This window comes from Microbacterium sp. Beta, from assembly GCF_005502545.1.
Taxonomy (GTDB): domain Bacteria; phylum Actinomycetota; class Actinomycetes; order Actinomycetales; family Microbacteriaceae; genus Microbacterium; species Microbacterium oxydans.
The window spans coordinates 57,672-103,787 of record NZ_SCOG01000011.1 but is presented as its reverse complement, the minus strand read 5'-3'; the positions used below and the strand labels follow the sequence as shown (position 1 = coordinate 103,787).

Sequence of the window (46,116 nt, the reverse complement as noted above, 5' to 3'; positions counted from 1 at the left end):
CTCCGGATCCGGAGTGGGCTCGGGGGTCGGAGTGGGCTCAGGAGCCGGAGTGGGCTCCGGTGTGGGCTCCGGGGACGGCGCGAGCGCGGTCACCGCGAAGTCGTCGATTCCGACCGGAACAGCAGCCCTGGCCCCGGAGGACGTGTAGAGCGCGAAGCCGTATCCGCCTGCGGACTGAATCCGCGCGTTCGAGTCGTCGGAGTACGTCACCTGCCAATCCGCCGGCTCCGCGGCGTTCGACTCCCAGGCCTTAGCCGCCAGTGCCACCGGACTCGTGCCGGCGACGCTGAACGCCACCGTCAGCGTGTCACCGCCCGTCACGGTGAGGGGAAGCCGACGCTCGGCCAGATGCTGCACGCGCATGAGGTCGGTGAGCCGCACGACCGATACGTAGGCCGAGCCGTCGGGGTGGACGCGCACGCGCACCCCGTACGAGTCGGCGCCGGACACCCGGACCGCCTGGGAGAGGTAGAGCGGCCCTCCCACGGGCAGCTCGGGAACGGTCAGCGAGAACCGGCTGTCCACATCAGCGGCGACGGCACCGTCGATGGTGGCCCTGGCGGTGATACCCGGCTTGCGACTCGCGAGCAGCGCCTGCTCGCCGGTCACGCTCGCCGTCGCTTCCACGACACGCCATGGGCCGTCGGGCGAAGACCCCCACCCCGAGTCGACCGTGCGATCCATGTCGTCGGCGATGACAGGAGCGTCCGTGGCATCCGCGGACTGTGCGAGGAGCGGAGCGTCGTCGGCCAGTGCCGACGCAGGAACGGCTGTCAGCGCCGTCGTGAGCGCGACGGCAGCTGTCAGCGCTCCTGCGAGCATCGTGCGGGTGCGTAGCCGGGGCGGACTCGAAGTCTCGCGTGAGGTGCGGTCGAGGAGCGGAGTGGGCACGGTGTCACCGTCTTCTGGGGCAGATTCATGATCACCCCGCAGCTCCGCCGCAGTTTCAACCCCGGGCAGCAAAGTGCGAGTCCCCCTCGCAACTCATGAAGAATACCCCGGCCATCCCGGCGAAGACAAACGAAAACGGCGAGGCACCGATATACTCCGCCGCATCCGCGCGTCGGATGTCGCCTCAGTCGCTGTAGTACTCGCTGCGGTGACGATCCGGCCGGGCGCGGTTCAGAACCGTGCCGAGGATGCGGGCACCGCCCGACTCGAGCGACTTGATGCTCTTGGCGAGCGCGGCGCGGCGCGTCTTCGTCGCGTCGACCACGAGGATCACGCCGTCGGTCTGGGTGGCGAAGAGGTTGGCGTCGGCCACGCTGAGGATCGGCGGGGAATCGATGACCACGTAGTCGTACTCCGCTGCGGCGAAGTCGAGGAGCTGGTTCATGCGCGCCGACGTCAGGAGCTCCGCAGGATTCGGCGGGATGGTACCTGCGGGCAGGATGTCGAGCGTGCTGTCGGCGACACTGTGCTTGGCGACCTCGAACTCGACTTCGTCCAGCAGCACGCTGGTCAGACCGATCGAGCCGTCGATGCCCGCGTGCTCGTGCGCCCGCGGCCGCCGCATGTCGGCGTCGATCAGCAGCACCGAGTTGCGCAGACCGGCCAGGGTCATGGCCAGGTTGACCGAGATGGTCGACTTGCCCTCCGCCGGCATGCCCGACGTCACCAGCAGCACCTTCACCCGCGAGGAGACGTTCGCGTAGGCCAGAGCCGAACGGATACGGCGGAACTCCTCCGAGGTGTGGCCGAGCGGCTCCTGCGCGACGGCGATGCCCCGCATGGCCAGGAGAGGCGACTTCGAGACGACGCCCAGAACAGGGTCGCCGCCCGCCTCCGTCAGCGTCTCCTCGTTGCGCATACGGGTGTCGAGCACTCCGATGAGCACCGCGATGGCGAGGCCCAGGACGCCCCCGAGGAAGCCTCCGAGAAGGGCATCGCGCGGCTTGCTCGGCGTGAACTGGAACTCAGGCACGACAGCGTCGTCGATGACCTGCGCCGTGATCGTCGATTCGCCCTGCGGGTCCTTGGGCGCCACGTCCTTGACCACGATGATGAGCTGGTCCGCCACGGCATCGGCCAGCTCGGCCGCTGCCTTCGGATCGTCCGTGATCCCCGTGATCCGCAACGTGACCGTGCTCTGGGGGATCGTGACCTCGATGTCCCTTGCGAGGGCTCGCGGAGTCGTGTCGAGCCCCAGCTCCTCGATGACGGGGTCGAGCACCCGCGAACTGGTCGCCAACTGGGCGAACGACAGCATCTGGCTCTGCGTGTACACAGAGCCCTGGTTGAGGTCAGAGGCGCTGGTTCCCTGGTTCAGGGCGAAGTACAACGAGGTCGTCGCCTGGAACAGGGGGGTCTGCAACGAGGCGTACCCGAAGGACCCTGCAGCCCCGACGACGGCGCAGAGCACGATCGCCCACCAGAACTTGCGCAACGAGCTGGCGATCACGCGCAGACTCACCCGGCTCTCGCCCATGACTCCCCATTCCCCCTGAGACTTCGATTCTAGAGGTGTTCGTTCCTGCGACCTCATGATTGTGCAGGGGGCTTCCCGACGAGGCGCTGCCGGTGCACGGGTCCGAGCGCGTCTTGGAGTGCTTCCTCTGACTGCTGCTTCCCTCTGCCGATCACGTCCGCGTCGCGCGCCCACGTGATCGCCAGGCCCACGCAGAACCAGAGGAACATGCTGTACTGCGTGATCAACGCCACCACCACGAGGCTCGGCAGCTGTCCGACGACGGCGATCGACGCCGGGCTCCTGGTCGAGCGTCGTACGGTCATGATCGCCGCGCAGACCAGGGCGGCCATGATCAGCAGTGTGGGGACGTACCCGTACCGGAGCAGAGTGAGGACGAGCGCGTTGTCGACGGAGCGCGCGAAGTAGCCGAGGTAGTAGTCCCCCGAGACGAGCGAGTGCCAGTCCCCCGGGTTGCCGAAGAGCTGCACCTGCTGGAGGAGCACCAGGAGATCGGTCCGGTAGTCCGCGCTGCCGCCCGCCTCGTCACCCGCCGCCCCGAAGACGGAGTCGATGATCGGGATGGCGATCGCGGTGCCGATGACACCGGCCGTGACGACGGCGACCCGGAACCGCGTGGACACCCCGACGATGAGGAACGTGGACAGCACCAGCGTGAGCACGAGGGTGAGCTGTCCGGCGCGGCTGAACGTCAGCACCGTCGCCACCGCGACGATCACCACGCCGCCGATCTTCGGGATCAGCCGCCACTTCGTCGCCACGATGAACGCCGACGACATCGCCAGCGCCGCTCCCAGGGCGATCGAGTGGCCGAACGCGCCCTCGACCCTCAGCACCCCGCCGCGTTCCTGGAGAGGACTCCAGGTGTCGTAGACCACGCCGGATCCGGGGATCAGGACGAAGGGATTGAAGGAGGTGAAGAACTCGATAATGCCGAGGACGGCTGCCACGATGGCGACGACCGCGATCGTCGACGTGACCCATTCCGGCGCGACCCGGGCGAGCACCACGCGTCCCCAGAGATAGGGGATGACCCATTCGAGCAGAGCGGCGACGAGCGACGGGAGATCGACCGTTCCGAAGCCGTACAGCCCGACGATCACGATGACGAATGCCACGACCCAGGCGTCTGCGGCGCGCAGCGGGACGACCGACCAGTTGACGATGATCATCAGGGCGGTCAGCAGCGTGATCGCGGCCCAGTAGAAGCCGATGTTGACGCCGACCCAGAGCGGCACGAAGAAGAGGACGCAGGCCCAGCCCACGAACGCCGTGCGCGGCAGCAGCCTGAGCACGAAAACGACGATGGCCACTGCTGCGATTCCTCCGACGGCGAGGAGCGCGATCGGAACAGCAGTGGCCATGCGTCAGGATCTTACTGGGGCGCGGTGACGCGGAACGAATCGAACGAGACGTTCAGGGGCGCCGTGGAGCTGCCCGACCGGTTGCCGCTGAGACCGACGGAACCCGCAGCGAGCGGAGTCGTGTCCGTCGCGTTGATCTGCCAGTTCGCGGGCTCTGTCGTGCCGGTCGCCCAGATCTTCGCCGAGATGGCGGTGGAGGCCGATCCGGTGACGGAGACCTTGAGGCTGTACGACGTGTTCGCCGCCCACACGAGTCCGGGTACCGCCTGCGTCAGCAGCACCGTTCCCTCGCGGTGGACCACGAGCCAGACGGTTCCGTCAGGACGGAGCCACGCACGGGCGAAGTACTTCCCGGCAGCGGTCTGCCTCGCGATCACGCCGACGTAGGCGCCGCCAGCGGCAGGAGCCTGGTCGACGCGGAACTGCGTCTCGAGGATCGCGTCGCCGATCGAGGTCGAGTTGAGCGTGGCGTGGCGGGTGTCCCCCGCGACCAGACTCAGCTTGCCCTGGCCGTCGGCGACGGTCGCCGCCGCCTGCGAACCGCCGGCGATCGTCCACGCTCCGCCCGTGACCGCGGTTCCCCAGCCGGGCCCCGCCGTGCGGTCGAACTCATCGCTCGCGAGCGCGGCCGGGTTGGGCTGAGGCTGCGGGTCGACCGGCGGTGCCGTGACCGTGACCTGCTGGGTCGCGGTGTGGGTGGCCCCCTTGTCGTCCGTCACCGTGAGGGTCACCGTGTAGGTGCCCGCCGCGGTGTACGCCCGGGAGCTGGTCGCCCCCGTGCCCGTCGATCCGTCTCCGAAGTCCCAGGCATAGGACGCGATGGTGCCGTCCGAGTCGGTCGATGCCCCACCGTTGACGTTCACGGTCAGCCCGGTGGTCGACGCCGTGAAGGTCGCGGTCGGCGGCACGTTCGGCTGCGGCTGCGGCTCCGGCTGCGGCTGCGGCTCGGGCTGCGGTGTCGCCGCCCCGAGGTTCTTCAGCGTGAAGTCGTCGAAGCTCGCCAGGTTGGTGCCGGTCGCGCTGCCTGCGCGGTAGGAGAAGACCGTCGGCGCTCCCGCGACCTGCAAGGCGGGCGTCGTGTCCGTCGTGGAGAGCTGCCAGTTGGCGGGCTCCGCAGCTCCGGCAGCCCACAGCTTCGCGCGGATGGTCGTCGTCCCGGACCCCGTCGTCTCCATGGCGAGGTTGAACGTGCTTCCCGCGGTCCAGGTGAGACCGGCGACGGCGGTGCTGGCGATCGCGGTTCCGTTGCGGTGGATCACGAGCCACGTGGTCCCGTCCGCCCGGTGCCACGCGAGTGCGCGGTACCCGTTGGAGCCGGAGCGACGTGCACCGAGTCCTTCGTAGGCCACACCCGTCGACGGGCCGGAGGCCAGCGTGTAGGTGATGCGCGCGGACGTGTCGAGGAGAGACGTTCCCTGCAGCAGCATCTCGCGCGTCTCACCCGGCGTGAGGTTCACCTTGCCGACGCCGTCTCCGACGGAGGTGACGGCGGCCGAACCGCTCATCGGCGCCCAGGTGCCGCCGATGTCGGCCGCGCCCCATCCGCTCGACACGACACGACCGAAGGAGTCGGACGCGGCGAACACCTGAGCCTGGACGGTCACGGACTTCGTGACGCTGGCCGATCCGCCGAGGCTGTCGGTCACCGTGAGCGTGATGTCGTGCGCACCGGGCTGGGCGTAGGTGTGACCGGCGGTCGCACCGCTGCCTGCGGCCGTGCCGTCACCCCAGTTCCAGGAGTACGACAGCGTCGCGCCGTCGGAGGCGCTCGAGCCCGCGGCCGAGACGTCCACGTTCATCCCCGACGCCGTCGCGGTGAAGGTGGCGACCGGGTTCGCGTGGGTCGTGACGGACTCCCGCGTCGTCGTCGCCGTGCCACCGCGGTTGTCGGTGACCGTCAAAGTGACCGTGCGCGTGCCCGCCGAGGCGTACACGTGGCTGGCGACCTGGCCGGAGGACGTCGAACCGTCGCCCCAGTTCCAGTCGTACGAGGCGATCGTGCCGTCCGAATCGGTCGATGCCGAGGCGTCGGCCGAGACCGAGAGCCCGGTGCCCGACAGCTCGAAGGACGCGGTCGGAAGGACGTTGGCCGCCTGCACCGTGACGGGGTTCTCCGTCGTGGTGGCCAGGCCGTTGCTGTCGGTCACGGTGAGCTTGACGGTGTACGTGCCCGCCGCCGTGTAGGTGTGCGACACCGTCTTACCCGTCGCGGTGGCCGAGTCGTCCCCGAAGTCCCAGCGGTAGCCGGTGATCGTGGCCGAGCCGGTCGGCGCGGACGTGCTGGCGTCGAATGCCACGGCGAGATCCGTCGGCGTCGAGGTGAAGGCCGCGGTCGGCGGCTGGAAGCCCTTGCCGATGCCGTAGTGGGTCTGCACCTGCGCGGCGGTGAGCGCGTAGGGGTACACCGCGACCTCGTCGAGAGCTCCCTTGAAGTTGCTCGAGCTCGGGGCGGAGGGCCAGCTGTTGATGTTGTCCCCGCCGACACGCCAGTACCCGACGTAGTTCTCGGCGGTGGTCGCGCCGGCCGCGGACGAGACGAGCACGCCGTCGATGTACAGCTTCATGCCGTCAGCGCTCTGCGTGGCCACCGCATGGTGCCAGGCGTTGTTGTTCAGCGCCGTGGTGTTCTGGATCGTCTGCGTGCTGCCGTTGTAGGTGCCGAACACAAGACGCCCGTTGTTCGTCATGTAAAGATGACGGTCGTAGCTCGTGGAGTCACCCGAGGCCGCCGACCCGTAGCCGAGCAGCTTGCCACCGTTGGTGGTGTTGGTCTTGAACCACAGCTCCGTGGAGAACTCCGTCGATGCGGCGATCTTGTCGGTCGAAGAGGCTCGCCCCGACGAGGTTCCGCTGAACGTCGATGCGCCGGTCGCGGTGTTCTCCACGCCCGAAGCCGACGACGTCACGCCGGAGCCGAACACGGGAGGGTTCGCGCCCGCCCAGTCCTGCGCCGCGGTGCCCAGCGGGTAGTAGAGCTGCGGGTTGTCGGCCGAGATCGCGTTCGTGTAGCTCGAGACCGTTCCCGATGCGACCGTGACGCTCATGGCCTGGCTGCTGACGGTGTTTCCCGCGCTGTCCTTGGCGCTGACCGTGTACTCCTGCTGCGATCCCGGTGTCGCCGTCTTGTCCTCGAGGGTGACGGACGGCCGGTTCCACCACGTGCCGTTGGCTGTGGTCGTGGCGACCGGCGTGGCCGTGCCGGTGCGACGGAGCTCGTACGTGAGCGTCAGATCGTCGCGGTCCCAGTTGGCCGGGATCGACACCCGGACGCGACCGGGGATGAACGACTGCGCCGTGCCGGTCCAGTTCGCCGCCGCGAGACGGGGACCGTCCTTGGCTCCGCCAGGGGGGTTCGTCGAGAAGCGCACGAGTCCCTCGAAGCGGCCGTTGTTCACGGACCGGAACTCACCGCCGATCGAGATCATGTTGCCTGCGCCCGTGATCGACAGACCGGCCTGTCCCATGCCCGTCGTCACACCGACGGCCCAGTCGGGCGTCCAGGCGTAGGGCGACGGTGCAGGAGTGCCCGCCCAGTTCTTGTAGGTGCCGCCGGCTGCGGGCTGGTTGCCCAGCGAGCCGCGAGCATCCGCCGTGTACGCCTCCGAGTAGCGGTGCGTGCGCGGGTTCTGCTCCGGGTGCAGGCTCATCGTGCCGCACGCGTGCGTGTGGCTGGTCGTGTAGACGACCTTGCCGGTGGAGTACACGCCGTAGTGGTCACCGAGGCAGTCGGCGATCCAGCGGACCTGGCCCGTCCCTGCTTCCGCCGCGAAGGTCCCCTCCAGGTTTCCCGTGGCGGCGTCGGCGTAGACCCAGCCGGTGCCGTACACGGCCTTGTCGTCGGCCGCGAGACCGAAGATGCCGGCCTTGCCGGAGTTCGAGCCCGTGTTCGAGCCGTTCTTTACCGTCTGCGGGAGTGCCCAGGACGTGTCGACCGCGCCGGTCGCCTTGTCCAGTGCCACGGTTCCGCGCATCGTCAGGTCGCCGTTGACCTGCGAGAAGCGCCCGGCGGCGATGACGTTCTGCCCCGCCGGGTCCATGACCATCGCGTCGACCTGGAGGTCGGTCTGCGGCGCCCAGCTCAACAGGGCTCCGTTGGCGGCGTTGAAGCCGGCGAGGTTCTTGCGGGCGGTGCCGTTGCCCTGCGTGAACAGCCCGCCCACGTAGACGCTGGTGCCGGAGGTTGCGAGGGCGTAGACACCGCTGCCGCCGATCGACGGGTTGAAGCCGGCCACGAGCTGGCCGGTCACGGCATCGAGGGCCGCGAAGTTCCAGCGGGCCTGACCGTTGACGGAGTTGAACGATCCGCCGATGTAGATGCGGCTGCCGTCCGGCGACGCGGCGACGGCCTTGATCACACCGTTCACCTGCGGCGCGAACGAGAGCAGCTGACCCGTGTTGATGTCGTAGGCGAGCACGTTGGAGCGGGCCGTCAGGCTCGTTCCCGGCGTGGCGAGCGGGGCCCTGGCGTTGTCGAACTTGCCGACCGCATAGACGGTCGACCCGATCATCGTCTGCGCCCAGACGTAGCCGTTGTCGATCTGCACCGTCGGAATCGGATCCGAGGTGACGACGTTGTCGTCACGCTGCAGCAGAGGCGGTGGGGTCGAGGGGACGTCTGCTGACGCCGCCTGCGCTCCCAGTGTCGTCATGCCTGCGACGAGCAACGCCGCCGTCACGACAGACGCGAGTGCGCTCAGCGCTCGCCTCGTGGTCGATGTGTTCCCCATAGTGACTCCCCAGCCGCCAGTTTTCTTCTTCGAAAATGAGTTAGTGCAAGTGAAAAACGAGAGTGATGCGAGTGATTACGCGCGCGTCAGGACAGCTGGCCGGCGAAGGTGGCCACCGGCTCGCCCGCGGCGTAGTTGACGCTGATCTTCACCGAGCGCCCCTGCGTCGGATCGAGCATGAAGACGTAGGTGCCGGTGGTCTTCGCGCCCGCGGCGACCTCACCCTGCAGGGGTTCGTTCGGGCCGGCGGTCGTGGAGACCCCGATGTCGCCGTCGTCCGTGACGAGACTGACGACCGCGGAGTCGACGCTCTGCGCACGCTTCGAGTCGTTGGCCACGGTCAGCGTGACGACCACCGCGGGTCCGGCGTACTCGCCGGGCGTCTCGGGCTTGATCGTCGTGGTCGAGATCTTGTCGATCGTGACGACCATGTCGGTGGAGAGGGAGATGGGCGCGTCGAGCGCTCCGTTCTCCTCTGTGAGCGCCGGGCCTTCCGTGGGCCCCTGGGCCTCGGTGTCGGCGGGCGGCGTCCAGTCGGTGGTGCTGGTGCCTGCCGGCGCCGGCGATTCCGAAGCGCTCGGCGCGGCAGCGGTGCAACCGGCCGTCACGAGTGCCAGCGCAACCAGAGGCGCGACGAAGATCGCGCGTCGTGAGCGCGAAGTGCCGTCCCCAGAACGGCATGATGAAACGTTGAACACTGCAGCTCCCCAGAACCCAGATTCCTCAATCCCGAAGCCCCCTCGGCTTCAGGTCCCCTTCAACCGCGCGGAACGCGGCGTCGGCTAATCATAGTGTGAGGTCTGGAAAACCACAAGTGCCCGGTCAGGACGCGTGTCGACGATGGCCCGTGAGCTGTGCGAGGACCGTCGCGATGGCGGCATCGACCTCGTGGATCGTCTCCAGGTGACCGCGACTCCCGTGCCGATCGGCGATGCTCGTCGGATCGACGGTCCCCCGGGCCTGGAACAGCTGACGCAGGCGTGCCCCGGGGCCCCCAGGCGGTGTCAGCGGGACGGCGCGGGAACGTGCACGGTCGAGGTGCGCCACGTACTCCACCACGCGGTCGGAGGCGGAGGACGAGAAGCCCTCCCCCAGATGGGCGGCTTCCTTGATCGTGAACATCCAGTCACGCGAACGCGGTGCCATCCTCACCAGTTCACCACGGATGTCGCGCGATGCGGTCAGCACGATGCTCGCCTGCTCGACCTGCTCGATCGTCACCGGCTGCGCCCGATGCTCCTGCGCCCAGGCCTGCCATTCCTCGTCCTCATGGACCGAGGCCACCGCCGCGCAGATCGGGTCGCCGGCGTTCGCCCGCACACCGGCACTGCTCACGGTGATGGGGGAATCCGCGCCGAGCCCGCGACGAAGAGCCAGCTCGGCCAACGGCGACCGGCACACGTTAGCCGCGCACACGACCAGGATCTTCTCGTCCCTCATGCGGAGGCACCGAGCCTTCCGATCTCGCGGAACCACTTCACCGCGGCGAGCGCGAGGAACAGGACAGCGGCCAGGCACAGAGCGCCGTAGCCGACGAGGAATGCCGGCGTCCATCCCCACAGCACGAACACGAGGCACACCAGCCCGAAGTCCGTCGGCAGCAGGATGAGCGAGCGCAGCAGGGTCCCGCCTCCTCGCTCGTGGGTCGACGCCACCGCGTGCTTGCCCTTGAGTAGATCGTTCAGGAGCATTCCCGAGAACGTGGTCGTGGCGACGATGCTGAACACGATCGGGATCAGCAGGAGAAGAGGCGTGTCGGGAAGCACCCGATAGAGCCCGATCAGCACGGCGAGGTGGAGGGAGGCGATCTTGAGCGTGTCGATGAAGTGATCGAGCCACTCGCCCTGGGGGCTTCCCCCGCCGCGCAGACGCGCCACCTGACCGTCGGCCGAGTCCCAGGCGTAGCCGAGCACCAGCAGCAGAGCGATCAGGAGGCCCATGGGCACGTTCACGGGGCCGAACGCGATGAGGCCGATCGCGATGAAGGAGTGCACCGCGCTGATGATCGACACCTGGTTCGGGGTGAGACCGATCCGATACGCGACGGCGGCGAGCACCCGACCGATGCGCCGATTGACGTACACCGAGTAGGCGGGCGCCCCACGAGCGTGCCCCTTCTGCGCGCGTGCGAGACGGTGATAGGCGTCTACGACCATTTCCTGCCCTTCTGGCCCGAGGTGTGCGTCCGCGCGATCCGTCGGGCTTCGCGCACACCGCGAAGATAGGCCCGGATCGGAGCGGGCGACTGGATCAGCTGTCGTCGGCCACCGCGGAGGATGACCTCCCTGGCGGTGCGCGGGATGGACCGGCGCCAGCGCTGCACGGCCTCGTCATCGAGATGGCGCACGGCGTAGAGCATCCGATTGCGGATGTTGTAGTAGTAGTAGCCCTCGGACTTGGCGCGTGAGGTCTCGGGCTCCGCGCGCTGCGTGCCTCCCTCGTCGTGCACGGCCCTGGCGTCCTCGACGAGGGCCAGCGATCCGCCGGCCGACACGACACGACGCGAGAAGTCGACGTCCTCCCAGTAGAGGAAGTAATCGTCGTCGAACCCGCCGGCGAGATCCCAGACCTCGCGCGTGATCCACAGGCAGGCCCCGCTCAACCATGGTTCGAACGGCTGGGTGTCCCCGGCGTCGCGCTTGCGGCGTGCGCGCATGGTGCCGTCGGCGAGCAGGAGATCGATCCCGGCGAACCAGGTCTTGCCGTCCGAGTCCGTGATGACCGGCGAGGCGAGGGTCGTGCGCTCGGCGTCGGTGGCTGCGGCCAGTCGGCGCAGCGACGCGCGATCGATGTGCGCGTCCGGATTGATCACGAGGACGTCGGTGGCACCCTCGGCGAGCGCGCGCGTCACCCCGATGTTGACCCCGCCGCCGAAGCCCGAGTTGGATCGCGGTTCGATCAGGAGCCAGCCCTGCGCGTCGGCGATCGTCGCGGCAGCGCGCCGTTCTTCGGCGTTCGACCAGTTGTCGACGACGATGACGAGCGCATGCTGATCGATCGCGCGCGCCTCGCGCTCCACCATCACCAGGTTGCGCTCGAGCAACCCCGCCGAGGCGTAGTTGACCACGACCACGGCAAGCCGTCCGTGCTCGATTGACACGCGATCCTCCCCCCGGATCCGGATCACGGATCGCCTCGGGTCGCCGGTCGAATTCCCCAGAGTCGCGACCGACGTCGACTCCCAGGTGAACGACTATACGCGAGAGCTTCCTCGACGAGCGGCTTCAGGGGTTCACGATACGATGAGCCGGCGTCGGAGTCGAGGCGCGTTACTGCCATGGGGATGGGGCGGATGACCAGGGGACCGGAATCGAACGACATGATCAGGGTGACGATCGGCGTACCCACGTACCGGAGGCCGGAGCTGCTCCGAGCGCTGCTGCGCACGCTTCCCGAGCGGATCGCCGAGTGCGCAGACCTCGGGGTCACGGTGGACGTGCTGGTGGTGGACAACGATCCCGCCGGCTCCGCCAGGGAGGTGGCCGAGGGTGCGAGCGTCCCGGTCCGCTACGTCGTCGAACCCGAGCCGGGGATCGTCGCCGCTCGCAACCGCCTCCTGGACGAGTGCGCCGACTGCGACCTGCTGGCCTTCATCGACGACGACGAGGTCCCGCGAGAGCGGTGGCTCTCCGCGCTCATCGAGGTGTGGCGCGAACACGGCGCCGATGCCGTGATGGGGCGTGTGATCTCCGTCTTCGACGAGGACGTCGACCCGTGGCTCCTCGCATCCGGCACCTTCCGACGGCCGCCAAGGCAGACGGGCACCGTGCTCCAGGTGGCAGCGGCGGGCAACCTGCTGCTGGACCTCCGCTCCATCCGGCGGCTCGGTCTGCGGTTCGACCCTTCGCTCGGTCTCGGCGGCGGCGAGGACACACTCTTCTCCCGGCAGCTCGCCAGCCGAGGCGGCTTGATCGTGTGGTGCAACGAGTCCGAGACGGAAGACCTCGTCGTCGCCGCGCGCCTGAGCCGCGCCTGGGCGGCACAGCGTGCCTTCAGCTCGGCGAACGCGGGCACCCGCATCCAGCTCCAGCTCACCGACGGGAAGATCCGCCGCGGGGTGCTGCGACTGCGGGCGCTGGTCGGAGGCGTGGCCCGTATCGTCGTCGGCGCCCTGCGGAGAGCCTTCGGCGCCCTGACCTCGAGCATCACCCATCACGCCAGGGGAACCCGGCTCATGCACCGCGGACGGGGCACGATCGCCGCCGCCCTCGGTCGACGCTACGACGAGTACCGACGCCCATCGGAGGATGACGCCACCATGACCGTTCCCGGATCGACCATCCGCGTGATGCAGTCGTTGGGCGCTCCCCGTCCGACGACGAACCCGTACAACAAGATGCTCGACGAAGCACTGGGCTCGACCGAGGGCCTCACGCGTCTGCGGTTCTCGTGGGGCACGGCGCTGTTCGGGCGCTACGATGCCTTCCACTGGCACTGGCCGGAGGCGAAGCTGCACGGATCCACCTGGTGGAAGTCCACGGGCAAGTATCTGCTCACCGCCGCGCTCGTCTTCCGTCACCGCCTGTCGCGTCGGATCGCCGTGGTGCGCACGGTGCACAACATCGAGCTGCCGGACGACAACGCGCCGCGCCTGTGGCTGCTGCGTTTCATCGACCGCCACACCGACTACCGGATCGTCATCAACGAGACCACCCCGCTCGCGCCCGGCACGCCGCACAGCTTGATCCTGCACGGCGACTACCGCGGCTGGTACGCGAAGTTCCCCGCTGCGGAGAAAGTTCGGGGCCAGCTCGGCTCCTTCGGCGGGATCCGCCGCTACAAGGGCCTCGAGGGGTTCATCGACGCCTATGCGGAGGCCGTCGCGGTGGAACCGGCTTTGAGCCTGCGGATCGGCGGACGCCCGTCCACCCTCGAGCTCGGCGATGACCTCCGTGCACGGACGGCAGACCTCCCCGGAGTGAGCCTGCACCTCGACTTCCTGAGCGATGCCGAGCTCGTGCAGCTCGCGACGTCTTCCGACCTCATCGTGCTGGCCTACCGGTTCATGCACAACTCGGGCAGCGTGCTCGCCGCCCTGTCGATGGACCGACCCGTGCTCGTGCCCCGCAACGAGGCGAACGAAGCGCTCGGACGCGAAGTCGGTCAGGAGTGGGTGCTCATGTACGACGGAGACCTCGATGCTCCGACCGTGGTGGAGGCGTGGCGGGCGGCGACCACGCTGACGGGTTCGCCCGACCTCTCCCGAAGGGACTGGGCCGATGCAGGCCGTGCCCACGCCGACGCGTTCCGCGCGGCCGTGCGAGTGAAGCGACGCGGCGCGAAGCGCTAGGCGACGGCGGGCCGCGGCGCGGTCACCTCGGGGTCAGCAGCCCCCGCACCAGGGCGGCGACCATCACTTGCGTGGTGAACTGCCGCTCGACCTCGATGCGCCCGTTCCGCCCGAGTTCGGCGGCGCGCTCTGGGTGATCGAGAAGACGGAGCAGCGCGAGGGCGAGCTCGGCGGGATCCTCAGCGGGAACGAGGTGACCGGTGCGCCCCTCACCGACGTACTGGCGCATCCCCGGGGTATCGGAGACCACGACCGGACGGGCCGTCGCGAGGGCTTCGAGCGCGACAGTCATCCCGGATGCGTGGAGGTTCTCCCTGGTCGGAACGACCACGACGCTCGCCGTGGCGTAGAGGTCACGCAGCTCGGCGTGGGGCAGATGGCGGACGACCCGCACCCCCTCCGGCGGGTCGAGGTCCGAACGGGTCTGCACGACCACGTCCGTCTCCGGACGGATGGCGAGCACACGCGCGAGCGCCGCGAAGAGGGTCGCCGGGTCGCGGTCTCTGTCGTTGCCGGCGCTGACGATGCACGGCCGCGCCGGGTAGGGCCTCGCGACGAAGAAGGAGCTGTCGATGCCGAAGGGCACCGCGAACACCCGCGTCTCCGTTCCCCCCAGCATCGTGCGCAGCGGCTCGACCTGCGCCTCGCTGAGCACCCAGGCGGCCTCCGCCCTGCGCAGCATCGCCAGCATCCGCTCCGGTGCTCCGTCTGTCTCGGCCATGTCGGTGAGCCAGATCACGCCGGTGGCGAAGCGATCCCGCGGGTGCGTGGTCTGCATCCGATAGGCCGTGTTCTCATCCCAGGTGAGCGCAAGACCGCGGGCGGGACGCGGCCCCAGGGAGAGTCGCGAGCGAGCCCGTGCGATTCTGCTCGGCGGGGCGAGGTCGACCACCTCCACGGCCGCGTGGTCGCGTAGCGCATCGAAGCCGTACGGCCAGACACTGGGCACCTCTCCCCTGGCGTGGCTCTGCTCCCAGGCGCGCGCCGACTGTTCGGCTCGATGCGCCCAGGTGAGAGTCAGGGAGGGACCGCCCTCGGATTCCACGAGCCAACTATGGACCTCGCCGCGGATCCTGGCAAGAGAGAAGTTCCGGAGATCGCTTCGCTCTGCCTTCGAGCCCCGCCTTCACGCTCCGGCGCTAGAGCTCGCCGGGCTTCATCACCTCGGCGTCGATCGCCCTGATCACGCGTTGCGCCGCGGTGTCGGTGGGTGGCTCGGCGCCGACCGCATGGTCCTTGCTCCGACGCTTCGGCGCGTACACGACGAGCGAGTGGAACAGGAACCGGGCGAAGAACGCCACGATGAGCGAGAGGCCTGTCGCGACGACGCTCGAGATGTGCCACGACTCGACCATCAGCGCCATCACCGGGATGCGCAGAGCCGCCTCGACGTTGTTGAAGGCGAAGGAGCTGGCGAAGCGGATACCGAGACCGCGGGCATCCGTGCGCATGTCGGCGAACACGAACCGCTCCTGCAGTAGGAAGTTGCCGATGATCGTGACCTCGGCTCCGATGATCGCCGCCCAGATGTACGGCACGCCCGCGGCCGTCAGCACCCACATGATGCCGAGGTTCGCTGCTGCTCCGATCACGCCGATCAGTGCGAACAGCGACATCTTGCCGAAGCGCAGTCGCGCGAGGTGCTCGAGGAACATCGCCCCCTGACGCAGGCTCGCCTTCGAGGTGCCGTGGCGACGCTCGGCGAACTCCATCGGCACCTCGGCGATGCGCATGTCGTTGCGGGCCAGGATCTCCAAGAGGATCTTGAAACCGCGAGGCTGGAGCGTGGAGAGGTCGAGACGCGCGCGGTCGACGAGGAAGAAACCGGTCATCGGGTCGGTGCTGTGGGCCAGGCGGATCGGGAACATGGCCCTGGTGAGCCAGGTCGCCACGCGGGAGACGCCGAAGCGCACCGCCGTGCCGAGACCGCTCGTATCCCCTCCGCCGACGTAGCGCGACGCGGCGACGACATCGGCGTCCCCCTGCGCATACCGGGCGAGGAGGGCGGGGAGGAGCTCGGGCGGATGCTGGAGATCGCCGTCCATCACGATGCAGACGTCGGCCGCGGCAGCCCCGAGCCCGACGACGACCGCGCCGCCCAGACCCCCGGTGTTCTCGGAGCGGTGGAGCACGCGCACGGGGATCGGCGCGTCCGCCGCGACCCTGGCGATCTCGACTGCCGTATCGTCCGTGCTGTCGTCGACGAACAGGATCTCCGCGTCCCACCCGTCGAGCGCTGCGGCCGTGCGCGCCACGAGCTCGGCGACGTTGTCGCGCTCGTTGAACGTCGGCACGATGACCGTGACCCGTGCCCCCACGTCCGCCCCCTGTCCCTCACGCGCATCGCGTGCGGCCTCCATCGTTCCACGGGTTCCTATGCGGAAGGAAACCCGAACCTGCTAGACTCTCGAACCGCGGCTGTGGGAGTCGCGGAGCGGATGGGGATCCGCTTACTGGGGAATTACTGATCTGGGGAGATCATGGGGACGCGTATCGGCTATGCCGTTGGTGCTTTCGACCTGTTTCACGTCGGGCATCTGAATCTACTTCGTCACGCCAAGCAGCACTGCGACATTCTGATCGCCGGTGTCGTCAGCGACGAGATGCTGCGTCAGGTGAAGGGCATCGAGCCCGTCATCCCGACCGCGGAGCGTGCGGAGATCGTGAAGCACATCTCGTTCGTCGACGACGTCTACGTCGAGACGACGCCTTCGAAGATGGACTCGTGGCGCGACGTGCAGTTCACGCACTTCTTCAAGGGCGACGACTGGCGCGGCACCGACAAGGGCCTGCGCTTGGAGCGCGAGTTCGCCGAGGTCGGGGTCGAGGTCGTGTACTTCCCGTACACGGCGCACACGTCGAGTTCGTCGCTGCGCCGCGCCCTCGACGCGATCACCGCCGGGGCGAACGCTCCCGCCGTCGCCTCGGTGCGCTGAGCGCCTGAGCGGTCACCGGGGTCACCCGGACGATCCGCCTGGTCTGCCTTCGCGCGGCTCTGTCGGCCTTCGCGCGGCTCTGTCGGCCCTCGCGCAGCTCAATTGGCCCTCGCGCAGCTCAATTGGCGACGCCGAGGAGGCTCCGCGCCATGCGGGCCACGTGCGGTGGCGTGTGCGGCCCGAGCCAGACCGTCCACTGCGAAGGCGGCTCGCTGCAGGCCCATTCGACACACCAGGCATGCACCGCGTTCGCAAGCCTCTCTCCTCGCGTGTGGGCCCTGGTACCGTCTCCGCGAACCAGCCACCGCACCGACACCCCGTCGGGGGCGTCGATGTGTCGGAACTGGATACGCGCCGCCGCCTCGAGGATGACGACCCCCTGGGCGTCCCACGGCAGCCGCGCGGCGATGCGTGCGATGAACCCGGCATCGGCCGCATCGCCGGCGATGAGCACGGCACCCTCGATGTCGTCCCAGTCGGGGTCTTCCAGGTGTTCGCATGCGCCCATGCCCCCAGTGTAAGTAAGGGCACCCTTACTTACAAGAGATGGATCCGATGCGGCGCTCCGTCTCGGCGCTAGCGCGCTCTCCCTCACCTCGTCAACCACCTGTGCCGTGGCGCTCAGCGGGAGCATCCTGCTGGCGTGAACAGACCATCGTCACGCCGCGAACGCTTCCAGCCGCGGGCGGCCTCGATCCTCGGCGCCCTGCTCCTGGCGACCTCGCTCAGCGGCTGCGGCGTCACCGTGCCCGCCGACCCGGACGGAACGCTGAGCACCGTGTCGGGCGGCGAACTGCGCGTCGGAACCGCGCCGGACGGCGACCTCGTCCATGTCGACGGGGGTGCGCCGAGCGGGAGCATCGTCGACCTGGTGGATGAGTTCGCCTCGAGCATCGACGCAGAGACCGACTGGACGGTCGCCTCGGAGGAGACGCTGGTGTCGATGCTCGAGGACGGCGAGCTCGACCTCATCGCCGGAGGTATCACCTCAGACACCCCGTGGGTGGACAAGGCCGGCGTGAGCCGTGGATACACGCAGATCCAGGGGGCGAACGGTCGCGAGATCGTCATGCTCGTCCCGCTCGGCGAGAACGCGTTCCTGACGAAGCTCGAGACCTTCCTCGACGAGGAGGTCGGCGGATGACCGAGACCGGGCAGTTCGGGCGCACCACCCTGCCGCCGAAGCAGCAGCGCGCGCTCCGCAGCGCGGTGAAGTGGGAGATCTTCACGATCGTCTACACGTCGATCACGATCGCCGTCATCGCTCTCGTGGTCGGGGAGTCGCAGGCGATGCGGACCGCGTGGATCGAGGACATGCTGTCGCTGATCCCGCAGATCGCGTTCCTCACGGCTCTGCTCCTCGTGCGGCGTCGACCGACAGGGAAACACCCGTACGGCCTGCATCGCGCCATGGGCGTCGGCCACCTCGTCGCGGGTGTCGCGCTCCTGGCCGTCGGTCTGAACCTCGCCGTCGAGGCCATCACCGGACTGGTCGCCGCCGAGCACCCGACGATCGGCACGGTGCAGTTGTTCGGGCAGACCGTCTGGCTGGGTTGGCTCATGGTCGCCGTGATGGTCGTCGTCATCATCGGCCCCGTGTTCATGTACGGCCCGGCCAAGTCGAAGCTCGCCCCCGTGCTGCACAACAAACTCCTCTTCGCCGACGCCGACATGGCGAAGGCCGACTGGCAGACCACGGTGGCATCGATCGTCGGGGTGCTCGGCGTGGGTGTCGGGCTCTGGTGGCTGGACGGCGTGGCGGCGCTCTTCATCTCGCTCGGGATCATCTGGGACGGCTTCCGCAACACGAGGACGGCCGTGGTCGATCTGATGGATCAGCGCGCGCGCACCTACGACAGCAAGCACCCGCATCCCCTCGCCGCCGACATCGTGTCGTATCTGCGCAGTCGCCCGTGGATCGCCGAGGCAGGGGTGCGCATGCGCGATCAGGGTCAGGTCTTCCACATCGAGGCCTTCGTCGTGCCGCACCGACGCAAGGTCGCGCTGCATGATCTGACCGCGGTCGCCGAGGGGATCACCGACATCGACTGGAAGATGCAGGACGTCGTGGTGGTGCCGGTGGAGAGACTGCCCGACGAAGCGGACACCGGTCGATGAACGCCCAGCCGCCACTCAGCGCCAGCCCCTCCGGGCGGCCGTAGGCTGGGTGCATGACTTCTCCTGCCTCCGACACCATCACGATGTTCGGCGCCGACTGGTGCCGCGACTGCATCCGCACCAAGAAGCAGCTCGACGCGCTCGGGGTGGAGTACACGTACGTCGATCTCGTCGCCGAGCCCGCGGCCGCAGACGTCGCGAAGGAGATCTCGGGCCGTACCAACATCCCCGTCGTCGTGTACCCCGATGCCTCGCACCACGTGGAGCCGTCGAACGCCGACGTCGAGTCGAAGCTGCGCGAGCTCTCGCTGATCTGATCCGGCCGCATCGCGCCGCTACACTGGCGCGATGAGCACCGAGGCTCGGCCCGAACGAGCATCAGTCCGCCTGTCTGCCCGCACGATCGTGCTGTACGCGATCGGCTCGCTCGGCACCGGCGGCTATGCCACGTTGCCCGGGCTGGTGCTGACCTACTTCCTCACGGACAACCTCGGCGTCGCCGCGCTCGCTGCGGGGATGATCGTGACGGCCGCGAAGATCTGGGATGTGCTGATCGATCCGCTGATCGGCGCCGCATCCGATCGTCAGCTCGCCCGCACCGGATCGCGTCGCGGTTTCATGGTCACCGGCGCGCTCGCACTCCCCGTCTTCTTCGCCCTCACGTTCGCGGTACCGCCGTCGTGGGGTCCGACCGCCGGAGCGATCAGCGTACTGCTGGCCTTCCTCGCGACCGCGACGGCCTTCAGCCTCTTCCAGGTGCCGTACGTCGCTCTGCCGGCTGAACTGACCGGCGATTACGACGAGCGCACACGTCTGCTCGGGTGGCGCGTGGTCGTGCTCACGGCGGCCATCCTGCTGTTCGGCGCCGGCGGCCCGGCGTTGCGCAACGCCGGTGACGACCCCGTCATGGGCTACCTCCTGATGGGCATCGCCTCCGGGCTCGTGATCGGCATCGGGATGCTCATCGCCTCCCGCACAGCGGGCGTCGCCGCCGAACGCGGCGCGGTCACGCCCGGCGCGGCCGTCGCCGCATCCACATGGCGTGATCAGTACATGTCGGGCTTCCGGGCACTCGGACGCAGCCAGCCCTTCCGCGCGCTGCTGGGCACCTTCGTCCTGCAGGCCCTCGCGACCGGGACGATGCTCGCCGGCGCGCAGTACGTCGCCACGTGGGTGCTGCGCTCGGAGGATGCGGTGACGTTCGTGTTCGTCGCGCTCGTGGGCCCGGCGCTGCTCGCGACCCCGGGGTGGACGGTCATCGCCCGACGCGTGGGCAAGGAGCGGGCCTTCGCGATGGCCAGCGCGCTGTTCACGGCTGCTGCCGCATCGCTCGTCGTGGCCGTGTGGTCGCCCGGCCTCTGGATCTACGCCTCGGTCGCCGTCGCCGGCATCGCGTACGCGGGGCTGCAGTCGCTGCCGATGGCGATGCTTCCCGATGTGATCTCGCACGACGAGCGTACGAGCGGGGCAGGGCAGGCCGGCACGTTCACCGGCATCTGGACCGCCGGGGAGACGGTGGGGTTCGCCCTGGGCGCGACGGCGGTGTCCCTGACCCTTGCAGCGACCGGCTACGTCTCGACCGTCGCCGGCACCACCGTCGAGCAACCGGCGGCCGCGGTGACGGGCATCGTCCTCAGCTTCAGCATCCTGCCCGCCGTGTTGATGGCCGGCAGCCTGGTGACGCTCCGCCGCTACCGACTGCGCCGCGCGGACATCGATGCCCTCGAGACCTCCGACGCCTAAGCTGGGATCCCGTCCGAAGGAGACGTCGATGACTTCTGCGAGCACAACCGCCACCTCCCCAGCGGCCGCCGCTGCCACGTCGAAGGGTGCGCCGAAGGGTGCGCCGAAGAACGAAGCGCCGGGGCTGGGCGAAGGCGAACGGGAGCGGCTCGACACCGCTGTCGACGCCCTCCAGGTCGGAGCGCGCACGTGGTCGGCGCTCACGGTCGCCCAGCGGGTGACGCTGCTGCGGGCGCTTCGGACGAGCGTGGCCTCGACGGCGGAGGACTGGGCGAACACGGCCGCGTCCTCGAAGGGCCTGGACGCGCGCCATCCCCTCCGCGGCGAGGAGTGGCTGAGCGGTCCCTACAGTGTGCTCGGTGCTCTCGACGCCTACATCGAGACGCTCTCCCGTCTCGCGAACGGTGCCAACCCCCTCGACGGGATCTCCATCGATCGCGCACCGGGCGGACGCACCCGCGTACACGCCTTCCCCCTCACCGGCATCGACAGGTTCCTGCTGTCCGGATTCACGGGCGAGGTCTGGCTGGAACCGGGGATCACCCCGGGAGCGGCACGCGCATCAGCCGGTCTCGCGCAGCGCACGCCCACCGAGTCGGGCGGCGTCGGCCTCGTGCTCGGCGCGGGGAACGTGACCTCGATCCCGGTGCTCGACGTGCTCTACGAACTGCTCGCCCACAACCGCACGGCACTGCTCAAGGTGAACCCCACGCAGGATGCGCTGGTGCCCGTGTACAAGCGTGCGCTCGCGCCCCTCATCGAGCCCGGCTTCCTGCGCATCGTCCGCGGCGGGCCCGCCACCGGCTCGTATCTCACCGGTCATCCAGGCCTCGTGCACGTGCACATCACCGGCTCGGCGGCGACGTTCGACACCATCGTCTGGGGCCCGTCGAAGGGTGACGGCGCATCGGCGACGAAGCGACGCCGGCGTGAGAACCGTCCGCTGCTGAAGAAGCCGATCACGGCAGAGCTGGGCGGCGTCTCGCCGATCATCGTGGTGCCTGGCGCGTGGACCGACGCCGACCTCACCTACCAGGCCGAGCACATCGTGACGATGCGCCTGCAGAACTGCGGTCACAACTGCATCGCGGGCCAGGTCGTGATCATGTCGTCCGACTGGGACCAGGCCGACGCCTTCCGCGCAGCCCTGCGACGTGCGTATGCGAACGCCCCCGAGCGCCCCATCTGGTACCCGGGATCACCCTCGCGGATGGACCTCGCGACCGACGCCTACCCCGATGCTCTCGTGCTCGGCGACCGACTGCTCGTCGAGATCGATGCCGACGACGACCCGACCGCCCTGGAGAACACCGAGTACTTCGCACCGGTGCTGGGCGTCGTCACCGTGCCTGGCACGGGCCAGGAATTCCTCGACGCCGCTGTCGCCCACGCGAACGACAGACTGCAGGGGACCCTCGGCGCGAACCTGCTGATCGACCCCGCGACCGAGAAGTCGCTCGGCACCGGCTTCGAACGGGCCATCGCCGCGCTCCACTACGGCTCCATCGCGATCAACGGCTGGACCGCATTCGGGTTCATCACCCCTACCCTCACCTGGGGCGCGTTCCCCGGCGGCACGATCGACGACGTCGGGAGCGGCATCGGCGTCGTGCACAACGCCCTCCTGCTCGACGGGGTCGAGCGCTCCGTGCTGCGTGGCCCCTTCCGCCCGTTCCCGCGGTCGCTCCCGATCGCGAACGGGGGCGGACGCCTCACCATCCTGCCGAAGCCGCCGTGGTTCGTCTCCTCGCGGACCGGCGCCGCAGTGAGCGAAGGGCTGACCCGCTATCGGGTGGACGGCCGCATCAGCGGACTCGTGAAGACCCTGATGAAGGCGCTGCGGGCCTGACGGTCAGCGCTCCGCGCGGGCGAATCGGTCCGTCGCCGCCCGGAGCGCCTTCTGCGTGCCGGGTTCCGTGGCCGCGTGGCCGGCGTCGTCGACCACGACGAACTCCGCCTCCGGCCAGGCACGGTGCAGATCCCACGCGGTCATCATCGGCGTCGCGACATCGTGGCGCCCCTGCACGATCACCGTCGGGATGTGCCGGATGGCGTCGACTCCGGCGATCAACTGGCCCTCTTCCCACCAGCCCCGGTGGACGAAGAAGTGGTTCTCGATGCGGGCGAATGCCGTGGCCTTGTCGGGATCGGCCATCGCCTCGATCTGCGCCTCGTTCGGCGTCAGGGTGACGGTCGCCGCTTCCCAGGTCGACCAGGCGATCGCCGCCGGGACGTGCACAGCGGGATCGGGATCGAACAGACGGCGGTGGTAGGCCTCGATCATGTGCGAGCGCTCCAGCACTGGGATGGGCTCGATGAACTGCTCCCAGAGATCGGGGAAGAGCGCCGCTGCTCCGCCCTCGTAGAACCACTCGAGCTCGACGCGACGCAGCGTGAAGATGCCCCGGAGCACCAGCTCGGTCACGGCTTCGGGGTGCGCCTGCGCGTAGGCGAGGGCCAGCGCACTTCCCCACGATCCGCCGAACACCTGCCACCTCTCGATGCCGAGGTTCTTACGCAGCAGCTCGATGTCGGCGATCAGGTGGGCCGTCGTGATGTAGCGGAGGTCGGCGTCGGGAGCACTCGCATGCGGGGTGCTGCGTCCGCAGCCGCGCTGGTCGAACAGCACGATCCGGTAGCGCTTCGGGTCGAAGAACCGCCGCTGCCAGGGGGACGTCCCGCTGCCGGGGCCGCCGTGGAGGAAGACCACGGGCTTGCCGTCAGGATTGCCGCTGACCTCCCAGTAGACGCGGTGGCCGTCGCCGACGAGCAACTCCCCGGTCTCGTACGGCTCTATCGGTGGATACAGTGCATCCGTCTTCTTCATCATCGGTCCCCCGGCCGGTCGTGCTGACTACATCGTCAACGGTAGCGGACGTTCTCGCACCTGTCCGATATCACGGATCCAGCTGATCGGCGGGCAGGGTCAGAACCTGCGCGCACACACCCAGACCGTTCTGGTAGCCCTCGGCGAACCATCGCTTCCTCTGTTCGCTGGAGCCGTGCGTCCAGGTCTCCGGATTCGAGAAGCCGGACTGCTCCTGGATGTGGTCGTCGCCCACGGCCTCTGCCGCGTTCAGCGCGTCCTCGATCTGCTGCTCCGTCGGCTTCTCCAGGTACGGATTGCCTTCGGCGTCCTTCTGCTCCGTCATCCGCCCGAGCCACCCGCCGGCGTAGCAGTCGGCCTGCAGCTCGATGCGCACTCCGTTGCTGCCGGGGCCCGTTCCGTTGTTCGGGTAACGGTCCATGTCGCCCGTGATGTTCTGGATGTGGTGCCCCCACTCGTGGCCCACGATGTAGAGCTGGGCGAGATCACCGGCCGAAGCTCCGAACTGCTGCTGCATGAGCTGGAAGAACGTGGGGTCGACGTACACCTTCTCCTCCGGTGGGCAGTAGAACGGCCCGACGGCGTTGGAGGCGGTGCCGCACTGCGTCGAGGTCGCCCCGTCGACGACGATCATCTCCGGCGCGCGGTAGCCCTCGACATTGTCGCTCCAGAACGCATCGAGAGCGACCTGCGCACCCGCCATGCGGCAGTCGACGTTCGCGTTGGCATCCGCCCCCGTGTCGCAGTTCTCGATGGCCGATCCGCCGGCCGGCTCGCTGCCTCCGCTCGGAGCGCCGCCGCCGACCAACCCGCTGAGGTCGATGCCGAGCAGAGGACCGGCGATGAGCGCGATGAGCGCGAGCACTCCCACGCCGGAACCGCCGGCGATGGCCGCTGTGCGGCCGCGTCGACGCGTGGTGTTGCCCGAGATGTCGGCATCGGGATTGAAGGTCATGCGTCGAGATTACTCCGAGCAGAAGCATGTCGAACGGACGTAGGCTCGGGGCATGACGACCACGATCACCATCACCGGCGCGGGCGGACAGATCGGCTACGCACTCCTCTTCCGCATCGCGGCCGGAGACCTGCTCGGGCCGGACGAGAAGGTGCGGCTGCGACTGCTGGAGATCCCGCAGGGACTCGGTGCGGCGGAGGGCGCAGCACTGGAGTTGCAGGACGGTGCGTTCGGGTTGCTCGAGCACGTCGAGGTGACGGATGACGCGGCGGTGGGCTTCGATGGCGCCGACCTCGCGCTGCTCGTCGGCGCACGTCCGCGCGGGCCCGGCATGGAGCGCGCCGATCTGCTCGCCGCCAACGGCGGCATCTTCGGCCCCCAGGGTGCAGCCATCGCCGCGAACGCGGCCTCCGGTGTCCGGGTCACGGTCGTGGGCAACCCCGCCAACACCAACGCCCTGATCGCCGCAGCCTCCGCCGACGGCGTGCCCGCCGAGCGGTTCACGGCTCTGACGCGCCTCGACGAGAACCGCGCGCGGGCCCAGCTCGCGCTGACCCTCGGCGTGCCGGTGCACACGGTTCGGCGGGTTCCCATCTGGGGCAACCACTCGGCGACGCAGTTCCCCGACATCTCGCATGCGACGGTCGGGGGGCGCCCCGTGCTCGAGCCGCTCGAGCAGATCGTGGGCGACGTGACAACCTGGCTCGACGAGACGTTCATCCCTCGCGTCGCCAAGCGCGGAGCCGAGATCATCCAGGTGCGGGGGTCCTCGTCCGTGGCGTCGGCTGCGAGCGCGACGATCGACCACGTGCGCGACTGGGTGCGCGGCACCGACGACTGGACCTCGGCCGGCGTCGTCTCCCACGGCGAGTACGGGGTTCCCGAAGGCCTGATCTCGTCGTGCCCGGTGCGGTCGGTAGACGGCGAGTGGCAGATCGTCGAAGGGCTGGAACCGACGGACTGGGCACGTGCCAGGATCGATGCCTCCGTCGCGGAGCTGGTCGAGGAGCGTGAGGCCGTACAGGCGCTCGGCCTCTTGTGAATCCGGTCACCGCGACGCACGACGACAGGGCAGAATGGATGCCGGAGGTGCGCGATGAGCGAGACGATTGATCCCACGAAGACCACGGCATCGGTCGATGCGGCTCTCACGAGCCCCCTGCACCTGCCGCATGATGCCGCAGCGTGCCCGAAGTGCTTCACCGAGCTGCAGCAGAACCGCAATTTCTGGACGGCACGGCCCGACGGTTCGCGCCTGGTAGGCCTCGTCGTGTCGCGAGAGGGCATGCCGTCGGTCGTCCAGCAGCGCGAGGACCTCACTCGCTTCGGCGTGCCGATCGAGGGTTTCCGCCACCCGGCACCCGACATCCTGGAGAGCTGGAACGACCGCCTCGCCCGCCTCATCTCAACGCTGCGCACGGGCGACGTCGTCGTGGTCGTGAACATCAAGGCGCTCGGCCTCGACGCCGACGAGGGCGCACGCACCGTCGCCGAGCTGCGCAAGCACGGCATCATCGTCAAAGTGCTGAACCACGACGCCCGGCACCTGGCCGACGCGGCCGCCGTGCACACCTCGACGCACTGAGGCGCCGCCCGAGTACTGCCCTCAGTCGCCGTAGGGCGCGATGGGGAAGTCGGTCGTCGTCGGCTGGGGTTCGATGGGAGTTCCGTCTTCGTTGTAGTACACCGGGCTCCCCTCTTCGGGGAAGTAGAACCGCGGCTGCCAGTCGGGGCCCTCGAACGCGGGGAAACGCAGCGAAGCCCCGTCATAGGCGAGCTCCCCGCCGAAGACCATGTCGGAGAGCGCTGCAGCATCGCCGCGGATACAGCCCGGCGTCGCCGTCGCGGAGATCTGGTTCCGACCGGGACGGATCGTCACGACTCCGCGGCCCACGTCGCCGCCCGTGCCGATGACGTTCACCTCCTGCCGATCCCCCTCGCCGAATCGTGTCGTGCTCGCCTCCACTCCGGCATCCTCGAAAGCCGACGTCGCAGCGGCGACCACCGCGTCCACGTCGATCTCCTCGGTCGGCTCGAGCACCCGCGCCCAGGAGAACGTGTATCCCGCCACGTCGCCGTCGATGCGGCACGGAATCGGAGAGGCGCCGAACGAGCCCTGATCCACGGCCCAGTCACCCTCGTGGACCGCCATGATCACATCGTGCATGACCGTGGAGTAGGCGATGTAGTTCTTCTCGCCCTCGCGATACAGTGCATCGCCTTCCGGTGCCGGCGTGGTTCCGCAGCTCGTCATCGTCATCACCAATCCGACGGCCGCTGCCGCCATCATCCCGCGCTGCCATCTCCCGCGCATTCGCCGTTCCATTCGCTCAGAAGTCGATGAGGGCATACTCATCGCTGATCCACCAGTTGCCCGCATCCCAGAAGCCCTGCGTACTGCCCTCGCCTCCGCGTACAGTACCGGGCTCCCCGGTCTGGATGATCTCCGACACGTTGTAGAACGACTCCGATCCCGGCTCGAGGTATGCGCCGGGTCCGAGAGCATCGTGTCCGGTCGCGGACGGGAGGCTCTCACCCGATGCGCTCACGCCGCCATCGCTGTCGAACACGGTCGTCCCCGGCAGACGCTCCGGGCTGACCGGATGCCCGGGAGCCGTGGCCCGACCGACACGAGCGATGGCGTCGTCTTCCGAGATCGTCGCGTAGATCTGCGGTGGCTCGCCGTTCGTCAGGTTCTCCACCACGGCCGCGTCGTTGGGGAATCCGGCGGAGCCGACCGCGACGAACGATGTGACACCGAGCCCATCCGGCTGCGAGCCGATCGCGAGCGCCGCCGTCGTACTGCCGTACGAGTGCGCGATCACGTTGACATCGGCACTGGGCGAGAGCGCGCGGACGGCGAGCAGATACGAGCGCAACGAGGCCGCACCGTCCTCGGCTCGGTCCATCGCAGGCTCCTCCAGGAGCTCCGGTGTGTCGTAGCCGAACCAGACGACGGTCGCCGATCCGGGACCCACGGAGGAGTTCAGCGCCTTCGCCGACTCTCCCCATGACTGCAGGTCATGCACGTTGCCCTTCATCCCGGGGACGAGCGTGTTGATCTCGGAAGCCGTCGACAGGTCTCCGTATGCGATCGCCGCGGTCACCTGCTCCGAGCCGTCCGGGTCGAAGCTGATGAGGTTCGGAGCCGGAGTGCCGCCGGTGTTGAGCGCCCGCGCGATCGCTTCGAGGTCGTCACGGTGCGGGCCCGCCGGTTCGGTCTCGAGCAACTGATCCAGCCGCGCGGCGTTGACGGCCGCCCGCACATCCCAGGGCACCCCGTCGAGGTTGCCGACGATGGCGGGGTGGTTGTCGATGAGCTCCTGCTGCAGCTCGGGATTCTCCGCCCAGAGTCGAGCGACCTCTTCGGGCCCCGCGGCCGCGAGCAGGTCGGCAAGCAGGTCGCGTGCCTCGTTCGTCAGAGCGACACCTGTGCCTCCGGCGAGTTCGGCGAGGGCCGCATCGTAGGCGGCATCCCAGTCGCCGTAAAGCCGCTCGTACTGGCTCCAGAGCTCGTCGAGGACGTCTTCGGCCGCATCACGATCGCCGATCGCCTCGTTCACGGCGTCGGTCGTACTGTCGATCTCGGACTGATCGTCACCGTAGGCGGCAGCCATGGCGGCGCGACCGGCCCGGTCAGCGGCGATGTCGAGCCGGGACCACTCGGCGTGCGCGGTCTCGATGTCGTCGATCAGATCGTTGGCCGCCTTGGCGTGCGCGTCGAACGCGTCGGCATAGCGCTGCAAGACGCCGGCGAGGAGCTGCGCCTCGGCGATGTCGCCGGGCAGCGACGCCGCGATGCCGTCGGCGTCGGCACGCACTGCCGTGACAGCGTGGCCGACCCCGGGGAGCTCCTGGGCGGAGTGCACCGCCGTGCGGAGGTCGCCCAACCGCTCGGCCACGCGGGTGAACAGGGTGCTCCAATACGCCATCGAGCCGCTGCTGCCCTCGAGGCGTTCGAGCGGATACCCGCGATTGGGCGATGTGAGGCTCATGGTCGGTTCCCGCCGGTGAGTTCGACATCCAGGTCGGAGTACTTGCTCGCAATGGCAGAGATCGCCGCGGCGAGAGATCCCGCCGATTCGATGCGATCGTACGCGCGGTCGTGCAGCGCGGTCAGCCGTCGGTGCATCTCGAGCCGCAGTGCTGAGCGGTGCGCCGGGTTCTCGACGCCGGTCTCCTCACCCTGCAGATTCGCCGCTTGTGTCAGGACCTCGGAGGTCGCGTTCGTCAGCCCGCTCGCGGCATCGTTCAACTCCGCGTAGAAGATCTCGACATCTGACATGGCCACCCCCCGGTTCCGCCGAACTCACCCTACCCCGGGCGTGCGCGATGAGCCGATGGGGAGAACTGCCCATCGGCTCAGGTCTCGGGACCCGGGGCACGAAGAAGGGGCCGACGGCGAACCGTCGACCCCTTCTCGAGACCGTGTCAGCGGGTGGCGCTGTGTGTCAGCTGCCGGCGAGCTGCTGGTCCAGATCCTGGATCGCCCGCATCATCCCGAGCAGCGACTCCGACATGTCATTGATGCCATCGACCGCCGTCTTCAGACCCGTCGTCAACTCCGTGTACCCCTCACCGAACTTCCCCGACGCATGCTGCGTCTTGAAGTCATCACCCAGAAGAGTGTCGACCTGACCCTTCAGCGTGTCCAGCTGACCCTGAATGTCATCACGAGCCTGCGACAGCGAACCCGCCACCTGCTCCATCTCCGCATAAGACGCACCGAAATCGGCCATCGTCCACACCTCCGCAAATCGAGAGAACCGGACCCCTCCGGCCCGAATAACACCACCCTACGGAAATATCCGCGCCCCCGTCGATGGGGACAACTCCCCATCCACGAGCGCGATCAGCCGCGGTCTGCCTGCTCCTCGGCGGTCGCCGGCACCGCGGGCTCCTCGGCCAGCTGCTCCCAGGCGAAGGTCGAGATCATGGCGTCGCTGAGCAGCTCGATGCCGTCGAGCACCTCTGCGGGGATCACGTCGCCGTCGGGGATCACGATGGTCGACGTGAAGACGAGCGCCTTGCGACGCAGCGTTCCCGGCACCGGGATGATGTAGGTCAGGGTGCGTCCACTCACGCCGTCGATCGCCTGTGCGCCGGCCGGACGCTTCGTCTCGGCCGACCACCTGACGATGTGCTTGAGGTTCTCGTCGAGGAACACCGCCCCGCGCGCGCGGAACGCCTCCGTCACCCAGGCGTCGAGGTTCTCGCCATCCGGCGCGTCGAGAGCGGATGCCGTGATCGACAGCGGCAGCAGCTCCTCCATCGGCACGTCCTCCTGACGATAGATGGCGAACACCTTGGTGCGCCGCATGCCCTGGTTGGCCTGGGCCATCATCGTGCGGAACTCCGCATCCAGGTCGGGGCGTCCCGCCTGCATGAAGATCGCACTCGCCTTGCGCACGTCCTCCTGCTGTCCCGCGTTCGTCGGGAGGTGCGCCTTCCACCCCGGGGGCAGCACGAGCCGGAAGGCCGGGATGCCGAAGCGGAATTCCACGCCGAGGTCGTTCATCTCGTTCATCGTTGCTGCGCTATCTTCTTCATTCGCGCTTTGACCTCTGGATTTCCCTGCAGTGTCAGCGTGCTGAGGCGTGCTGTCCCCAGTCCGGAGCGCTTCCACCCCTTGGCCAGCGATCGGGCGATCGGGCGATGGTCGTGCGATGCCGCGGCGGCGAGCTCGCGCCAGGTCGTCAACATCCCGTCGAAGATCTCCTTGCGCGCTGAGCGGTTCAGCCGAGCGAGTTGACGTTGGGCCTTCCGCCGTTCATGCTCGAACAAGGCCCAGGTGTCGCCGTCGCGTGTGAGTTCGAGTTGCGCCAGACGATCGACCAGCACATCGAACAGCTCATCGAGCTCGCGGTGAAGCTCCGGCACGCGGGGGAGAATCCTGTCCTCTTCCGCCATCCACGCCGCTGTGATTGCTTCGGCGCAGACGTAGCAGGTCTGTTTGGGGAGCACCCCCGTGCGCGCATACCCGCATGTGCACTTGTCGTCGATCGCAGCGAGCATCTGGTCCAAGGTCGCCAGCTCGCCCACGGTCGCCCCGGCCTCGGGCACCGCCTCAAGAGCGTCTAGCAGCGACGCCGCCCCCGGCGCGTCCACTTCACCGAGAAGCGCATCGTAAGCACTCAGCTTCAGCGCATCCCTCACGCTGATCCACCGGGCTACATCGTCGGCCTGCACAATGCCGCGCACGGACGCGGCATACCCTGCCACCGCTGAGCGCTGTATCGAGCCCAGGTGTTGGGCGAAGGCCTCCGCATCCGCATCGCCTACCGCGTCACGCCGCTCGATCAGATCCCGAATCCGCTCGGCCCCCGCGCGCGCCGCCGCCGTATGCCGGTCGGCCAGGGCCGGGTACTGCGCCATTAGCTGCTGCTCGATTCCGACGAGTTCCGCGCGTGCCACCATCAGGCGTCCGCGGCTTGTGGGACACGGATTCCCAGGATCAGACGCATCAACTGCTCCTCGAACAAGATGAAGGCGGGAAGGGTCGTCCCCAGCGTATCGACAAGGATGCTCCACGTGCCGTCGTTCAGTCGCACAGTCCATTGCGTGATAAAGAGCGGCTGGTCCCCCTCCAACTGAGTGGATCGACGGACGATGAAGCCGCTGCCGTGGGTCTCGGTCTGCAGCGGGACCACGTCGAATCCTGCCGACAGCCGTGCACCGTCGAAGACATTCACCGTTGCGTCACTCCCCGGTCCCGACGCCCGCGACACGCTGATCGTGACGAGGAGATCGCTGTACATGCTCTGCGGAGCGAACCACAATCGGGTGACGCCTTCTTCGGCCTGCGCCAGCAGTGCGCCTGCGGTAGCCCGCAGCAGCTCGGCGCTCTGCGGATCGGACGTCGCAGTGCGCGGGAGCCTCGCGAGCGCTGCTTCCGTCCACCTCTCGGCCTCCTCCGCACCGATCCGGCTCGCATCCGTCCGGGGCAGGGGAACGAACCAGGCGGCATCGAAGTCGAGGTCCCAGATGAACGCGTCACCCTCTGCCATCAGAACAGCCCGTTCACGAGCCCAGCCGGCGACAACCCGCCAGAAGGCTTCCCACCCCCGGAGAGCCCCACTGCGCGGTCCGCCCACTTGTAGGTGTTCCACGCGGCTTCGAACATCGAATTCGTCGGAGCGGTGGCGATCGCCTCGAGTCCCTTCGGCATCGCTCCGCGAAGCACCTCTTGGAACCGTGGCCCCGTCGAGGAGACGGCATCACTGAATGCGACACCGAACGACCTGTTCGCACCGAAGAAGAAGCGCTCACCCATACCGCCTAGCAGGTTGTTCCCGAACTGGCGGACACCGGAAACGCGCGATGCGTACGCCCCGAAGTTCTGGGACACGATGCCGCGCCACGGCGTCACCGTGCCCGCCAAGCCTCGCAAGCCCCTCATCTGCTGCACAGGATTACGGAACTGCCCCACGAACTCCTCCACGAACTTCGTCTTCCCGGAGAAGATCTTGCCGAGTTTGCCGACGGGGAGGATTCCGATGATGGCCCAACCGAGATCACCCCAGCCCTTCCGTCCGTCGAACATCAGGGCGACGGTCAGAGCGAGCGCGATGACGCCGACCACGAGTGCCGCGATCGCGAAGAAGGGTCCGCCGATGATGAGTCCGAGCACGGCGATCGCGAGCCCGATCCAACTCACCCATTCGGCCACGACCGCGAGGACACCCGCGATGTTCTCCCACGTGGAGTCCTCGCCGATCTTGTTGGCATCGGTGAGGCCCGACACAGCGGTCTCATAAGCGGTGTGCCAGGTGTCGTACTCGCCGTCGAACGCATCGAGGTTGTCGTTGTGCGTGGTCTCCGCGGTGCTCAGGGTCGATGCCGCACCGGAGGCGGCGTTCGCGAGATTCGTGCCGGCTGTCGTGTTCGCCGCCGCGTCCTCTCCCGCCGGCGGGTTCAGCCGCGTCGACGTGTTGTGCGCCTGAAGCGCGTCGGCGGCGTCGGCGGCGTTCGACTGCGCGGTCTGCAGCTCGGTGAGGCTGGTCTGGCAGTCGGCCACGATGGTGCGCATGCGGCTCTGCGCGGTCTCGAGCGCCGTGGCGTAGTTGCTCAGCGTCGTGCCTGCGGGCTTGTAGCGGCGACCCGCCTCGTCGAGATCCTTGTGGACGTCGTCGACGACGTCCTTGATCTTGTCCATCGCGTAGCCCTCGCCGTCGATGGAGCCGTCCTTGATCCCCTTGAGCGTCGCGGCGGCACTGACCATGCTGTCGCCCAGTTCGACGATCTTCGTTCCCCGGTCGGCGATCGCCACGGCATCCCCGGCCACGACCTCGACGTCACGCCCCTTGTTCGTCTGCATCTGCTTCTCTCCCCTAGACCGCTGCCGGCTGACGTCCGGCGCCCGGCGCGCTACCCGAACCCGACTGCTCCATCGACGTCGCCATCTCGGTGTCGAGGCTCATGACCTCGTCAACCGTTCCCTTGACGCGATCGGCGACCTCTTTGAGCTTGGTGAGCAGCTTGTCGCGACTGTCGTTCCAGCTGCCCTCGAAGTCGTGGCAGCGATCCTTGAGCCGTCCGTCGCCGTAGGGCCTGCCGACGGCGTTCTCGACGTCGTCCTGCTTCGCCGCGGCGGACTCCAGCTCGGCCACGATCGCCGTGAGCTTCTCGCTGGTCGTCTGCAGATCACTGATCGGCACGAGCATGCGTTCGCCTGCCATGGTCCCCCTCCTTCTTTCCCGGACGCTACGACGTTACTGGGAAGGGCGGCACGACGCGATGGGGAGTACTCCCCATCTGCCCGCGCCTCACACCCTCCAGCTGCTGTTCTTGCGCTTCTCCAGGATGCGCTCGGCGATCTTGATCGTGTCGGCGATCGACAGGAGGGAGAGTTCCGTGAGCGCCGCCGCACCGAGACCGCGCTTCTGCGCCTCGGCGGCGGTGGTCCGGACCGCAGGGCGCGCCTCCCGCGAAAGCATCTCGGCGAAGCTCGACCAACGGCGGAGGTCGAGCGTCGCCAGCTCGACGCGGTGGGCGCGGCGGAGACGCGCGAGTCGACGTCCGCCAGCTCTGCGCGTCGCGCTCGCCTCGTCGGCCGTGTAGTCGCCACGGCTCTGGGCCACTTTGGCCTGCTTCTGCGCAGTCGCCTCGATTACCTGCGTGACCTCCTCCGCGTACTCGGGCATCGACCGCAGCAGTCGCCGCTCCTCGGCCACCCAGCGCCGCAGGAGCACATCCCCGCACTCCGGACACAGCTTCTCCGGCATGACACCGTCGACCGCATAGCCGCATGCGCAGTCGATACCGCCGCGCTGCTGCGCCCGATGCGGACGTCCGCCAAGCCTCGCCCGCAGGAGTGAGGCTCCCACCGCGCTGCGCCCGAGCTCATCCGCCAGGAACCCCTCGCCGCTTCTGCGCTGCATGTCGGCGACCAGCAGCTCCCAGCGCTCCTGGTCAGCCGGCCGGATCAGCGGGCGGGCGGAGTTCGCGTACTCGTCCAGCACCGCAGCGATCTCCGCTTCCTGCGCGGCCCGCTTCAACGCGGTCGCGGAGGTGGCTCCCGGCCAGGACGGGAACGCGATGTGGGCCGCGAGTTCCCGCATCCGCGCATCACCCGAGACTCCCGCTGCCTCATGCAGCGCGGCCAGGGGCGCATTCGCCTCCAGCACACCACGTTCGGACTCCTCGACAGCCTCAGACGCACTCATGCTCCCAGGCTAGACGCCCCCATGCGACGAAGAGGGCCGACCGTCATGGTCGACCCTCTTCGTGAAACGCCGCTGTGCCAGCGGGTGGCGCTGTGTGTCAGCTGCCGGCGAGCTGCTGATCCAGATCCTGGATCGCCCGCATCATCCCCAGCAGCGACTCCGACATGTCATTGATGCCATCGACCGCCGTCTTCAGACCCGTCGTCAACTCCGTGTACCCCTCACCGAACTTCCCCGACGCATGCTGCGTCTTGAAGTCATCACCCAGAAGAGTGTCCACCTGACCCTTCAGCGTGTCCAGCTGACCCTGAATGTCATCACGAGCCTGCGACAGCGAACCCGCCACCTGCTCCATCTCCGCATAAGACGCACCGAAATCGGCCATCGTCCACACCTCCGCAAATCGAGAGAACCGGACCCCTCCGGCCCGAATAACACCACCCTACGGAAATATCCGCGCCCCCGTCGATGGGGACAACTCCCCATCCACGCGCACGATCAGTGCACCACTTCGATCGAGGTGAAGAGCGCCGAGATATCGTGCTGCGCCTCGTGGAGCGCACCGCCGTCATCGACGAACACATCGAGCATGAGCAGCATCCGCGCCGTCCGCCCGAGAAGACGCCTCAGCGCGATGGTCGAGTCCTCGACTGCGACGAGCAACACGCAGTCCAGTGCCGTATCGAACGCCGTTCCCTCGACCTCGATGATGTTCTGGATCATGCCTCCGGCACCGAGGAAGACGAAGGACTCCAGGGGCTGTGCGCCCAGCGACTCGTCGAGTTCGACGGCCGTCAGGTGAGCGACGACCACCGATCCGCCGATCGAGGGGAGCCACCAGAATCGCTCCTGCACCCCCGGAAGCGGCGGCTCGGCGCGCACGAGAGTGAGCGCGCTCTCGGCGATCGCCGTGCGGACGGCCGCAGGCGCCTCGGCAACTGCTCGGTCATCTGCAACTTCGGCGGCCCAGGAGACGTCATCGACGAAGTCTTTCCACGGGAACTCGAGCGGAAGTGTCAGCCAGGCGGCTTGGTCTGGCAGCACCCGGTAGCCGGTCACGCACGCCACCGGAACGTCTCGACGATCGTGTCGCTGAGCTCGATCAGCCCCTGCACCAGATCAGGTGCCGTATCGTCGAGCGTGGTGATGGAGGTCGAGACGATCATGCCGCGACGGTCGCGCGGGTTCGGAAGCGCGATGCCGTAGTCGATCTGCCGCCCGATCACCTCCGCGAGCTCGTCTGTGCCGCGGCGCTCGCTGTGGGTCCGCAGAATCCGACCGATCGACGTGTCGAAAGCTTCGACGGTCCCCTTCGCCATGTCGCGGAACGCCGACTCGAAATCGGCTCCGGGACGAGCGACGTATTGGATCAGCGCGAACGACATCGGCAGAGGTGTCGAGTCGTCCCCCATCGCGTCCGGAAGGTAGACCGCACCGACACTCCGCGCCTGCATCTGCTTCCATTGCTGGCTGATCAGCATCCGCGCCTCGACATCGAGATCGGGGCGACCGAGCGCTCGAATCTGCGACGACATCCGCATGGTCAGGGCTTTTCGCCCCTCATCATCGATGAAGTACCGTGTCCATCCCGGCGGGAACAGGATGCTGAATCCGCCGGGCTCGTCTTCGGCCATCAGCTTTCCTGACCGGGGGTCCATATCGGGCGTCCTTCACGCTGACGAGCACGGTCATCCCGGACGGCGAGGATCAGCGCTGCGATCATCAGAAGCAGGGTAGCGGCCCCGTCGACACCGGCCGCTGCCCACCGCAACGTCGCCTCGGTCGCCTCCTCCGAAGGGAGCATCCAGGCGAACATCGCCGATGACGCGGCGGCCGCACCCGTCGCCGCGAACGCTCCACCCACTCGACCGGAATCCTTCACACGCGCGGTAGCCAGAACAGCGACGGCCAGGAGGAGACCGATGACGGACACAGTGAGCGATAGCAGCCCTGGAAAAGAGAACAGGGGGTAGTCGATGGCAACGCCCCACATCGGCGCATGACCTGCGGCGATCTGTCCTCCGGTGAGAAGCAAAGACCCGACCAGATAGACGATCAGCGCCGCCGCCTGCATCATCCGTAGGAGGAGGTAGATCGTCGTCATCCGCTTGTGCACGGAGGCGCGAGGGGAGGTCATGAGAATCAAGCGTAGGCCTTCACCAGGGCGCCGTGATCGACCCGTAGACGCTCAGACTCGTCGATCCGAGCCAGTTCACCGCGTTGAGCCGCGATACCAGGCTGGAGGGGAAGTGCGACGCGGTCGCCGCGATGAACTGCTGCACGGCCGGATTCGTCCCCCACTGCGAGTTGTGCATCGTCGTGAGGAATCGCTGCATCTGCTGCACCTCGGGGCCGCCGTTGACGATCGTCCGCAACGGGTTGACGAAGAGACCCGGTCTGGGCAGGTTCGACATCGAACGGATAGGGGCTGCGAGCCACTGGAACGGCGTCGCCCAGGTGGACGGATGAAAGAGCCGCACGCGCGGCAGGCCCGCGCGGATCACCGAGGTGACCACACCCCGTCCGCCGCTGAGGACGGCACCGAGCGCAGGCACGCCCTTCGAGAGCACCCTCCCGATCCCGAACGGCAGCAGGCCGAGCGCGGCGAGCCCGACATCGCCCAGCGTCGCACGACCGTCGAGGTACTTGAGCGCCGTGAGACCGAGGCTGAGGAGGGTGAGTCCGAGGAGCACCCCCGCCAACAGCCCAGTGAACGGGGCGCCGATGATCAGCGCGACGATCGTGAGAACGATCAGGACGACGGAGATGACGGTGAGGAGGTCGTCGACGAATCCCCAGAATCCGTCGCCGTTGTCGGCCGTGTCCATGGCCTTCTGAACGCCCTCGACGGCATCGTCATACGCATCGGACCACGCCCCGAAGACATGGTCGAAACTGCGCCACTGGGCGTCGCGATCCGCCTTCGCTCCGGTGAGCGAGGTGTTCGCCGCGTCGACAGCACCGGACGCTGCTTCCTTGTCGGCCTGCGTCGGCTCGTCTTCCCACGGCCACTGATGATCGACCGAGGCCTGGTTCCGGTCGGCGGTTTCCTTCTCATCGAGCGCGCTCTGATAGTCCCTCTCCGCGCGCTCGACCTCGTCGAGGTGAAGGTCGAGCCAGTTCTGCGCGGTCCTCAACGCATCCGCATAGGTGCGCAGCGCCGTGCCCGTCCCCTCGTAGCGCACCGCAGCATCCGACAGGTCACTCGACGACTCCCGCGCCATGTCGCCGAGTTTGTCCGTGCCTTTGCTCTTGTGCACGCTGGAGTCGCCGATCTCGGTGAGCAGCACCGCCGTCTCGGACATCGTGGCGGCGAGCTTCACGAATCCGTCGCCGTCATCCCAGATCACGGTCGGGTTCCCCTCGAGCGGTCGCAGTTCGTGCTGCGTGAACGGAGACCTCATCGTGGTGTGGCCTTTCCTACCGAGACGTCTGCGGTGCTCGTCGGGTTCTCGAATCCGTTCGCGGTCTCGGAGTCCCATTGCTCCCAACCATCGATGATCCCGGTCAGCTGCTTGAGGATCTCGTCGAGGTTCTTCTGCAGCTTGCCACGGTTCGACTTCCAGTCGTCCTCGAAGTCGGAGACCTTCTGCCGCAGCTCGGAACGTCCGTCCGGCTTTCCGACGGAGCTCTCCAGCGCATCGTTGGTCTGAGCCGCCGATTCGAAGGCATCTATCGAGGATGTCAGGCCGGTCTTCGTCAGTCGGAGCCGGTCCAGATCGAGCATGATGTCCATCGCGAACGTCCTCTCCAGCGGGGGCGGTGAGAAGGGGCCGACGGATCCCGTCGACCCCTTCGATCTAGGGTGCTGTGTCAGCTGCCGGCGAGCTGCTGGTCCAGATCCTGGATCGCCCGCATCATCCCGAGCAGCGACTCCGACATGTCATTGATGCCATCGACCGCCGTCTTCAGACCCGTCGTCAACTCCGTGTACCCCTCACCGAACTTCCCCGACGCATGCTGCGTCTTGAAGTCGTCACCCAGAAGAGTGTCGACCTGACCCTTCAGCGTGTCCAGCTGACCCTGAATGTCATCACGAGCCTGCGACAGCGAACCCGCCACCTGCTCCATCTCCGCATAAGACGCACCGAAATCGGCCATCGTCCACACCTCCGCAAATCGAGAGAACCGGACCCCTCCGGCCCGAATAACACCACCCTATGGAAATATCCGCGCCTCCGTCGATGGGGACAACTCCCCATCGACGATTGCGGCCGTCGTCTACCCCTTGACGAGCGGCAGCTGCACCGTGACCTGGCGTCCGGCCTGCACGAAGATGCCTCGCCCCTCGGGGAAGTCGGTGCGCTTGACCTTCGGGAACGGCACCTTGAACACCGCGTCGCCGTCGAAGGAATCGGGCTTGAGGATGATGCCCTTGCGCCCGGCCTTGAAGTCGCCGATGAACCCGAAGCCGCTCGTGACCTGCGTGACGTCGGCATCGCCGATGAGCAGGTGGTCGCTGCGGTTGATCGCCTGGAAGAGGGCCTTCATCTCGCGCTCGGCCGGGCTGTCGGCGAACTGGGGCACGTCTTCGACCACGATGAGCACTCTCGTCGGGAGCGAGTCGTCGGCGATCAGCTCGGTGATCTCCTTGGCGAGCTCCTTCGCGTCCTCCGGCGTCACGGCGCTGCGCGTCCAGCTCGTGTAGTCCTTGAGCTGGGCACGACGGCCTCCGAAGTGGAACAGCACGGTCGCCGGGTCGAGTCGCCGCATCGAGGTGATGAGCGACTTGAGGGCGTTGGTCTTGCCCGACGACGGCGGACCGGCCACGACGAACGTGCCGACCGGGTCGAAGTCGCGCGCCGCCAGGGTGTCCTCCGCGACACCGAGCACCGGGAACTCGCCGAGGCGATCGGGCAGGTCGCGCACCGACAGGCGGGTGGGCAGCGCGCCGATCTCCGGCACCTCCCTCGCTCCCGCCGCACGCAGCCTCTCCGCGAGCCCCTCGAGCAGCTTGGTCTGCTCCGCCACGTTCGGGGTCCCGCCCAGCGTCGCGATCTGCGTCTCGCGGCCGTCGACGATGGCGCGACCGGGCGCGGAACGCTCGTCCAGCACATCCTTGGGCGCGTTGAGCATCGCATAACCGGACTCATCCGAGAGGCGCAGCACCACGCGCCGCGAGACGTTCGCGCTGACCGCTGTGGGCACGGAGCCGGAACGGTCGGCGCTCGCGATCACGTGCACGCCCAGCGGGCGACCCTCGCCGAGGATGCGCATGAAGGTCTGGTAGAACGGCATCCGCGCGGTGGTCGACTCCCACTCGCTGCGGAACTGCGGGAAGCCGTCGATCAGCAGCAGGATGCGCGCCTCGTCCCGACCGGTGAGCTCGCGGTACTCGGTGAGGCTCGAGGCGTTGGCAGCGCTGAAGCGCTTGCCGCGGTCATCCAGCACCGCAGCCAGCGAGCGCAGCACGCGCTGCACGCGCTCGGAGTCGTCGCCCGAGATGATCGAGCCGACGTGCGGGAGCATCTCCAGGCTCTTGAGCGAGCCGGAACCGAAGTCGAGTCCGTACACCTCGACGTTCGAATGCGCGGGGTCGAAGCCCGCCGCGATCGCGATGGTGCGTAGCACGGTCGACTTGCCCGACCCGCTCGTTCCGTAGACGAGGAGCGAACCGTCCTTGTCGGGATGGAAGTACGCCGGCTCCTGCAGCTGCCGCTCCGGCACGTCCATCTTGCCGAGCAGCACCTGTCCGTCGCCGAGCACCGGGAGGTCGCGCATGTCGACGGCCCCCTCGAGGTCGTCCAGCCACGGACGTCGGGGCGCGGGGATACGAGCCGCACGTGCCGCGTTCACGAGCGTCGCTACGATGCGCTTCTGGTCGTTGGGTCCGAGATCCTCGTCGTGGGACTCGGACTCCGGAGCCTGCTCGGCCTCCCAGGTCTGGATGGAGCCGAACCGGAGTTCCGCCACCTTCACCTCGGCGACCTGCGCCTCGTCCGTCGTCCATCCGCCGGCGTAGGCCGACTGGAACGGCACGAGGCGTCCCGGACCGGTCTTCGCGATGCCGCGCCCCGGCAGCGAGGGCGGGAACGTCGCCGCCACCGGATCGTCGACGACATCCTTCGAATCGGATTCGTCCGCCATGCGCAGCGCGACGCGCAGGTTCGTGTTCGCCCGCAGGTTGTCCTTGATGACACCGGCCGGTCGCTGCGTCGCCATGATCAGGTGGATGCCGAGGGAGCGACCGCGCTGGGCGATGTCGACGACGCCGTCGACGAACTCCGGCACCTCTCCGGCGAGCGCGGCGAACTCGTCGATCACGAGCACGAGCGCTGGCGGAGTCTCCGGGTCACGCCGCTTCTCGAGTTCGAGCAGGTCCTTGGCCTTCTTGCGGTTGAAGAGGTGCTCGCGGTGGTGCAGCTCGGCGCGCAGGCTGGTGAGGGCGCGACGCACCAGGTGCGGGCTCAGGTCGGTGACCAGGCCCACCGTGTGCGGCAGGTCGACGCAGTCGGCGAACGCGGAGCCGCCCTTGTAGTCGACGAAGAGGAAGGTGACGCGATCCGGGCTGTGGGCGGCTGCCATGCCGAGCACCCAGGCCTGCAGGAACTCGCTCTTACCGGCACCGGTCGTCCCGCCGACGAGGGCGTGCGGACCCTGGGTGCGCAGGTCGAGGGTCATCGCGTCGGTCTGCGACTGCCCGATGATGGCGCGCAGGTTCCCCGCCTTCTTCAGCCGGGCCTGCGGGGCGCCGGAGCGGTCGATGATCGTGTTGTTCTGGCGCCAGCGGTCGATCACCGCGTTCGCGTCCTCCGCGACCTCGGTGCCCACCAGGGAGAGGAAGCTGACCGAGTTCGGGATGTCGGAGGAGTCCTCGATCACGGTGCTGGAGTCGACGACGGGGGCCAGCCGCTTGGCGAACATGGTCATGTAGGCGTGCGAGACGCCCTCGACCTGCACTCCGCGATAGTCCACGCCGCTACGGACCGTGCCGACCACCGCATCGCCGAGCCCTGCGCTCACGTCGACGAACGTGCGGCACGCGGCGGGCAGCGCCTCGACCACGGGAGCGACGAACAGGGCGTACACGCCGACGTCGGCACCGCGTTCCAGGATCTGGGTCAGCCGGGCGCGATCGACAGGAGCATCGTTCGTGATGATCACGAGGATCGCCGTCTGGCCGGGGAATGTCGCGTCTTCGGCGGCGCGCTTGACGTCGGTGCCGTAGCGCATCGGGTCCCAGTCGGCGCCGTACGGGGGCCGGGCGGACTTCGACTCCCGCGAGCGACGCAGGACGATCTCCTCCAGGCCGCTGAGCAGTGCCGTGCCGGTCGAGGCGGAGTCTGCCAGAGGCATCTCCTTGAACGGGTTGCGCTCACTGGAGGTGTGGGGCAACCACTTGAGCCAGTCGAGCTCGTTGGCCCAGCCCGGCTCGGTCAGCGCGACCGTCACCAGCTCGTTCGGCGAATGCGTGCCGAACAGCTGCACGGCGATGCCGCGGAGCGCGTCGCTCGCCAGCGATGTGGGACCGGCGACACCGATCGACCCGACGCTCTGGAGCGACTCCAGGATCGGCACGTCGTCGATCATCCGGTACCGCTCCTCAAGGCGGTCGACGCGCTCGACGTACTCGACGAGCGCGTCAGGGCTCTCGGTGCGCTTGATGCGCGTGCGCGCCTCGCTCTCGCAGACGCCCAGGCGCATCGCGAGGAAGTTCCAGTGCTCGGGGCGTCGCGTCCACAGCAGGGGTCCGAGCCGCATCGCCTCGTCGAACACGACGGCGACGGCCGGTACCTCGTTCTGCCGCACCTCCCGCTCCCTCGGGTGGGAGTGGTAGAGCGTCTCCTCCAGGCGTTCGAACTGCTCCTCGAACGACTCCGCCTCCTTGCGCAGACGCTGACCGAGGTTGGTCTTCTGCGAGATGAAGTTCCCGAACATCATCATCGGCGACGCGGCCGCGATCAGGAGGGACGCCGGACGCTGCGTGATGCTGAACATCGTGACGGCCAGCAGGATCGGCGCGACGAGCATGGGCCAGGGGAACAGCCGGGACGGCTGGTCGCGGGGGTAGCGGGGTTCGTCCAGTTCCTGCCCGGTGAAGCGCTCCTCGACCCGCGGGCTTCGGTTGAACATCAGAGCGCCTCCGCGCTCGAGCACCGGGTCGCCGCTGGCGGAGCCGTCGAAATCGCTCACCATGTGCACGACGAACTCGCAGTCGCCCAGCACGAAGCTCTGTCCCGGGATGACCCGGAGCCGCTGCACGAGTCCGCCATCGACGAGGATGCCGTTCGCGGAGTTCAGATCGACCAGTTCGACGAAGGTCGCCGCGACCTCGATGCGGGCGTGCCGCTTCGAGACCAGCGGGTCGGCGATGGTCACATCGTTCGCGGCGTCGCGTCCGATCAGGAAGTGACCGATCGGCAACGGGAACTCCTGGCCGGCGGCAGGACCGGCGACGACCGTGAGGACGGCGGCCGGGTGCGTGCCCGCCCCGCCCACCGACGCCCGATGGGATCCGACGTTGATCACCTCGGCGAGGAACCCGGAGCCGATCGGGGCATCGCCCACGAGCAGGTCGGGGTTGAGCATCGTGAGCTGCTCGCTGGTCGGCGGGGCGACAGACAGCGTGAGCACATCGCTGGGCGCCGCCATGATGCTGCGCGCGGGGTCTGTCGTGGCGATCTGCCGCGCCACGTCGGCGATCGTCGCCGTCGAGTCGGCCATCACGACCACGTCGGTCAGGGGTGCCGCGGGTCGACGCAGGGTCAGCTTGACTCTCATCGCTCGTCCTCACCGCGCCGAGGGCGCATCTCACTGCTCAGGGTCATACCCACTCCACCAGGAGGGACCGGTCGCCGAAGCGCACCGTGTCGCCGATCTGCAATTCCGCGGGGCGTCCCGCCGGCAGCGCTGTCTCAGAACCGCCTCGGACGATCGCGCTGCCATTCGTGGAGGCCCGGTCGACGACGAAGACGCCCCGTCGGGCCGGCATCACCGCGATGTGGGTCTTGGACACCGAGCGCGTGTCGTCGACGACCGGCACCAGGAGCGCCTCGCCCTCGCCAGCGGCGGCACTCGGGGACCGCCCGAACAGCGTCGTCCCCCGCACCTCGATGCGCTGCCCGGTGTCGAGCACCAGGAGCGCTCGTACTCCCATCGGCGCGGGGGAAGCGGCGGGTGCGGACGCGGGAGATGCGGCAGGTGCCGGTGCGTCCGGGGCTGCCGGCGTTTCCACAGCGGGTGCCGCTGCGGCGGCGACAGGAGCGGATGTCGGGGGCCGAACGGGCGCCGGTTCGGGGACAGAAGGAGCCGGAGCCGGTGTGGGAGCCGGAGCCGGTGTGGGAGCCGGAGCCGGTGCGGGAGCCGGAGCCGGAGCCGGAGCCGGAGCCGGAGCCGGAGCCGGAGCCGGAGAGAATGATGCCGGGCCGGGAGCACCTGTCGCCAGGGACGGGGGCACGGCCGACACCATGGATCCGACGCCCGGGGCCTCCTGCGGCTCCGGCGCGGTGCCCCCGGCGGATCGATGCGCGCCGATCACGCCGCCGGAGAACCGTGCACTCGGAACGTACTCCGCCGGGGCATCGCGATGTACCGGCGTGGCCAGGGACGGGAGCGGCGCCTTCTCCTCGTGCTCCGGCGTCTTCACCCGCTTGCGCGCGATGCGCATGCGCTTCTGGTCGTAGGGGTTCAAGCCGCCCCGCACGTCCACGAACCAGGTCGCGGCGGCCAGGTCGAGCCATCCACGGCCGCGCTTCTCGATGTCGAAGAGCGGCGAGAGCATGATCACCAGCACGGGGCCGACGATCGGCACGATGAACGAGGCGTACGCGACGAGGTACCGGACCACGGCACCGCGCCAGAATCCCGGGCGCTCGAGAGTGCGGACGTTCACCGAGCGGATGCCGCAGATCGCCTTGCCGAGCGTCACTCCCTTGCGTCCGTGCAGCACGAGCTGGACCACCACATACGCGATCATCAGCCCCTGCGAGACCGCGGCGGCGACGATGAGCCACACCAGGTCGCCCCGGGCGAAGAACGTCTCCGCGTCGAACTCCCCCGACACCGCCTGAGCGAGCACGGGAGTCAGCGCGATGATGGCCGGAAGCGCGATGAGCACGGCCACCGTCCACTCGATGAGAGCGGCGAGAACACGCGCTCCCCGTCCCGCCGGTCGCAGCCCCAGCGACGCCGCGTACGCGGGGTCGGGGCGTCCGTGCGCGTCGAGCCCTTCGACCTCGGGAGCGTGGTCGTCGATCTCCCAGATCACTCCTGCTCTCCCTCGGCCTCGTCGACGGCGTGCGCAGTGTCGAGCAGAGGCAGGTCGCTCTTGCCGACCAGGCGCGAGGCGATCACGTGTTCGACCAGCCGCGCGCGACGGTTGGTCGCGAAGCTGCGCTGCCCACCGCGCATGCCGGGCACACCGATCCGGTCGAACTTGTCGCACACGTTGTCGAGTTTGCGGTTGAAGCGGGTGACCGTCCACCCGAGTCGCTCCGCGGCCTTCGCCGAGGTCGGGATCTCGCTCATGCCCGTGCCGTCCCTGCGCAGCTGCGGCTCGGCCAGCGCGAGGATGAGGAGCTTCTGGCTGAGGGTCAGCGGTACGTCTCCGATCGTCGATGCGCCGCCGTCGTCGTGCTCGCGTCTGGTCGCACGGAACGTCGGCTCGGCCGCGTGCAGGGTGAGCTCGTACGTCGTCGGTCCTGCGCTGAACACGACCGTGGTGGTCTCGAAGACCAGCGGAAGACGGGCGCCGGGCGCGAGCCATGCCTGCACTCCGCCAGCCGAGTCGGTCACGGTCGCCGTGAGGCGCGTGCCGACGTTCGACAGCCACCACAGCCCGTCGGCGTCGGTGATCTCCAGGAAGTGCCGGTGCAGGAACAGATTGTCGTCGAGTTCGAGGTCGCCCTCGCGTCCGACGATGAACCGCCCGCCTCGACGGACCGGGAAGTACTCCCCCGCGAACTCGACGGTCACACCGCCTTCACCACTCACTCCACGCACCCCCGCACGGTCTCGGACGCGCGCCCGTCGTCGCGTCGTAGCATCACGTCGATGCACACGGTTCCCGCTGTGGCAGGAAGGGTAGCGGTCGGATCCGGCGTCTGCTGCGGATCGACCTCGCCCGACACGGCCACCGGGGTCCAGATGTACGAGTCGCCGTCGAGCGGGCTCGGGTTCGTCCAGGTGAAGACGACCCGTTCGCCCTGCCGCGTCCCGGCGAGCTCGGTCACCTTCGGCACCACATCCGTGCCGACATCCTTCGGGTCGACGGCCTCGGCCGTCTCCTGCGGTTCGGGTGTGATCCCGGCGACCAGCAGGTTCAGACCGACGATCCCGCCGATCACGATCACGACGCCGGCGGCGGCGAGCCCGATCCAGAGGCCCTTGCGGCTGCGCGGCGCTTCGGGTGCGGCCGGAGCTGCGACGGGCGTGCCGGGCACCATCGCCGGCGGCACGGCAGCGTCGGGGGCGACCACCTGCGGGGCTCGGGCGATCGTCCGGTCATCGGCGCTCGGGGGCAGCGGCTGCGGCGGAGCAGGAGTCGGAGTCGGAGCACGCAGCTGCGTCTGCTCGACGGACGGCACGGACGATGTCTCGGCGAGTGGCGCGTCGAAGCGCGGGATGCCGGGCAGCACGGCCGGAGGCTCTTTGCGCTGCGTCGTCGCCGACGGGCGGGTGAACGATGCCACGTCGGGGTCGATGCTGACGATCTCGCGCACCCGCGTGAGGCCGTCGCCGTCGTCGTCCAGATCCTCCGCCGGCGGGTGGTCGTCGACGATGTCGATCGGCGTCACCGAATGCGAGAGCTCGATCTGCACCTTCTGCAGTGCCCGCGCGAACGCCACGGCGCTCGGGAAACGATCGTCGGGGTTCTTCGCCATCGCGCGCTCGAGGAGGCGCTGCAGGCTCTCGGGCGAGTCCGGCCGCTTCAGCGAGGGGAGAGCTGCACGCTCGATGCGCTCGATGAGGTCGGCGCTCGAGTTGCGCTCCCCCGGACGCTCGAACGGCGAACGGCCGGCCAGAAGGGTGTACAGCGTCGCTCCGAGGGCCCATACATCCGTTCGGGGTCCGCTCTGCGGCGGCTCGGCGAACGATTCGGGGGGCGACCACGGGATCGACATC

Annotated in this window: 42 protein-coding genes and 1 pseudogene (1 of these 43 cut by a window edge); 9 read left to right on the top strand and 34 right to left on the bottom strand. The window is 68.5% G+C overall.

Annotated features, from left to right (window positions below; all coding sequences use genetic code 11):
* The 8 genes and pseudogenes from FFS56_RS20545 to FFS56_RS12490 all read right to left on the bottom strand — a co-directional run.
* Window positions 1-891 (bottom strand): annotated as a pseudogene (locus FFS56_RS20545) (hypothetical protein); the annotation flags it as partial.
* Window positions 892-1,075: 184 nt separating this feature from the next.
* The gene (locus tag FFS56_RS12520; RefSeq protein ID WP_052748602.1) at window positions 1,076-2,428 is read right to left on the bottom strand and encodes a polysaccharide biosynthesis tyrosine autokinase; all 1,353 of its coding nucleotides are present in this window, start codon (window positions 2,426-2,428) and stop codon (window positions 1,076-1,078) included.
* A 53-nt stretch (window positions 2,429-2,481) separates the two neighbouring features.
* The gene (locus FFS56_RS12515) at window positions 2,482-3,792 is read right to left on the bottom strand and encodes a hypothetical protein (RefSeq protein WP_052748603.1); all 1,311 of its coding nucleotides are present in this window, start codon (window positions 3,790-3,792) and stop codon (window positions 2,482-2,484) included.
* 11 nt (window positions 3,793-3,803) lie between these two features.
* Entirely contained in the window at window positions 3,804-8,519 is a 4,716-nt protein-coding gene (locus FFS56_RS12510; protein WP_233437378.1) for a PKD domain-containing protein, read from the bottom strand.
* 86 nt (window positions 8,520-8,605) lie between these two features.
* Entirely contained in the window at window positions 8,606-9,127 is a 522-nt protein-coding gene (locus tag FFS56_RS12505; protein WP_231589632.1) for a DUF4352 domain-containing protein, read from the bottom strand.
* Between the two features lie 214 nt (window positions 9,128-9,341).
* Window positions 9,342-9,959: a hypothetical protein gene (locus FFS56_RS12500; RefSeq protein WP_052748604.1), complete on the bottom strand. Its 618-nt coding sequence runs from the start codon at window positions 9,957-9,959 to the stop codon at window positions 9,342-9,344.
* The gene (locus tag FFS56_RS12495) at window positions 9,956-10,675 is read right to left on the bottom strand and encodes a CDP-alcohol phosphatidyltransferase family protein (RefSeq protein ID WP_046746653.1); all 720 of its coding nucleotides are present in this window, start codon (window positions 10,673-10,675) and stop codon (window positions 9,956-9,958) included. Before FFS56_RS12495 ends, FFS56_RS12500 begins: the two co-directional genes overlap by 4 nt.
* Entirely contained in the window at window positions 10,666-11,619 is a 954-nt protein-coding gene (locus FFS56_RS12490) for a glycosyltransferase family 2 protein (protein WP_231589633.1), read from the bottom strand. The genes FFS56_RS12495 and FFS56_RS12490 overlap by 10 nt, the downstream gene beginning before the upstream one ends.
* A 192-nt stretch (window positions 11,620-11,811) precedes the next feature.
* Here FFS56_RS12490 and FFS56_RS20800 point away from each other — a divergent pair, with 192 nt between their 5' ends.
* Window positions 11,812-13,809 (top strand): glycosyltransferase, encoded by a 1,998-nt coding sequence (locus FFS56_RS20800; protein ID WP_231589634.1) that lies wholly within the window; start codon window positions 11,812-11,814, stop codon window positions 13,807-13,809.
* 22 nt (window positions 13,810-13,831) lie between these two features.
* On the opposite strand, the gene FFS56_RS12475 is transcribed toward FFS56_RS20800, so the two are convergent.
* Window positions 13,832-14,854 (bottom strand): glycosyltransferase family 4 protein, encoded by a 1,023-nt coding sequence (locus tag FFS56_RS12475; protein ID WP_127011751.1) that lies wholly within the window; start codon window positions 14,852-14,854, stop codon window positions 13,832-13,834.
* Window positions 14,855-14,948: 94 nt separating this feature from the next.
* The gene (locus FFS56_RS12470) at window positions 14,949-16,169 is read right to left on the bottom strand and encodes a glycosyltransferase (RefSeq protein WP_127011750.1); all 1,221 of its coding nucleotides are present in this window, start codon (window positions 16,167-16,169) and stop codon (window positions 14,949-14,951) included.
* Window positions 16,170-16,289: 120 nt separating this feature from the next.
* On the opposite strand from FFS56_RS12470, the gene FFS56_RS12465 reads away from it, so the two are divergent.
* Window positions 16,290-16,745: an adenylyltransferase/cytidyltransferase family protein gene (locus FFS56_RS12465; protein WP_046746655.1), complete on the top strand. Its 456-nt coding sequence runs from the start codon at window positions 16,290-16,292 to the stop codon at window positions 16,743-16,745.
* Between the two features lie 118 nt (window positions 16,746-16,863).
* On the opposite strand, the gene FFS56_RS12460 is transcribed toward FFS56_RS12465, so the two are convergent.
* Window positions 16,864-17,253, bottom strand: a complete 390-nt coding sequence (locus FFS56_RS12460) for an SIP domain-containing protein (RefSeq protein WP_164734075.1) — start codon at window positions 17,251-17,253, stop codon at window positions 16,864-16,866.
* A 135-nt stretch (window positions 17,254-17,388) separates the two neighbouring features.
* Between FFS56_RS12460 and FFS56_RS12455 the strand changes: the two genes are divergently transcribed.
* The 5 genes from FFS56_RS12455 to FFS56_RS12435 are packed head-to-tail and all read left to right on the top strand — an operon-like array spanning window position 17,389 to window position 22,455.
* Window positions 17,389-17,889: a hypothetical protein gene (locus tag FFS56_RS12455; protein ID WP_231589635.1), complete on the top strand. Its 501-nt coding sequence runs from the start codon at window positions 17,389-17,391 to the stop codon at window positions 17,887-17,889.
* Complete coding sequence (locus FFS56_RS12450; protein ID WP_046746657.1) at window positions 17,886-18,863, top strand: cation transporter; 978 nt, start codon at window positions 17,886-17,888, stop codon at window positions 18,861-18,863. Before FFS56_RS12455 ends, FFS56_RS12450 begins: the two co-directional genes overlap by 4 nt.
* 53 nt (window positions 18,864-18,916) lie before the next feature.
* Complete coding sequence (locus FFS56_RS12445) at window positions 18,917-19,180, top strand: glutaredoxin domain-containing protein (protein ID WP_017831447.1); 264 nt, start codon at window positions 18,917-18,919, stop codon at window positions 19,178-19,180.
* Window positions 19,181-19,211: 31 nt separating this feature from the next.
* Window positions 19,212-20,606, top strand: coding sequence for an MFS transporter (locus tag FFS56_RS12440; protein WP_233437377.1), 1,395 nt, complete (start codon window positions 19,212-19,214; stop codon window positions 20,604-20,606).
* Window positions 20,607-20,634: 28 nt separating this feature from the next.
* The gene (locus FFS56_RS12435) at window positions 20,635-22,455 is read left to right on the top strand and encodes an aldehyde dehydrogenase family protein (protein ID WP_171011053.1); all 1,821 of its coding nucleotides are present in this window, start codon (window positions 20,635-20,637) and stop codon (window positions 22,453-22,455) included.
* Window positions 22,456-22,458: 3 nt separating this feature from the next.
* Here FFS56_RS12435 and pip read toward each other — a convergent pair whose 3' ends face one another.
* Together pip and FFS56_RS12425 are read right to left on the bottom strand one after the other, a co-directional pair.
* On the bottom strand, window positions 22,459-23,436 hold the full coding sequence (pip, locus tag FFS56_RS12430) for a prolyl aminopeptidase (protein WP_046746659.1): 978 nt from the start codon (window positions 23,434-23,436) through the stop codon (window positions 22,459-22,461).
* Window positions 23,437-23,503: 67 nt separating this feature from the next.
* The gene (locus tag FFS56_RS12425) at window positions 23,504-24,388 is read right to left on the bottom strand and encodes a neutral zinc metallopeptidase (protein WP_127011748.1); all 885 of its coding nucleotides are present in this window, start codon (window positions 24,386-24,388) and stop codon (window positions 23,504-23,506) included.
* Window positions 24,389-24,440: 52 nt separating this feature from the next.
* On the opposite strand from FFS56_RS12425, the gene FFS56_RS12420 reads away from it, so the two are divergent.
* Together FFS56_RS12420 and FFS56_RS12415 are read left to right on the top strand one after the other, a co-directional pair.
* On the top strand, window positions 24,441-25,430 hold the full coding sequence (locus FFS56_RS12420; protein ID WP_127011747.1) for a malate dehydrogenase: 990 nt from the start codon (window positions 24,441-24,443) through the stop codon (window positions 25,428-25,430).
* Window positions 25,431-25,484: 54 nt separating this feature from the next.
* A complete protein-coding gene (locus tag FFS56_RS12415; RefSeq protein ID WP_052748606.1) occupies window positions 25,485-25,973 on the top strand; it encodes a dehydrogenase in 489 nt (162 codons plus the stop codon).
* Window positions 25,974-25,994: 21 nt separating this feature from the next.
* On the opposite strand, the gene FFS56_RS12410 is transcribed toward FFS56_RS12415, so the two are convergent.
* From FFS56_RS12410 to FFS56_RS12310, 21 genes are all read right to left on the bottom strand, one after another.
* The gene (locus FFS56_RS12410; protein WP_127011746.1) at window positions 25,995-26,702 is read right to left on the bottom strand and encodes a hypothetical protein; all 708 of its coding nucleotides are present in this window, start codon (window positions 26,700-26,702) and stop codon (window positions 25,995-25,997) included.
* 16 nt (window positions 26,703-26,718) lie between these two features.
* The gene (locus FFS56_RS12405; RefSeq protein ID WP_137772256.1) at window positions 26,719-28,383 is read right to left on the bottom strand and encodes an alpha/beta hydrolase; all 1,665 of its coding nucleotides are present in this window, start codon (window positions 28,381-28,383) and stop codon (window positions 26,719-26,721) included.
* Entirely contained in the window at window positions 28,380-28,673 is a 294-nt protein-coding gene (locus tag FFS56_RS12400) for a hypothetical protein (RefSeq protein WP_046746664.1), read from the bottom strand. The genes FFS56_RS12405 and FFS56_RS12400 overlap by 4 nt, the downstream gene beginning before the upstream one ends.
* Before the next feature lie 166 nt (window positions 28,674-28,839).
* Window positions 28,840-29,127 carry a WXG100 family type VII secretion target gene (locus FFS56_RS12395; protein ID WP_052748607.1) on the bottom strand — a complete coding sequence of 96 codons (288 nt, stop codon included), beginning with the start codon at window positions 29,125-29,127 and terminating at the stop codon, window positions 28,840-28,842.
* A 113-nt stretch (window positions 29,128-29,240) separates the two neighbouring features.
* Entirely contained in the window at window positions 29,241-29,915 is a 675-nt protein-coding gene (locus FFS56_RS12390) for a hypothetical protein (protein WP_046746665.1), read from the bottom strand.
* Window positions 29,912-30,805, bottom strand: coding sequence for a hypothetical protein (locus tag FFS56_RS12385; protein WP_046746666.1), 894 nt, complete (start codon window positions 30,803-30,805; stop codon window positions 29,912-29,914). The genes FFS56_RS12390 and FFS56_RS12385 overlap by 4 nt, the downstream gene beginning before the upstream one ends.
* Window positions 30,805-31,395, bottom strand: coding sequence for a hypothetical protein (locus FFS56_RS12380; protein WP_046746667.1), 591 nt, complete (start codon window positions 31,393-31,395; stop codon window positions 30,805-30,807). Before FFS56_RS12380 ends, FFS56_RS12385 begins: the two co-directional genes overlap by 1 nt.
* Entirely contained in the window at window positions 31,395-32,705 is a 1,311-nt protein-coding gene (locus FFS56_RS12375) for a hypothetical protein (protein WP_137772302.1), read from the bottom strand. The genes FFS56_RS12380 and FFS56_RS12375 overlap by 1 nt, the downstream gene beginning before the upstream one ends.
* Window positions 32,706-32,718: 13 nt before the next feature.
* On the bottom strand, window positions 32,719-33,066 hold the full coding sequence (locus FFS56_RS12370; RefSeq protein WP_046746669.1) for a hypothetical protein: 348 nt from the start codon (window positions 33,064-33,066) through the stop codon (window positions 32,719-32,721).
* Window positions 33,067-33,153: 87 nt separating this feature from the next.
* Window positions 33,154-34,053 carry a hypothetical protein gene (locus tag FFS56_RS12365; RefSeq protein ID WP_127011745.1) on the bottom strand — a complete coding sequence of 300 codons (900 nt, stop codon included), beginning with the start codon at window positions 34,051-34,053 and terminating at the stop codon, window positions 33,154-33,156.
* Between the two features lie 97 nt (window positions 34,054-34,150).
* On the bottom strand, window positions 34,151-34,438 hold the full coding sequence (locus FFS56_RS12360; protein WP_052748607.1) for a WXG100 family type VII secretion target: 288 nt from the start codon (window positions 34,436-34,438) through the stop codon (window positions 34,151-34,153).
* Window positions 34,439-34,551: 113 nt separating this feature from the next.
* Window positions 34,552-35,112 carry a hypothetical protein gene (locus FFS56_RS12355; protein ID WP_156172593.1) on the bottom strand — a complete coding sequence of 187 codons (561 nt, stop codon included), beginning with the start codon at window positions 35,110-35,112 and terminating at the stop codon, window positions 34,552-34,554.
* On the bottom strand, window positions 35,109-35,687 hold the full coding sequence (locus tag FFS56_RS12350) for a hypothetical protein (RefSeq protein ID WP_046746672.1): 579 nt from the start codon (window positions 35,685-35,687) through the stop codon (window positions 35,109-35,111). Before FFS56_RS12350 ends, FFS56_RS12355 begins: the two co-directional genes overlap by 4 nt.
* A complete protein-coding gene (locus tag FFS56_RS12345; protein ID WP_127011744.1) occupies window positions 35,687-36,190 on the bottom strand; it encodes a hypothetical protein in 504 nt (167 codons plus the stop codon). Before FFS56_RS12345 ends, FFS56_RS12350 begins: the two co-directional genes overlap by 1 nt.
* 19 nt (window positions 36,191-36,209) lie before the next feature.
* Window positions 36,210-37,457, bottom strand: a complete 1,248-nt coding sequence (locus FFS56_RS12340; protein WP_046746674.1) for a hypothetical protein — start codon at window positions 37,455-37,457, stop codon at window positions 36,210-36,212.
* A complete protein-coding gene (locus FFS56_RS12335) occupies window positions 37,454-37,789 on the bottom strand; it encodes a flagellar protein FlgN (protein ID WP_127011743.1) in 336 nt (111 codons plus the stop codon). The genes FFS56_RS12340 and FFS56_RS12335 overlap by 4 nt, the downstream gene beginning before the upstream one ends.
* 77 nt (window positions 37,790-37,866) lie before the next feature.
* Window positions 37,867-38,154 carry a WXG100 family type VII secretion target gene (locus tag FFS56_RS12330; RefSeq protein ID WP_052748607.1) on the bottom strand — a complete coding sequence of 96 codons (288 nt, stop codon included), beginning with the start codon at window positions 38,152-38,154 and terminating at the stop codon, window positions 37,867-37,869.
* Between the two features lie 120 nt (window positions 38,155-38,274).
* The gene (locus FFS56_RS12325) at window positions 38,275-42,774 is read right to left on the bottom strand and encodes an FtsK/SpoIIIE domain-containing protein (protein ID WP_127011742.1); all 4,500 of its coding nucleotides are present in this window, start codon (window positions 42,772-42,774) and stop codon (window positions 38,275-38,277) included.
* Between the two features lie 43 nt (window positions 42,775-42,817).
* Entirely contained in the window at window positions 42,818-44,260 is a 1,443-nt protein-coding gene (locus tag FFS56_RS12320; protein ID WP_137772133.1) for an RDD family protein, read from the bottom strand.
* Window positions 44,257-44,967, bottom strand: coding sequence for a hypothetical protein (locus FFS56_RS12315; protein WP_230977970.1), 711 nt, complete (start codon window positions 44,965-44,967; stop codon window positions 44,257-44,259). The genes FFS56_RS12320 and FFS56_RS12315 overlap by 4 nt, the downstream gene beginning before the upstream one ends.
* Window positions 44,968-44,981: 14 nt before the next feature.
* Window positions 44,982-46,116: the 3' portion of a serine/threonine-protein kinase gene (locus tag FFS56_RS12310; protein ID WP_127011740.1), read on the bottom strand. It continues 509 nt past the right edge of the window; 1,135 of the gene's 1,644 nt are visible here — the last part of the coding sequence; the start codon falls outside the window, past its right edge; the stop codon is at window positions 44,982-44,984.

Coding starts and splice junctions, on each gene's coding strand:
- FFS56_RS12520 (WP_052748602.1), bottom strand. CDS start 2,428: ATGGGCGAGAGCCGGGTGAGTCTGCGCGTGATCGCCAGCTCGTTGCGC.
- FFS56_RS12515 (WP_052748603.1), bottom strand. CDS start 3,792: ATGGCCACTGCTGTTCCGATCGCGCTCCTCGCCGTCGGAGGAATCGCA.
- FFS56_RS12510 (WP_233437378.1), bottom strand. CDS start 8,519: ATGGGGAACACATCGACCACGAGGCGAGCGCTGAGCGCACTCGCGTCT.
- FFS56_RS12500 (WP_052748604.1), bottom strand. CDS start 9,959: ATGAGGGACGAGAAGATCCTGGTCGTGTGCGCGGCTAACGTGTGCCGG.
- FFS56_RS12495 (WP_046746653.1), bottom strand. CDS start 10,675: ATGGTCGTAGACGCCTATCACCGTCTCGCACGCGCGCAGAAGGGGCAC.
- FFS56_RS20800 (WP_231589634.1), top strand. CDS start 11,812: ATGACCAGGGGACCGGAATCGAACGACATGATCAGGGTGACGATCGGC.
- FFS56_RS12470 (WP_127011750.1), bottom strand. CDS start 16,169: ATGGAGGCCGCACGCGATGCGCGTGAGGGACAGGGGGCGGACGTGGGG.
- FFS56_RS12465 (WP_046746655.1), top strand. CDS start 16,290: ATGGGGACGCGTATCGGCTATGCCGTTGGTGCTTTCGACCTGTTTCAC.
- FFS56_RS12460 (WP_164734075.1), bottom strand. CDS start 17,253: ATGGGCGCATGCGAACACCTGGAAGACCCCGACTGGGACGACATCGAG.
- FFS56_RS12450 (WP_046746657.1), top strand. CDS start 17,886: ATGACCGAGACCGGGCAGTTCGGGCGCACCACCCTGCCGCCGAAGCAG.
- FFS56_RS12445 (WP_017831447.1), top strand. CDS start 18,917: ATGACTTCTCCTGCCTCCGACACCATCACGATGTTCGGCGCCGACTGG.
- FFS56_RS12440 (WP_233437377.1), top strand. CDS start 19,212: ATGAGCACCGAGGCTCGGCCCGAACGAGCATCAGTCCGCCTGTCTGCC.
- FFS56_RS12435 (WP_171011053.1), top strand. CDS start 20,635: ATGACTTCTGCGAGCACAACCGCCACCTCCCCAGCGGCCGCCGCTGCC.
- pip (WP_046746659.1), bottom strand. CDS start 23,436: ATGATGAAGAAGACGGATGCACTGTATCCACCGATAGAGCCGTACGAG.
- FFS56_RS12425 (WP_127011748.1), bottom strand. CDS start 24,388: ATGACCTTCAATCCCGATGCCGACATCTCGGGCAACACCACGCGTCGA.
- FFS56_RS12420 (WP_127011747.1), top strand. CDS start 24,441: ATGACGACCACGATCACCATCACCGGCGCGGGCGGACAGATCGGCTAC.
- FFS56_RS12415 (WP_052748606.1), top strand. CDS start 25,485: ATGAGCGAGACGATTGATCCCACGAAGACCACGGCATCGGTCGATGCG.
- FFS56_RS12410 (WP_127011746.1), bottom strand. CDS start 26,702: ATGCGCGGGAGATGGCAGCGCGGGATGATGGCGGCAGCGGCCGTCGGA.
- FFS56_RS12405 (WP_137772256.1), bottom strand. CDS start 28,383: ATGAGCCTCACATCGCCCAATCGCGGGTATCCGCTCGAACGCCTCGAG.
- FFS56_RS12400 (WP_046746664.1), bottom strand. CDS start 28,673: ATGTCAGATGTCGAGATCTTCTACGCGGAGTTGAACGATGCCGCGAGC.
- FFS56_RS12395 (WP_052748607.1), bottom strand. CDS start 29,127: ATGGCCGATTTCGGTGCGTCTTATGCGGAGATGGAGCAGGTGGCGGGT.
- FFS56_RS12390 (WP_046746665.1), bottom strand. CDS start 29,915: ATGAACGAGATGAACGACCTCGGCGTGGAATTCCGCTTCGGCATCCCG.
- FFS56_RS12385 (WP_046746666.1), bottom strand. CDS start 30,805: ATGGTGGCACGCGCGGAACTCGTCGGAATCGAGCAGCAGCTAATGGCG.
- FFS56_RS12380 (WP_046746667.1), bottom strand. CDS start 31,395: ATGGCAGAGGGTGACGCGTTCATCTGGGACCTCGACTTCGATGCCGCC.
- FFS56_RS12375 (WP_137772302.1), bottom strand. CDS start 32,705: ATGCAGACGAACAAGGGGCGTGACGTCGAGGTCGTGGCCGGGGATGCC.
- FFS56_RS12370 (WP_046746669.1), bottom strand. CDS start 33,066: ATGGCAGGCGAACGCATGCTCGTGCCGATCAGTGATCTGCAGACGACC.
- FFS56_RS12365 (WP_127011745.1), bottom strand. CDS start 34,053: ATGAGTGCGTCTGAGGCTGTCGAGGAGTCCGAACGTGGTGTGCTGGAG.
- FFS56_RS12360 (WP_052748607.1), bottom strand. CDS start 34,438: ATGGCCGATTTCGGTGCGTCTTATGCGGAGATGGAGCAGGTGGCGGGT.
- FFS56_RS12350 (WP_046746672.1), bottom strand. CDS start 35,687: ATGGCCGAAGACGAGCCCGGCGGATTCAGCATCCTGTTCCCGCCGGGA.
- FFS56_RS12345 (WP_127011744.1), bottom strand. CDS start 36,190: ATGACCTCCCCTCGCGCCTCCGTGCACAAGCGGATGACGACGATCTAC.
- FFS56_RS12340 (WP_046746674.1), bottom strand. CDS start 37,457: ATGAGGTCTCCGTTCACGCAGCACGAACTGCGACCGCTCGAGGGGAAC.
- FFS56_RS12335 (WP_127011743.1), bottom strand. CDS start 37,789: ATGGACATCATGCTCGATCTGGACCGGCTCCGACTGACGAAGACCGGC.
- FFS56_RS12330 (WP_052748607.1), bottom strand. CDS start 38,154: ATGGCCGATTTCGGTGCGTCTTATGCGGAGATGGAGCAGGTGGCGGGT.
- FFS56_RS12325 (WP_127011742.1), bottom strand. CDS start 42,774: ATGAGAGTCAAGCTGACCCTGCGTCGACCCGCGGCACCCCTGACCGAC.